35 protein-coding genes (2 of these 35 cut by a window edge) are annotated in these 57,671 nt (G+C 39.3%); 18 read left to right on the forward strand and 17 right to left on the reverse strand.

Annotated features, from left to right (window positions below):
* The 6 genes in view from SanaruYs_RS00440 to SanaruYs_RS00465 are tightly spaced (at most 59 nt apart) and all read right to left on the reverse strand, a layout consistent with a single transcriptional unit that may run on beyond the window.
* On the reverse strand, positions 1-13,059 hold the 5' portion of the coding sequence (locus SanaruYs_RS00440) for a T9SS type A sorting domain-containing protein (protein WP_127120543.1). 2,292 nt of this gene lie to the left of the window's left edge; the window shows 13,059 of its 15,351 coding nt (coding positions 1-13,059); it begins with the start codon at positions 13,057-13,059; its stop codon lies beyond the left edge, outside the window.
* Positions 13,060-13,118: 59 nt separating this feature from the next.
* Complete coding sequence (locus tag SanaruYs_RS00445; protein WP_127120544.1) at positions 13,119-14,441, reverse strand: hypothetical protein; 1,323 nt, start codon at positions 14,439-14,441, stop codon at positions 13,119-13,121.
* A gap of 1 nt (position 14,442) precedes the next feature.
* Positions 14,443-15,549 (reverse strand): outer membrane beta-barrel protein, encoded by a 1,107-nt coding sequence (locus tag SanaruYs_RS00450; RefSeq protein WP_160118552.1) that lies wholly within the window; start codon positions 15,547-15,549, stop codon positions 14,443-14,445.
* Between the two features lie 16 nt (positions 15,550-15,565).
* The gene (locus SanaruYs_RS00455) at positions 15,566-18,721 is read right to left on the reverse strand and encodes an nSTAND1 domain-containing NTPase (RefSeq protein ID WP_127120546.1); all 3,156 of its coding nucleotides are present in this window, start codon (positions 18,719-18,721) and stop codon (positions 15,566-15,568) included.
* Positions 18,722-18,730: 9 nt separating this feature from the next.
* Entirely contained in the window at positions 18,731-20,173 is a 1,443-nt protein-coding gene (locus SanaruYs_RS00460; protein WP_127120547.1) for a DUF4062 domain-containing protein, read from the reverse strand.
* Between the two features lie 28 nt (positions 20,174-20,201).
* On the reverse strand, positions 20,202-23,375 hold the full coding sequence (locus SanaruYs_RS00465) for a cyclic nucleotide-binding domain-containing protein (protein WP_127120548.1): 3,174 nt from the start codon (positions 23,373-23,375) through the stop codon (positions 20,202-20,204).
* Positions 23,376-23,533: 158 nt separating this feature from the next.
* Here SanaruYs_RS00465 and SanaruYs_RS00470 point away from each other — a divergent pair, with 158 nt between their 5' ends.
* Positions 23,534-25,855 (forward strand): OmpA family protein, encoded by a 2,322-nt coding sequence (locus tag SanaruYs_RS00470; protein WP_127120549.1) that lies wholly within the window; start codon positions 23,534-23,536, stop codon positions 25,853-25,855.
* A 45-nt stretch (positions 25,856-25,900) separates the two neighbouring features.
* Here SanaruYs_RS00470 and SanaruYs_RS00475 read toward each other — a convergent pair whose 3' ends face one another.
* A complete protein-coding gene (locus SanaruYs_RS00475; protein WP_127120550.1) occupies positions 25,901-27,085 on the reverse strand; it encodes an S-adenosylmethionine:tRNA ribosyltransferase-isomerase in 1,185 nt (394 codons plus the stop codon).
* A gap of 43 nt (positions 27,086-27,128) precedes the next feature.
* Here SanaruYs_RS00475 and SanaruYs_RS00480 point away from each other — a divergent pair, with 43 nt between their 5' ends.
* On the forward strand, positions 27,129-28,244 hold the full coding sequence (locus SanaruYs_RS00480) for an o-succinylbenzoate synthase (protein ID WP_127120551.1): 1,116 nt from the start codon (positions 27,129-27,131) through the stop codon (positions 28,242-28,244).
* Positions 28,237-29,058: a DUF3667 domain-containing protein gene (locus SanaruYs_RS00485; RefSeq protein WP_127120552.1), complete on the forward strand. Its 822-nt coding sequence runs from the start codon at positions 28,237-28,239 to the stop codon at positions 29,056-29,058. The genes SanaruYs_RS00480 and SanaruYs_RS00485 overlap by 8 nt, the downstream gene beginning before the upstream one ends.
* 288 nt (positions 29,059-29,346) lie before the next feature.
* On the opposite strand, the gene SanaruYs_RS20525 is transcribed toward SanaruYs_RS00485, so the two are convergent.
* Genes SanaruYs_RS20525 through SanaruYs_RS00500 form a run of 3 tightly spaced genes read right to left on the reverse strand, consistent with a single transcriptional unit; the run spans position 29,347 to position 32,142 of the window.
* Complete coding sequence (locus SanaruYs_RS20525; RefSeq protein WP_441547578.1) at positions 29,347-29,586, reverse strand: NmrA family NAD(P)-binding protein; 240 nt, start codon at positions 29,584-29,586, stop codon at positions 29,347-29,349.
* A 34-nt stretch (positions 29,587-29,620) separates the two neighbouring features.
* Positions 29,621-31,057 carry an APC family permease gene (locus tag SanaruYs_RS00495; protein ID WP_127120553.1) on the reverse strand — a complete coding sequence of 479 codons (1,437 nt, stop codon included), beginning with the start codon at positions 31,055-31,057 and terminating at the stop codon, positions 29,621-29,623.
* A gap of 5 nt (positions 31,058-31,062) precedes the next feature.
* Positions 31,063-32,142 carry an aromatic ring-hydroxylating oxygenase subunit alpha gene (locus SanaruYs_RS00500; RefSeq protein ID WP_127120554.1) on the reverse strand — a complete coding sequence of 360 codons (1,080 nt, stop codon included), beginning with the start codon at positions 32,140-32,142 and terminating at the stop codon, positions 31,063-31,065.
* Positions 32,143-32,225: 83 nt separating this feature from the next.
* Between SanaruYs_RS00500 and SanaruYs_RS00505 the strand changes: the two genes are divergently transcribed.
* Complete coding sequence (locus SanaruYs_RS00505; RefSeq protein ID WP_127120555.1) at positions 32,226-32,624, forward strand: DoxX family protein; 399 nt, start codon at positions 32,226-32,228, stop codon at positions 32,622-32,624.
* Here SanaruYs_RS00505 and SanaruYs_RS00510 read toward each other — a convergent pair.
* The gene (locus SanaruYs_RS00510) at positions 32,619-33,383 is read right to left on the reverse strand and encodes a hypothetical protein (protein ID WP_127120556.1); all 765 of its coding nucleotides are present in this window, start codon (positions 33,381-33,383) and stop codon (positions 32,619-32,621) included. The two genes, SanaruYs_RS00505 and SanaruYs_RS00510, sit on opposite strands and share 6 nt — an antisense overlap.
* A gap of 123 nt (positions 33,384-33,506) precedes the next feature.
* Here SanaruYs_RS00510 and SanaruYs_RS00515 point away from each other — a divergent pair, with 123 nt between their 5' ends.
* From SanaruYs_RS00515 to SanaruYs_RS00560, 10 genes are all read left to right on the forward strand, one after another.
* Positions 33,507-34,385 (forward strand): bestrophin family protein, encoded by an 879-nt coding sequence (locus tag SanaruYs_RS00515; RefSeq protein WP_127120557.1) that lies wholly within the window; start codon positions 33,507-33,509, stop codon positions 34,383-34,385.
* A gap of 283 nt (positions 34,386-34,668) precedes the next feature.
* On the forward strand, positions 34,669-37,059 hold the full coding sequence (locus SanaruYs_RS00520) for a TonB-dependent receptor (protein ID WP_127120558.1): 2,391 nt from the start codon (positions 34,669-34,671) through the stop codon (positions 37,057-37,059).
* A gap of 4 nt (positions 37,060-37,063) precedes the next feature.
* Entirely contained in the window at positions 37,064-38,002 is a 939-nt protein-coding gene (locus tag SanaruYs_RS00525; RefSeq protein ID WP_127120559.1) for a DUF4249 domain-containing protein, read from the forward strand.
* A gap of 147 nt (positions 38,003-38,149) precedes the next feature.
* Positions 38,150-38,662 (forward strand): GNAT family N-acetyltransferase, encoded by a 513-nt coding sequence (locus tag SanaruYs_RS00530; RefSeq protein WP_127120560.1) that lies wholly within the window; start codon positions 38,150-38,152, stop codon positions 38,660-38,662.
* Between the two features lie 117 nt (positions 38,663-38,779).
* Entirely contained in the window at positions 38,780-41,746 is a 2,967-nt protein-coding gene (locus SanaruYs_RS00535; protein ID WP_127120561.1) for a BamA/TamA family outer membrane protein, read from the forward strand.
* Positions 41,747-41,813: 67 nt separating this feature from the next.
* Positions 41,814-43,445 (forward strand): pyruvate dehydrogenase complex dihydrolipoamide acetyltransferase, encoded by a 1,632-nt coding sequence (locus SanaruYs_RS00540; RefSeq protein WP_127120562.1) that lies wholly within the window; start codon positions 41,814-41,816, stop codon positions 43,443-43,445.
* A 37-nt stretch (positions 43,446-43,482) separates the two neighbouring features.
* On the forward strand, positions 43,483-44,130 hold the full coding sequence (locus SanaruYs_RS00545; RefSeq protein ID WP_127120563.1) for a Uma2 family endonuclease: 648 nt from the start codon (positions 43,483-43,485) through the stop codon (positions 44,128-44,130).
* Positions 44,131-44,170: 40 nt separating this feature from the next.
* Positions 44,171-44,764: a hypothetical protein gene (locus SanaruYs_RS00550; protein ID WP_218022337.1), complete on the forward strand. Its 594-nt coding sequence runs from the start codon at positions 44,171-44,173 to the stop codon at positions 44,762-44,764.
* Positions 44,757-45,293, forward strand: a complete 537-nt coding sequence (hslV, locus tag SanaruYs_RS00555) for an ATP-dependent protease subunit HslV (RefSeq protein WP_174842756.1) — start codon at positions 44,757-44,759, stop codon at positions 45,291-45,293. Before SanaruYs_RS00550 ends, hslV begins: the two co-directional genes overlap by 8 nt.
* A gap of 41 nt (positions 45,294-45,334) precedes the next feature.
* Positions 45,335-45,763, forward strand: coding sequence for a PPC domain-containing DNA-binding protein (locus tag SanaruYs_RS00560; RefSeq protein WP_246011801.1), 429 nt, complete (start codon positions 45,335-45,337; stop codon positions 45,761-45,763).
* Here SanaruYs_RS00560 and SanaruYs_RS00565 read toward each other — a convergent pair.
* Positions 45,744-46,841, reverse strand: a complete 1,098-nt coding sequence (locus tag SanaruYs_RS00565) for an AI-2E family transporter (RefSeq protein WP_127120566.1) — start codon at positions 46,839-46,841, stop codon at positions 45,744-45,746. The genes SanaruYs_RS00560 and SanaruYs_RS00565 overlap by 20 nt on opposite strands.
* A gap of 32 nt (positions 46,842-46,873) precedes the next feature.
* The gene (locus SanaruYs_RS00570) at positions 46,874-48,058 is read right to left on the reverse strand and encodes an aspartate aminotransferase family protein (protein ID WP_127120567.1); all 1,185 of its coding nucleotides are present in this window, start codon (positions 48,056-48,058) and stop codon (positions 46,874-46,876) included.
* A gap of 232 nt (positions 48,059-48,290) precedes the next feature.
* Between SanaruYs_RS00570 and SanaruYs_RS00575 the strand changes: the two genes are divergently transcribed.
* A complete protein-coding gene (locus SanaruYs_RS00575; RefSeq protein ID WP_127120568.1) occupies positions 48,291-49,595 on the forward strand; it encodes a glycosyltransferase family protein in 1,305 nt (434 codons plus the stop codon).
* 20 nt (positions 49,596-49,615) lie between these two features.
* On the opposite strand, the gene SanaruYs_RS00580 is transcribed toward SanaruYs_RS00575, so the two are convergent.
* The gene (locus SanaruYs_RS00580) at positions 49,616-50,770 is read right to left on the reverse strand and encodes a glycosyltransferase family protein (protein WP_127120569.1); all 1,155 of its coding nucleotides are present in this window, start codon (positions 50,768-50,770) and stop codon (positions 49,616-49,618) included.
* Between the two features lie 79 nt (positions 50,771-50,849).
* Here SanaruYs_RS00580 and SanaruYs_RS00585 point away from each other — a divergent pair, with 79 nt between their 5' ends.
* From SanaruYs_RS00585 to SanaruYs_RS00595, 3 genes are read left to right on the forward strand one after another with little or no spacing between them, the layout of a single operon-like run.
* Positions 50,850-52,310 carry a lipopolysaccharide biosynthesis protein gene (locus tag SanaruYs_RS00585; protein WP_127120570.1) on the forward strand — a complete coding sequence of 487 codons (1,461 nt, stop codon included), beginning with the start codon at positions 50,850-50,852 and terminating at the stop codon, positions 52,308-52,310.
* Positions 52,307-53,212 (forward strand): FkbM family methyltransferase, encoded by a 906-nt coding sequence (locus tag SanaruYs_RS00590; protein ID WP_127120571.1) that lies wholly within the window; start codon positions 52,307-52,309, stop codon positions 53,210-53,212. Before SanaruYs_RS00585 ends, SanaruYs_RS00590 begins: the two co-directional genes overlap by 4 nt.
* A gap of 40 nt (positions 53,213-53,252) precedes the next feature.
* The gene (locus tag SanaruYs_RS00595; RefSeq protein WP_160118553.1) at positions 53,253-54,377 is read left to right on the forward strand and encodes a glycosyltransferase; all 1,125 of its coding nucleotides are present in this window, start codon (positions 53,253-53,255) and stop codon (positions 54,375-54,377) included.
* A gap of 126 nt (positions 54,378-54,503) precedes the next feature.
* On the opposite strand, the gene SanaruYs_RS00600 is transcribed toward SanaruYs_RS00595, so the two are convergent.
* The 3 genes from SanaruYs_RS00600 to hemF form a co-directional block, all read right to left on the reverse strand.
* Positions 54,504-55,967, reverse strand: coding sequence for a LamG domain-containing protein (locus tag SanaruYs_RS00600; protein WP_127120573.1), 1,464 nt, complete (start codon positions 55,965-55,967; stop codon positions 54,504-54,506).
* A gap of 67 nt (positions 55,968-56,034) precedes the next feature.
* Positions 56,035-57,432 carry a sensor histidine kinase gene (locus SanaruYs_RS00605; protein ID WP_160118554.1) on the reverse strand — a complete coding sequence of 466 codons (1,398 nt, stop codon included), beginning with the start codon at positions 57,430-57,432 and terminating at the stop codon, positions 56,035-56,037.
* A 90-nt stretch (positions 57,433-57,522) separates the two neighbouring features.
* On the reverse strand, positions 57,523-57,671 hold the end of the coding sequence (hemF, locus tag SanaruYs_RS00610) for an oxygen-dependent coproporphyrinogen oxidase (RefSeq protein WP_127120575.1). It continues 751 nt past the right edge of the window; only the last 149 of its 900 coding nucleotides appear in the window; its start codon lies off the right edge, out of view — the gene reads right to left on this strand; it ends in the stop codon at positions 57,523-57,525.

The following is a 57,671-nucleotide window of genomic DNA, read 5'->3' on the forward strand; positions in this document are numbered from 1 at the left end:
AAGCATTGGATTTAGTGTTGAAGTACCGTTGCCATTATCAACGAATGCACTTCCCGGATAATTAACAATTGGTTGACCGTCTTCAGAAACGAGTGTGAAAGTACCAACAGATGCTCCTGTTGATGCAGCAGGATAGCCGTTCAAGATAATAGCACCACCAGCCTCACAAAATACAGGAATACTTTTACTATTGGCAACAATAGTATTTGTGATATTACTTGATCCGATTTCAATTACAGGGATGGCAGGAACAAAAACTTCAACCTCTTGACGAATTGGTATTATAGAACTAGCATCAGCTTGACTCCTGTATTTACCTGTAAACTCAATTTTTCCTAAGGATCCACCATCATAATAGATGCTTCCCTTAGGTGATAGTTTTCGGAATTTCTCATATGGATTCTCTGCTATACCCAACGCTTCACTGTTAGCATTTAATATTTTAGTATAGTCCATCTTATAGTCTCTGTATGGCTGAGATGGGATAGCTGGAATTTGCATTACCGGTATTGTGTTTACAAGACTCCTCCAGTCATTACCATTTATAGTTTGACTCGCTGGTGCAGTTTCGGGTATATCGGCATATAGCTCTAGCAAATCATAACCGTTTAAAGCGTTACCTAAAATTGTAGCAGAAAGCGGAAGTATGCTTACTGATAATCCAGGAAACTGTTCGTTAATAATACACTGCTGAGTTGCCAAGCCTGGTATTGCCTCTACACTATTATAAATAGTATATTGTTCCGCAACGGTAGAAACACAACCATTCATATCGGTATGGACCATTGTAATGTTGAACGCAGGATTTGTTTGCGCCAGACTTAACTCATCATTGGTAACGCTAAAGCCTGTAAAAAAGGAAGGTCCATAATCATTGGCAGGAACTTCCGGAATTAAACGAACAATAGAACGATCTGAGGAATTAAAATTGTTAGGGATTGCAGTTACGACATCTGTGATTTCGATTGGCGGTGCTGCAAAATTGTTTGCCTCGGAATAGCTGTTGGTAAAACTTAAAGGGGTGGCCGCACTTGAAACAATGGTACCTAGTACAGCTCCTTCCGCCAATGTAGGGATTGCATTACCTGCAAAACGCCTAATGCTTCCATTAACATCTGCGTTATTTGCAATAACGAATAAATTGGAAATTGTAATGGCATCCAGATCAACATTAGCGTCAACTAGGAAGGATATATTCAAGAGCGTATTGTTAAGAAAACTAAATTGAAGTTGTGTCGGATCAAAATCTGTCCCTGTCAAAACAATGTCAGGTTGCACATCTACATCAAATTGGAAACCGGTAGGAAGGATAATATTGAAATTTTGAGCACCAATATTAAATTCACTTACATTACTCTCAGCGATAATAATTGGATCTGCTAACAAGGCTTCACTATTAGCACATATCTGGTACAAAGGCTTATTTAAATATAGCGATGTAGGTGTAGGAGGTGCAGTTATTTTAAAAGTTGGATTTCCAACACTACCTAGACCAGCGCCATAGTTTGTATTTTTTGGGCCGAAAGGTGCCAAGGTTGGTACAGGTTGTGGTAAGGCATCATTTTCTGCGTACATCCACACATCGTAGGTTGTACCCCCGATTAAATTCGTTGTAAATATTCCATGTTGTAATGCTTCAATCTGCTTAATTTCAATCACCCCACTAGCAGCCACCGTTCCTAAATATCCAGATAAAATTGATGGATTTTTTATCTGTGCAGTCGTTGGAACTGGGTCATTCTCATCGACAATTAAGAAATAGGCCTTTCCAAACTGATTAAAAGAAGCATTGATAGAACCTCCTGAAGGCGTGAAATAATACTTAGTCTCATCAGTGGTTATCATAGTAGGAGGGTTCTCACTGGCAATTTTAAAATATAGGGTACCATTATAGGAGATACCACCAAAGAGATTGGTGCCATCATCAGCAATACCAGTACCTGTATTTGTGAGAGGATTGAATGTGCCTGGTTCAATGGTAAGATAGTAAACGCCATCTGCTTCAAGCACAGTGCCTGGAGGTATGTTGAAGGTAAGTGGGGTTGGATTAGTTACTGATCCTGCTACGGGCTCGTTAAGTGCATATCTACCATTTGCAGCGGTAAGTGTAGCAACTAAACTATTGTCTTCGCGATTATAAAGTTTAGCAATACCATCGTAAGTCCACACAGGGACATCAAATGTTAGTGTAATCGTACTTTGAGCAGGATCAACATTTAATTGCCCATTCTCCGGATATGAGCTGATCAATATTGGGGGTCGCTTAGAGGCAAATGAATATTGTTTGCCAGTGACATTTGCTTTGGAACTTCCCGCAGTAGTATTTAGTAAATTATTTGTCAGAGAACCAAAGCCTTCATCTAATACCTTAGGTGTAAGTCGTGAGCTATTGCTGTTTGCTGTTGGATCTACATCTACTAATAAGAAATAGGAGAGAGTTGAATTACTATTGTTAAGGTTTCTAGGTGTAGGGAAAGTAATAGTCACCATATCCTGTGCTGTGATAGACAATAGTGGATCAATAATTGGTGATCTGCCTTCTGTAACAATTCCTCCATATGCGGTTATATTCGTAGAGCCTGCGAACGTTCCTGTTGTAGACTCAAAAACCCTGAAATTTTTTAATATGGTTGTGGAAGAACTTTTATAAGGAAGATCAAATAGAATAGAGAAACCATTTAATGTTGGCTCGGATCCTGTCTTATGTAAGGCCTTAATATCAACTCCAAAAATAACTACGTTGGTTGACCCGCCTTGAATGTTGGGTGAAACAACTACACCATTTGTATTCTCTATAGCGGTAACATGAATAACATCAACAACTGAACTGGCAGTTGACCCTCCTGTAATGCTCGATAAGCCATTGGATGTTACAGTGTATGTTCCTGAACCTGCAAATAAATATTGCAGACCTGTAAAATTCAGAATTCCATTAGTAAAGCTTCTGTTAACGCTTGTGACATTTGGCACTACACCATTTTCAATGGTTGCACTGAAATTGAAGTCAAGGTCTACTATACCATTGTTGTCTCGTGCTTCTACTACAGGCGTTACAGAAAGTGGTTGATCTATCCCTTCAATGGAAGCAGGTTGTGTTGTAAAGTCAAGACGAGTCGCTGTAACCTCAAGTAAATTCCTGTTAGCCGGAGCAGTAAGTGAACCAGGAGGGTTACCTGCTACGTATCCTACCACAGGCTCATAAAAACGTGAACCACCACCCAGTGTTGCGCTTACGATGGAAAGTCGAACAGGAATGTTATCAATAATTACAGCAGGAGTATTGAAGAAAGTAGCCCTTAGTCTGAATAGCTTTCTACCGTCATCTGGGGCTGTTATGCCCAGCAATGGACCAAAGGTTATCTGACCATCAGCGCCAACAATAACAAAGTCCGTGGCATCTTTCTCCTGTAATTCATTATCATTTTCATCGTAGATGGCAATTTTTCTTATTGTCTCATGATTTTCGAAACTAAAGGTGATGGAATTGAGTATGGTTGCAGCACCATCTATATCACCCGGTATGCCATCACCATCACCATCAGATATTACAAGTTCCAATAGATTAAAGCTGTTGTTGTTTTCAATATTGGTAGCCTGATAATCTTTGTATGGAATATTTTCAGGTAATTCATAACCATTTTCAGCAGTAATAAAAGATTCAAATGACGCAGCCACGTCAAATTGTGTACTCACAGCAGCGGTTGGTAAAGCGCCTAGTTGATTATTTGTTGTCACAGGAACAGTGAGCGTGAGGTCTTCTCCATCTTGCTCAAATTGGAAATTAGGCGCTAAGATGGCAAAGTCATATACACCAGCTACGAAGTTTCCAGTTGGCTCATTGTTCATGACAAGTGTCAATGAGTTCGTCACTGTACCTACAGCACCTGTGTAATCGCTATCCAGATTGTTATTGGCATCGCGCGCTCCAAGGACTATATATGGATTATCGATGTTCGTGAACGTACTGATGTTGGTAGCGTTGGGGTTGACAAGGAAATCAATCTTGGTAGCAACAACTTCAAGTTTATTCTCATCGCCATTTGCAGTACTCACAATACCCACTGGACTTGTAGTGGCAAATTGTGAAGAGGTAACGTTACGGGCAGTTACACTAACTACTGAAAAGGTGATCACTTCATTATCACCAACAGTATTTAAGAAACTTCCTTTAACTGTAAGATCATTTTCATTATCATCATTAGCACTAAACTCAAATCCAGATAGTACAAGTTCACCAGTTATAATATTAATATTGGTGGCAACGTTCACCTCAACTAACTCAGTGCCGCCATCATATAGGGCGATGTTTCTTAAATTTTCCCAGTTGTTAATGGCTAATGTTATGCCGGTAAGTACTGTCTCAGTACCATCCGTATCATTGGCTGCCAAACCGCCATCTCTTACGAGGAATCTTTCTAATGAAACACCACTACCACCGGTAATATCAGCAGTTTGATGATTGATGTATTGGATATCGGTAGGATAAGTGAAAGATGCGTCTTTGATTATATCAGAGGCGTTAGAGTAATTTACGGTAAAGGATATACTCTGTGCTGTGGTTAAACCAGCGGAGCTTACAAATAGATTTGTTATTCCTCCGGCTGGTCCGTTGCCAGCACTGGTTACATTAAAGGCAGGATCAAAAGTAATTATGCCGTTGTTGTTGGTTAATGTCGTATTTGCTAAAGTATAAGTGGCCGGAGTCTGACTTGTTACTGCAGGAGTACCCGCATAATCAGTATCAAGATTGCCATTTGCATCCCTTGCCTTAACAACTGGTGATGGGTTTATAGGAGCATCATAGTTTTGAGAAGCGTTAGGTTGTGTGGTAAAATCTAATCTTGTGGCTACTACTTCAACAGTATTGTTTCCATTTCCTGAAGAAGTGGTACTGGCTTGCAAAGCACTACTTTGTGGGCTAGCCAATATTGTAATGTCATTCTGATTTACATTAAAAACAAAGTCCTTATTGTCAAGATCATCCACAATGGAACCATCGATTGGGTTTCCTGCAGGGCCTTTTAAGACAATTCTTAAACGGTATGTTTTAGAAGCACCATCACTAATATATCCAAGATCAGATGCTAACGTATTGTTCATACCGGAGAAAGTAATTTCAGTTCCGGCTACGTTTATAACTCCATTAAGAATATTAACACCATCACTTAATCTTACTGATGCTATCGCATTATTCCAATTGGCAAGTATTCCATCATTTCCAACACCTTGCGTAATTCTGATCTGACTGATTCTTGTTGGTAAACCATCGTTGTCTTCCAATGTTGTTCCATTAGCGCCAGCATCATCTGTAATGGTAAAGTCGAAGTTGTCTACAGCGCTAACTAATGTATTGCTTAATGAAGAAATTGTGGCAGGCTCAGGTGCAGCACCTGCGGTAATTTGAGTTAGATTGGTGATTACTGCCGTAACGTTGGTACTGGTTGCCATTGAAACTGTTGTGGCACCTGTACCAATTACCCTGATCTGCGTTGTGCCTGTAGCTAAGAGTGAATAGTTGCTAAGTGTCAAAATACCACCTGCAGGAAAAGCCAAGTGTGTTGTTGTTTGCGCCAGCGCGTTTGTATTGTTAACTGTAATACTTTCGTTGTAGCCTAGATCTAGATTATTATTAGCATCAAGTGCGTATACCTTAGGGGCAGTTGCTATAGGGAAATTGGAGGCCACACCAATTTGTGGCTGAGGTTGAGTAGGTGTACCAGGTGTTCCTTGTGTACGGAATGCCAATTGAGAAGCGACTACATTTACTCGGTTATTAAGAGCACCAGATTGAACTACTTGAGCTGCCTGAAGTGTTGTGCTTAGTTGATCGTTGCTAGTGTCGTTGTAAGCAAAACTCGAATTGTTAACTGCAAATGCGAAGTTCAGGCCATCAATGTTTGCAGGTAGCGTTCCTCCCAGTGAACTTTTAAGCCATATTTTAACCGTATAATTTTTAAAAGAAGCGTCATTGATAAAGCCAAGGTCTGCTGCTCCTGATGAAGGTATACCAGTGAAAATAATTTGATTATTAGTTATAGATGAGGCAACGATTGAATTGGTGCCATCACTTAATACTGCACCATCTATGGCTTGTGTCCAGTCAGTTATATCATTTCCAGTTCCCTGAAATACAGTGAGCGCTGAGAATTTAAAAGGAGCACTATCTGAATTAACAGTTTCATCAGTTATGACAAAAGCCATATTTCCATTGGTTTGTGCTTCAGCTTCTCCCTGAGTATCTACTAATGCACTTATAGTAGTGTTTATCCCTAATAGGTTAAGGGTTGCTGAGGCTGCTGTAGTTGTGTTAGTAGTGCCTGTCAAGACAGTACCTAAACGGTAGTCCAGTAGAAATTGGCTGTTGTATAATCCTGAAAAATTTACAGATATAATTCTGAAATCATAATCGATACCAGATTTGAGTGTTAGGGCGAAATAATTTAAAAGATCATACGGCAAAGTGGTGGTTGTGCTGATCACCTCGCTGAATGTACCATCACTTAGATCAGTGTCGGGGCTATATTCTCCATCAACGGGATCAGTAAATGCAAGACCACTTTCATTTATTTGAATTAGGTAATAGTTCGCAGGAACAAGTGGAGCTACTGGGTGATCAAGGTCTATTACAAGATTAAAGGGGGTTTGGGTAACTACATTGAAATTGGTAGCTGCATTGCTTGGCTCAGGAAATACTATTGTGAAATAATCATTAAAGGCATCATTCAATGGGTCAGCCGGGTATGCAATGCTACCCGTAAATGCTCCATCACCAATGACAGGTCCCCCCAACGGATTACCTGCAGCATCAATTATGGAATTATTGTCCGTTACATTTAAAGCTAGCTGCGCATTACTAGATGCATCTAAAAGTTGTACGTTGCTTAAGGTAACTGTATAAACAGAACCAGAGCCTGAGACCCCAAGAATTCCAAAAGTAAGATCAGCGTCTGTAGTTCTGTTAAGCGAAAAATCAGTAACGTCAACACCTGTTACATTCTCACTGAATGTAACGATCCATGTTAATGTTTGAGAAGATGTGGCATTGGTAAAATTGTTACCGTTACCATCAACCCATAAAACGGTTGCAGGACTAATGCCTACTGAACTTATGGTAGGTACAACTGTGTCAATAGTAATAGCTTTATCATCACTGATGGAGTTTACTCCACCAGGCGCTGGCAAAGTAAGCACAGCATTGATATTAACAATATCGCGAATTAATGAAGTGCCTGGTAAGGTCAGTGAGTTAATATTTACATAGTCAAGGTCAGTTGTGTTTTGTCCTGCTGCGACTATGTATCTAAATGTAAGTATAGTTGTACCAGATCCTGAAAAATAGTTAGCCACACCGCCTGAGTTAAGGGCTAATTGAGGAAAAGTATTTACAAATACATTTTCCGAAAATTCGACTTGTATATCAATTACATCACCTGTGTTATAACTACCATCAACAGCTGATGTTGAAACTTCATTGATTGTAGGGGCCTGAGTATCAATTCTTATATTTCTTAAATCAATCAGGCGGTTTGGATTTATCGGTAGGGCAAGGTTGGCCGTATTATTATTTAAATCTTTAATGGTTGCACCAGCTAAATTGAAATTGGTAACATCAAGATCAGCTGTATTTTCACCACCAACAACCGTGTAGATGAAATCGATGTTGTTGGCACCTGCAGAGTTAAATGTGGCGGTTGCACCTGTGTTTAAGGTGAGTGTGGGTGTTCCGGAAAGACTTATGTTTTCATTGAAAACTACCCTCACAATTATATTTGCACCTGTGGTATAAGAACCATTAGCTGTAGGTGATGTAATACTTGTGATGGATGGAGGTCTGGTGTCAATAACAAAGGAAGGTGAGGCATCACCAACATCGGTATTACCAACAACATCAGTGGCTCCGCTGCCATTGCTCACAACTGCTGTTGCGGCTGCCTGAGTCTCAACGGTACCATTATGGGTAAATGTTTGAGTCCATACGGTGTTACCGACAGACCAGGCACCTGGGGCAGAAGTAAAATTATTAGTAGGAGAGAAGGTAATGGTTGGTGAGGTAGCAGGATTCATAGCCTCATCGTAGGTTACAGTTACAACCTGGGTTAGCGCAGCAGGTGGGCCAACATTTACAGAGCTTGACGAAGTGGTAACTGTTGATAAAGGATTTCGGGTATCTAATACGAAAGTTTCATTCCCGCCAACAAGGAGAAAATTGTTATTCAAATCGCGTGCATTTCCGGGATCAACAGTAAAGGTTTCCGGATTGAGTGTTTGCCCAACGCCATTATGTTGATAAACCACGGTGTAAGTCGTGGCATTTGTCCAGCCTTGTGAGAATACACTCCAATTTCCCGAAGTGATGTTGAAAACTGGTGCGCAGAGACCACATTGTTGCATAGCTTCACTAAAGACTATTGTCATAGTCTGTCGTAGTAGCGGTGTGCCATCATAAAAAGGATCTGCACTTGCCGTTAGACTGGCAATAGTAGGTGCTGTTACATCATCAAAATTATAAGACTGACTTGCGAATGCAGCACCACTTACCCCCGAAGAACCAGATATACCAAGGTTTGATGTATTAGGTGTAATTGTTAATGTAATTGCGGGTGTTAATGCACTAACATTAGCTTCCACATCTGCTACAATAAAATAATAGGTTGGCGTTCCGTTAATTGGTGCTGTAAAACCGGTAAAGTCAATGGCATTTCCCGGAGTAGTTCCTGTAGCCAAGGTTGTGAGCGTTCCTGTAGTATAGTCGTTGGTTGTTGAGTGAATAAGGCGAATGTTGGTGAACTTTCCATCTGGATCCACATTAGTGCTAGCCGCCAACGAAGTAAAATCAAGATTACTTCCTGTTGTTGTTAATGAGAATCCGAGTATGGCCACATTAGTACTGCTGCTATTTAAAGTAGGTCCAGGATTTACGCCACCGAATATTTCAGCAACAGTGGTATTGGAAGTAACAGTTATGCTATTAGTATAAGCAGAGTTAATGGCATTGGCTGTTACCCGCATGGAAGATGTACCGGCATTAGGGAAATTAAAACCTGAAACTGTAAAGTCTGCAATACCTGAAGCAAAGGCTGGTAGTGGACTATTTGCACCAAGGTTATCAGGGTTAGTAGTACTTACTGTTAGCGCATTGCCAAAATTGATGTCACGGTTATTATTAACGTCAGTTGCTTCAAATATAGGCTGTGTAGCAAGAGCCTGCGTGGCAATTGCGGCTGCAGATGGCTGTTGAGTAACACGAATAGCTGATGCATCAACATCTATTTCACCGTTAGCGCCTCCTGACTGAATAACAGTACCGTTTAAAATTTCACTGCTTGATACCCCAGAATTATTATAGGTAATATCTGCCTCATCCAGAGATAAGCTAAGGTTACGCCCGTCCACATTCATAGGTGTTGTCGATCCGAAACCACCAATTGTAGTTTTGAGCCAGATATTTAATGTCAGGTTTTTTTCATCCTCATCGTTAATTCTTCCTAAAGTATTTGATGAGTTACTACCTGCTCCGGAGCTAACTATGTTTGTAATTGTTATAGTATTAGCAGCGATAGTGATATTAGTTGTTTGGGTATTGCCATACTGGTCTGTTAGGTCAGCTCCCAAAATCACGTCTCTAAAATCATCTATATCATTTCCTGTTCCTGCCCGGAAGATGAGAGATGTAAGCCTTGTTGCCGAGTTGTCAAGTCCATCATCATCAACCTTAAATGTAAGTATGGGCATTTTAGTGCCGATAGTATTGGAAACGGACGATAATGTAGCTGCTGCAGAAACTGTAGTGAGTACACCAGCCACAGCTGTAGCCGTTGTTGATTGACTTGCAGCATTTACACCATCTGTTACAGTTGTGTTAAAGCAAACATTAGCATTGTTAAATTCATATGCCTTGAAGTGATAGCTTGTGGTCGCATTAAGATCAGTTACGGTTACGTTAACTCCTGTTCCAACGTAAATAGGAAAATAGTCTTCAGAAGGAACAACAATAGCTGGAGTACCTGCCCCATAAGTAGTACTTGCTGTATAAGAGGTGCCGTTGACAGGATTCTCATTTGAAGATGCTCCATTTCTTGCAAATACTGCAATCTGATCTCCATTTCCACGCGTCCAATTTACCTGCATCTGACCCTCAGAAACAGTACTGAAACTAATACCACTTGCCTGTGTTGAGGGTTCGATACATGGTGTGGTCTGGTTTCCTTCCAGTGGTGAAGAGTCTTTATAATTGATTGACTCACCGCTACCTGCGAATGAATATATTCTGTAATAATAATTGGTTACCGGATCTAATCCACTTTCGTTAAAGCTTGCAGCTGCTCCTGAATAAACAACCACTCCATTTCCTATTGCTTCTCCTGCGGTGTAAGTCGTTCCATCTACCGGGGCAGTGCTGGCAAATGCGCCTACTCTACGTACTGCGATAAACCCGGTTGAGGGACTGCCTCCGGAGTTTGCATTAAAGTTTACTGTAAATGAAGTCGGTGTAACTGAAGCAAAGCTAATATTATTGGGCGAGTTTGAGGGTTGTGTTGCCAGCGTACTGCGACTAGCGGTTGCAGCAGGTGTGAGGTAAGCAGCTGTGGATAATCCTGCACCATTGTATTCGTAAACGGCATAGTGATATACATTGCCGGCAGTAAGGGCTGTTACTGGTACTGAAGATCCGGTACCATCATACACAACCCTATTACCTGTGCCAATTTGTGTACCTGAACCAAAAGCCGGATTAGCATTGTAGTTAGTAAGATCTACAGGATCAGCATCAACGGGCGCCCCTTGTTTAGCCAGAACAATTCTTCTGTCACCATTTCCATTTGTCCAAGATACAGTTGTGGTAGTTGTACCAACACTGGAAAATACTATTGCAGATGCTTGGGTAGTGGGCTCTGTGCTTCTGTTACCCGTTAAAGGTGTTGTGCGATAATTCTCTGCACCAGTGCCTAAAGTTCCATTTACTTCATAGACAGCAAAATGATAGACGGCATCACCATTTAGACCTGTAACAACAATTGGTCCGCTGCCTGATCCCACCACTTTATTACCTTCTCCAACAGGACCAACTTCCGTTCCTGCCGAATAGTCACCATTAACAGTATAAGATGTTCCATCGGTAGGTGTAAAACTCACAGCACTACCTTGACGCACAACAACAATTCTTGACTCTGATGCGGCATTTGTATAATTAACTGTAATTGAATTATTCGTAATAGCACTAAATACCATTGCTGTAGATGAAGCACCAGGAGCCGATGATTCAATAGTATAACGGCTACCTTCTAAAGGAGAAACAACATTGTAATTAATAGTTGCTCCACTGCCGTTAAAAGAAAAAATGTCGTAAAAATATTGTGTGTCCTCCGTTAAACTTGTTTCATTAAAAGTCACTGCTGCCCCTACAAAAGCCACTGTACTAGTTCCAATGGTATTACCTGCTGTGTATACGGTTCCATCAACTGGAACGTCAACAGGGGAACTTCCTGTTCTTCTTAAGGCGATGTATCCTGCCGGGCTGCCAATTGCAGCTGTATAGTTTACTGTAAAAGTTGTTGAGGCAGGAACCGTAAAGTTAAGAGCTGTAGGTTGATTAGCAGGTTCAGTCGCCAAAGTAGATCTGTTTCCTTCCAGCGGTGCACTTCCTGTCAGATAATTAAAACTTCCAGAAGATCCATTAAAAGAATAAATTTTATAATAATAAGTGGTGGCAGCACTTAAACTACCATCCGAAAAATTTGGTGCGGATCCAATGTAAACGACTTCACCATCTCCTAAGGTTTGGCCTTCAGTGTAATCAACACCATCTGCGGGGTTTGTCGTAGGGGCTGCACCCGATCTGCGTACAGCAAAGTACCCATCAGGCGCACTAGGAGCTGCTGTGAAGCTAACGTCTAATGAATTGTTTGTAACATTACTGAATACAATAGCTGTTGGTTGATCACCGGGTGCATTAGCCCAGGTAATTCTGCTGGCTTCAAGTGGCGATGTTGTAAGGTAGTTAATAGAAGCACCGCTGCCATTGTAAGCAAACACATCGTAATGGTAAACAGTATTAGCCGTGAGACCAGCATCATTTAAGGTACCAAAGGCGCCAACAAATTCTACTGTTCCATCTCCTAAAACTGCATTTACACCGTAGGTAACTCCATCAACCGGAACAGCAGTAGGAGAGGCTCCACTATTTCTGATTATGATATAACCATCCGGTGCACCAACTGCGGCTGTGTAACTTAGGCTTAAAGTTGTTATACCAATCCCTGAGAATACGGGTGCTGTTGGCTGATTAGTGGGTTCTGTAGCCAACGTAATTCTGCTTCCTTCTAAAGGGGAGGCTCCAAGGTAATTAATGGCGTCACCTGTTCCGTTATAAGCATAAACATCGTAATGATATGTTGTAGCAGCTGTTAACGAAGCATCTGTAAATGGAACTGAGCCGATAGCGCCTATAAACTCAACGGTACCATCACCTAACACGTCATCAACTGCATAAGTTGTACCATCAACAGGTGCGTTAGAGGGAGATGCGCCTGTTCTTCTTATAACCAGATAGCCATCAGGATCGCTGGCACCCGCTGTAAATCCTACATCGTAAGAAGTTGCATTCAAATTTGTAAAGCTAAGTGCAGTCGCCTGATTGGCAGGTTGGGCTGCGAGTGTAGTTCTGCTTGTAGTAGGGCCTGTAAGTAGAAAAGCCGGGCCGGTAGTATTGTATGCAAAAATTTTAAAGTGGTAAACAGTGGCCGAATTTAAACCAGTATTCCATTCATATGTAGTAGTTGATGCGCCAACACTAATGGCACCAGAACCATCACCAAGATTTGCATCATCTGCAGGAATAGCTACAGGGTCTGCAAAAACTCCGGTGGTATTTGCAAGAATAAGATAATTTGTTCGGTTTGCATCAGCAACGTTACTCCAGGTAAGGGTAAGAGAGGTTGTTGTAAAAGCGCTGACCGTAAAACTAGTTGCATTTTGTGTGGGGGCTTGGGCATGGCCAACCTTTACCAGCAGCATTATGAATGAAACAGTAAGAAATAAATGATATAAAGATGATCTCATATTAACTGGGGGTCGTTAAAGCTGATTAAAGTGTTATTACTAGTGGTTTATTCTAAATTCTATAAATCTCCGTTAGCATCGAGCTTCAGGAGCATTACTTTTCTGAAGTCGATACCAAATTCAGATGAGCCAAGCACCAAATAGCCTCCATCTTTTGTTTGGATAACACAAGCGCCTTCTTCATCCTGTGAGCCGCCATAATTTTTTGTCCAGATTTCTTCTCCAATGGTATTTAGTCTTGCGATAAACAAATCAGTTCCACCATTACCAGTAGTATTTACTGAAGCACCATTACCCAATAAGATTAATCCACCATCGCTAGTACCCTCTATTGCTTTCCCTTCGTCATTTCCGGTTGCGAAATCTAAATTTTTAGAGAAAATAGGGGCGGTTTCCGTAGGGCTGAACTTAACCACATACATATCATTATCGGTTCCTGTAGAACTAGTTCCTATAAGCGCATAGCCAGAAAAACCTCCTTTAACCTCACAGGCATCACTAGCGGTTTCTGTGGTGGTGTTGGGTTGATCAGGCTTTACCGAAATCGCCTGCTGATCATTTTGGTTATAAGTGAATAAACGCATTTCACTCTCAGTTGAACCACCCCAAACAAGCTTCTCCTGGTTATTCACAAAAATTTTTCTTGCGACAACACCAATGCCATCTCCATAAAAGCGTTGCCAGATTCTTGTTAAGTCAGTAGTGGAAATTTCTGTGACCATCATTTTATTGGTGCCATAATTATTTACAGAAGAGAGTACTATAAAATTACCATTGGCATTAAGGGCAATACCTCTTCCGGTTATTGATATATCTTCTAATTCTACATTACCGGTTTCAGCAGCCAGATCAGTACCGCTAACAGATGTATGAGGCGTAAACATTCTTTCATCTCCTTCACTTAAAACAACGCCATCTTTTATGGGTGCACCATCTTTGTTTACAAGTAGTAGTGCCAGGTTGGCAAGTGAGGTACTGCCTGTACTTGAAATATTCTGATTTATTAATTCTTCGCCAACAATAGCGTAGTTGTCACCTTGCTGGATAATCATGAACCCCCTGAGACTATAAACATTTGCACCAGGTTGCTCTAATTCATTTTCAGCCGGGAATTTAGGGTAAACTTCTTCCCATTGCAGGTTTCCATAGAAATCTGTTTTAATCAGTTTGATTTTGTAAAAAAAGACTGATTGATTATCCGTTCCTATTTGAATATTATTCAATAGCAGGTAGCCATCACTGGTTTCTATTACTTGTTGTGGTTGATGACTGTATTGACTTCCGAAATAGCGGATATAAGTGTTCTCATTTGCCAGATCAGCATTGTCTTCCGATTGGCAAGCGCTAACTATTATTAACAGGATAAGTATAAAGCGATTCATTTTATTTAATCAATTTCTTAGGGTTGAAATAAGGGTAGATCAAACCAATAGAGATTGACGCCTGATTGATCTTGAAATCATTATTAACGTAACCATAGCGGGTTAATATTTCTATATTATCCCCCTCCATTTTGTAACGATTATCGGTATTTACAATATTGTTTAAGCCATAGTAATAGCGCAAATCAGCCGTCAGGTATACCGTTGCGATCTTAATTTTCCCGCCAACCAGTAGTACTCCGGCAAAATTGAGTGATTTATAATTGTCCGTATTATCAAGTTCAGCACCGCTCACATCATCGCCCCGAGGCTCTAATTGAAGCTCGCCTAGAAATTTAGAGCTATTGGCCCCCATGTAAGATGTTGCTAGTCCTGCCCCTGCATAAGGTTGCACTAACCCGCGCAATAAGGTTTTCTTGAACATGTAATTACCAATCAGATTAAATTGGAAAGTGCTTTGCTGTATAATTGCTTCCAGACCGGTAGCATCACTTACATTGTCTGCTGTATTATCATCGCTAAAAGCTTCTTTATTAGCGTATGTAAATGAATGTCCACTTAGCAGGAATTCCGGAGCAAGTACAATTTTATCTTTCAGTATGCTTTTCTCAAAAGCAAGACCACCCACAAAGCGTGCATTGCTCTTATAGGTTCCTTTACCCTGACTATTTGCAAAAACAGTATAGTGCTCCTGCACGTGAACACGGGTTGAGAGCATACCGCCTCTTACACCAATTGATAAAACTGGCTTGGTGCGGAACTTAGCATAAAGATTTCTGAATTCAGCAGGGTCAACATCGCTTGGTTTAAAAAAATTGTCAGTCCTTAAGAGATCTAACATAGCCTCATCAGCCTTTTGCGGTTCTTCCAGGTAGATGTAGGTTAGGACAAGTAGTTTATAGGCTTCAATTCTTTCATTTTTTGAAAAGTTATTCAAGCAATCATCCAATAAACTTTGCATTTCATGCAAGCGACCCTGCTCATAGGTAGCACGTGCAGTACGTAGTGTTTGTACGCAACGGGGATCGGTAGTTTGCGCTACACCTATTGAAAAAGATAGAAATAGCAGGAACAGCGGTAAAACCGTTTTCATTGTAAGGGGTATCATTTTTAAATCTAGTACTCTACTTATTGTCAGGAAGGTTGCTACATGTGATTTCGCGCGTAAGCGCTTTGTCAACATTAACTTCCCATTCTTCTTGCGTTAGGTTTCTGGTTAAATGCGTACATAATAAATTAGACATGGTCTTCATGTTGGTTGGCCAGGCATGAATTGTCTCACTTGATTTTTCAGAGTTGCTGTTCATACCAGCAAGTAATTGTTCATCATCTAAAGTAAACACTGCAGTTCTTACCCAGTCAGCATGATCATCTAATACAATAGGTTGCTGATTCAGCTGACTCAAATTCCAAAGTCGCACTGTTTTATCATAGCTGGCCGTAGCCATAAAGGTGCCTGTATGATTAAAAGTAATCTGTTCAATGGCAGAAGTATGCCCGGATAAAACACGCATAGGTATTGAGTTGTCCAGCGTAAGTATTCTTACTATCCCCTCTGCATCTCCAAACACTAACTTCTTATCATCACGTGTAAAGCCGGCTCCGGTTAACGGGACAGCTACTGATTTACCACCTCTTGTTTTAGGCGTAGTCTTAAATAGGGTAGTAGTAGTAAAGTTATTGTTGATATCCCAAATAAATAAAGTTCCATTGTTACCTGTGCCGGCTAGTTTCTTGCCGTCTTTACTTAATGAAATGCTATTGATCTTTTCAGTGCTTTTGATTACTTCCTTCACCGAACTCAGATCAGAATATTTGATGCTGCTTCCAGCATTGTCGCGAGCAAAAAATCCTTTACCATCATTGGTAAAATTCAAATTGTCGATGTCAAAAGTAAAGCCTCCTATTTTTTTCGGTGGAGCCGACATGTTTCGTAGGTCATACAGCTCAACATAATTCTGGGTAGACAAGCCGTTAGCTAAACCACCTGCTATCATGTAATTTCCATCAGGACTTACATCCAAGCTATAAACCAGATAGTTGCTACGCTTATCAACAAGTATTTCACTCGACCATTGGTTATTGCGATATGTCCAGGCAAGAATACGTCCATCGCTACCTCCGGAGTAAATTTTTCTTGTTTTCGCATCACTGATTAATATCCGACAAGCACCGGCATCGTGACCTAATAGATTTTTAGTAAGTGGATCGTCTTGTTTTTTTAATGCACGGAACAAGCCGGTATAAATATCGTTGTCGTATTCATACCCGTTGTAGGTTTTGTTAAAAATGAAAGCCTGTTGTGCTAATAAAGATTGAAGCTCTTTGTCAGGTTGCTCCTTCGATTTTACTGCAATCTGTTTTGCTGTGGCAATGTATTGGCGCTCTTTCGCAAGTATGCTTTGTCTTAGCGCTTCATCAGCATTGGTTTGCGCTAGCTTTTCATTATCCTCAGCACGCTGCTTTTCAAAATTTGCTATTTCCTCATTTTTTTCAGCGAGTAGTTTTTGAGCTTCTGCACGCTGCTTTTGAAGCAAGGCATTTTTCTCACTTTCTACAGCTGCTATTCTTGCTCTTTCAGCTTGTGCCTGCGCAATTTTGGCGCTATCTCTTTGTATTTCAGCGTAATGCGCAGCGTCTTCAGCTCTTTTAGCATTATCATCAGCGAGTTGTTTTTGAACTAATGTCGCAGCTTGTGCTTTTTCCGCTTCAGTCATCTGAATGAAAGCAAACACAATACCCACAAGTGCTACAATCATACCAGCAGCCAATACTAATGCTACAATCCGTGCGCGTTGTAACTTTCTTTTCTGCTCTAATTCCTTAATGCGCTGTTCTGTCTCGAATTCTTTTTTAGAATACTCAAGAAAGATCATCGTGCGTTCGAAGGCAGGATTGTAACGTTGTCCCCAAACCAGTGTTGGTTTGTGTTTAGCTTGCCAGTTAAGCGCTAATTGTAAATCAGGTGGTCTCCACAAACCTGCTTTTCCGACCTGGTACATAGCAGCTGCTTCTGCAAGACGCGTGTACATTTGTACAGCATCGGCTTCATCATCCACCCAGTTTTTTAAACGCACCCAAATGCGCATCAATGATTCATGCGAAATGTCGACCATTGATTTAGAGGCAATGGGCAAACCGTAGCCTGGTGTTAATAGTGAACGACCGGGTTCGCGGAATTTTTCAATGATAGCAACTACATCTTCTTCTGAACAATCAGCAATAGCTGCAATTTCATTTAAACGGGTAGGGCGTCTGATACCAAAGTTTTCACCACGCTTTTCAGTAATGGCTTTAAAGAGAATTTCGCATACGCGTTTTTGCTCTTCATCCAATTCATCATAGGCTTCATTGGCGTGCATACTCAAGGCTTCGGACATGGTACCGATAGCCTCGTAATGCTTCAAATCAAGTGCCTCTGTATCGTAGTCTTTGTACTTGGCCCAGTACGACCATGTACGCATCAACGCGTGCTGCAGAATTGGTAATTGGTCAGGGTTATCCCCCAAATCATTTAATAGTTGTTGCGATAGGCGAGGAGCAATGGTTGCACCGCCTACAGCTACCGGCCCTTCAATGGCTCTGCGCTTTTGATCGCGCGTCATCTGAGGAATCAGGTAGTGACTATCGTTTATTTTTCTGGTGAGCTCAGGAAACTGGGCACACTCACCAATAAAATCCGAACGCATAGTAATCGCCACATAAATGGGCGCGTCCGGATAGTTTACAGCCTCCATCAATAAATTGATAAAGGCTAATGATTCGTTTACTGAATTAGGATCAGTACCGTCTTTAAAACGGAATAATTCTTCAAACTGATCGACTAGGATCAAATAATTTACATCAGCTGAACGCCTTGATTGTTCAACAGCTTCAACCAAACCCAATGAAGAGCTACGAAGTAGTGTAGAGAAGATGGTTCGCTTTATTCTTTTTTCTTCAGGATCTGCAGAGATGTATTCAGGATTGTTCTTGATCAGGGCCTCAGCCATATTATCAATAGGGCCACCACCTGGACGTGTTACAACCACTTCCCAGTTAGGACTGGCATCAGTTAGGAAACCACCATACAATATTGGTAATACACCACAATAGATGAAGGATGACTTACCACTACCACTTGGGCCGATAACACCTACGAATCTGCTCTTGGAGAGTTTAAGAAGCACTTCATCACTTTGGCCTTCACGACCAAAGAACAAGTGACTTTCATCGATTTGAAAAGGTCGCAGCCCGGGGAAGGGGTTGGCGGCTACTTTATCTACAACTTCCATACTCATGTTGCTCGATTAAAATTCTTTTAAGAATGATTTAACATTTTCAAGTGAATGCTGTGCTTCGCCCTGAAATACTCTTATGTTTTGGCTACGATAACTTTCGGCATTAATAGCTGTGCCATCGCCAGTATAAATCGCTTTGCCCATAATGGGTTTCTTTCTACCAAAGCCGGGCGCTTTTAATAAGTCAAGCACCTTCATTCTCACCCATTGTTCGTTTACTTTACCTTTAAAGATTATAGCTGCATCAAAGCTTCTTAAATTATCAATATGTTTTTTTCTTAGATCAAGCAATTCTCCTTCAAACTCGGGTAATAAAACTTTATAGCCCGATTTTTCTATTACTTCCGCCAGTGCCTTTACTTCCTGCTGGTCTACCCGATCATGTACTAAGTAAACAGACTTGCCTAGTTCAGCGCCAGAGCCTTTGCGTTCAAGGGATTCTACCAACTCTTCGCGCATAATATTTTTAAAGTCTTCCAACGGTGTTTGTAGAATTTCTGCACCTTCTTGCGCTTCAACATCGCGTTTAATGCTTTCTATAAACGATTTCTGACGATCACTGGCATTGGCAATTACTGGTGAAATCCAGATAAGACGGGAAAATTCACCATCACTTTGTTTGGCACGCGAACTTCTTTCTGCTGATAACCTATTTTGAATATCAACGATTGATCTTTCGGAGCCTTCTGGGATTTCACCATAAGCACTACCAATAAGGTGGATCGAAAGACTACATTCTTCTAAATCTTTCTTAACTACCTTTTCAAGTTCTCCCAAGGTCCCTGGCAAAGTTTGCTGTGGCATTACAATGTAGCCGTGTCGGATTAGTTCTCGCTTAATAATGTTGCGCTGTACTGAAAGGTCGTGACCAGTTTCGGCCAGATAAATATTTTTACGTTTGTAAATATTTCTGATTTCTGTACCCTTACCCATAGCCCGTAGTTGCATCAATGAATCAAAGATATCGTAGGCTAAATCCACCATCTTCATCCAATATTGACGTTCTGCTTCAAGGCTAAAGTAGTCAGTGTACTCTTTGGTATCCCCGGTTTCAGTATCGATCTGATACATTTCATAACCGATTAGCTCTCGTAATCTTGGTGGTTGTTCCTGGTTACTCAGTGGTGCTTTAAAAACTTTAAACACTCTGTTGGCTTTTCTTTCAGAATTCTGAATAGCCTTATAAAATGTCTCAACATTGTCCAGGCATCTTCCGGACTGGATGAAATCTTTAGAAAGCACCGTTGCCAATACCCCCACGTTGGTCATATCCGGGGCAGTCACTGTATCGAATTCTGATTTTAACAGGATATTTGGTTTTTCCCCTAAAACCTGCATGAGCATTAGCTCGAGAAAACGCTTAAAGTCAGACACCCAGCCTGAGGTCTTTTTTTTCTGAGGCTCATTATCGTTATCCGCAAAAATTATTAATACATCGACATCGATTTGCATGGAAGGGGGCAGTTATGGGTTTTAAAAATTATAGGTTCGCTACTTTTGCTGATTGCGTTACATTCTTAATTAATTGTTGTACCAACTCATGGTGGTTAGCTATTACAAAATAGAAATCTGTCAAACTTATTCTGAATACAATACTTCGCTCTGAGGCGATAACTGTATTGGCCTCTGGAGCAGGAGCATCTTGAAATAAGTCACCGTATACATCACCTTTTTTCATAACGGTTACCAATTGATCATTATGTTGAAGGCGTACTTCACCATGTGCTACCATCAACAGAGGAGTATCTATTGTGCTCGAAGTAAAGGTTATTGTTTCTCCAGCCCTTAATTCAAGTGGAGCAATCTTATCCACCAAATCACTTAACATTACACCATGGATATGTTGAAATGCTTTTAGTTCTTTAAGGAAGAAGACCATTTCTATTCCGAGGAAGAAACCATCATCCAAACCATCTAGCAGTTGGTTGTTTTCAATAGAGCCATCAAGGAATTTCTTGTCTTTTAAGGGAAGTCTGTCTACTACAGTTTGATAAGCTTTTTTATCCTTGTTGTAAATTACCCAGGCAGCAGTCTCCTGCAAGAGCCTATCTCTATTAAAAAGCTGAGCTATTAACCCCCGACTCACCCTGAACTCAGGCAGATAAGCAGCTGAATGTATAGCACACATTTTAGTCCAGCGATTATTCTGATTGAAATCGCGGTTAAGGATGTAGTTAATAACCTGTATAGGAGAATAGGTTTCTCTAGGGAAATACACCTGTAATTCTTCAAGTTTTACTGAAACAGGCTTGTCATCAAAAAGCGGAAATAGTTTTGGTTTAAGGTCATTATCAACAAAAATATCCATCAACTCCAATGCGAAAGTGATGCCATCCGGATCGCCCGAGTCTATATTTTCTCTAACAAGCTGAATATTTTGTGGATCGTAAAGCAATGATAAGAGCAAGGTAATCTGATCGAAATTTTCAGCGATTTCTTCCTTCAATGCTTGTCTCAGGTATTGAAAATATTCGTTTTTGGGTAGCTCAGTAACAGCTGCCAGGTTCCACATGGTTTTGCCTATTTCTTCATCAAGCAAGACCATGACTTCCTGTGCTTCTCTGCCAATAGCTTTGTGGTTAATGTAACGTAGGGTGTATAAGATTTGCTTAACAATGCGTTTATCAGGGTAGTCTGCTTTTTTCCAGAGTAAATCCAATGCGGCAGGTCCTCCAATTCGCCCCATAATTTGGACTAACCGTAACATCACCAGATCACTCTGGCTACTTTTATGAAAAGCGGCATCTAATGAAGGGAGAACTGCTTCACCGGCCTCACGTAAAGCGGCAGCCGCATGATGACCATAAGCAGGGGAGTTAAGCAATTCAATCAATACTGGCCAAGTCTCAGAGCGTTTTACCTTACGCGCAGTTAACAGGGCTTCATAACGAACGCGTGGGTCCACATCGCGCATTAACTCAAGCAACACAAAAATTGTTCTTTGCGAAATTAATTTCCGTAAGAGCTTGGCAGCTAATATTCTATCCGGTGATTTATTGGATTTCCCCAGCTTCATTAATTTATCCGGAGAGATAGAAAGCAAATCGCTATCCTCAGATTCACCAATAGCGAGTAGTGCCAATGATTTTGTTTCTGAATTAGGTGCGAAGTCCTGATCTATACCAAGTTCCTGGATTTTGCCTTTAGCAAACTCACGAACTTTTTTATTCTCATTGTCAGCAAGTCTGATTAAAGAGGATTCGAACACTGCAGGCTCGAGTTTTTCCATCAGTTTAAGTCCGTAAATAACTTTCTCTTCACCGGAGCTATTCACCTCTAGTTCAAGAACATTATTAACAGTAAAAGCTTTTTCGTTTTTCTTTTCGGTTGTGGCTCGCTCTTTACCTTTACTAAGGGCACCCTGCAAGGTTTGTCTGTACGATGTATTTAATCGGTTTGCTACTAGGTACCAAATCACAAACATGGGGATAGCGAAAATGGTAAAGTAGATCAGTTGCGTTAATTGCACTTTTAAGATCAATAAAATGAGGGCTCCGGCTAATAAGTTACCAAGGGCTAACACGGTTCCCTCCAGCTTGGTTTGCACATCCAGGCGGTGTTCACTATCTACTGGAAGCATGTAGAGCTTCATTACCGGTTCATCAAGTGCTTCGCGTGTGGCTTGCATTACCAGCTTACTCATGGCAATCATGATGAAGAAAATAACAAATGATTGACCAGCAGCTGCAGTATAACCAAAAGAAAGCCCCAACAATAAGGCGCCTACAGTGAAAAGACCAGTAAGGATAGGGTTGATGATGGAGGCCACCCGCATGCCGTACATTGAAACTATTTTATCGGCAGCAAATGTTTGGAAGAGGAAGCTGAATATAACCACAACTGCCTCGAAGTAACTTAAGAAGGTTGGTACATAGTCTTTATCAAAGTAAATCTGTGTTGTCTGTAGAAAAGAGAAGTCTACAAATCGCAGAGCTACCATGGTTATGATGACGAAAATTGACATGTAGAAGACATAGCGAATCTTGAAAATTTGCATGAAATCCAGCTTTTGGTGCTTTCTCTTCTCTTCAGCCAAAGAGGCACCATGAGATAAAAAACGAATAGATAAAATCGCAAAAAGTAAAAAGTATCCAGTTACTGAGACCAGGCCAATGGAGTAAAGCGCGGCTGTATCTACATAATTTAAAATTTGGGGGATCGAGAAAAAAGCAATCAAGGAAGCTATCAAGAAACCGGCATCCACGCTTCCGAGTAATCGTTTGGATTCCCGGAGGTTAAACAAACGGCCAAAGGAACCCCAAAAAACCAATAGGGTAATAAAAGTAAAGGGTAAAATAAGGGTAAAACCGATGTAATGGATGGTATCAGGGTTGCTAAACAGGTTTTCGCCAAACTCAATGAGGGCTGTTAGCCCCATTATGGTAAGCAAACTTGCACAACCCAAAAGGATAAAGGGTATCCTGTTTTGGAAATAATTGTAGATGAAGGTTGCCATAAGGGCAAAAAGTCCAGACACTACAAAAGCTGTCGCCAGGTCTTCCTGATCTGGGTAATGCTCTAGAAATAATGACTGCGCTGCTACAGATAGGCATGCAATAAACATCCCCATAAAAAAACCCATAACGAGCAACAGGGTCATTCTCCCAGATTCTTCAGGCTCAATGCCTAAGGTCTTATATAGTTTAGATAGCATAGTTTGCGACCAACATCCCTAAAATTCGGTATAATCAATTAAAAATCCTATAGATTTACTTTTGCAAATTCTTGCAACTTTACGGCTATTATTACATTCGGTTGCATTTTTTAATGATTCATAACAGATTGGTACTTTATTTGCCAACAAGCGATTCTATGAAACTACAGATTATCAACACCTTCTCTTCAATAATCCTGCTTTTCTTGTTTGTATCCAGTATGGTTACAGAGGTTCAGGCGCAAACTAAAGTCCTGGCTGATGCAGAGCGCTACTTCAGTATTCGAAACTACGAGCAAGCGCTACCTCTTTACGAACAAGCAATACAGGAGGGTACTAAAGACCCAGGCGTTTATTATAAAGCTGGACTATGCCTGCAAAAATCCACTAACCTCAATGATCAGATAAAAGCAATACCCTACCTTGAATTTGCTTTATCAAATTCTAAGGACATTCCGGTAATCACCTATTTTGAATTGGGAGAGCTTCACTTAAAAAATGAAAGTATTGACAAGGCTATAGAGAACTATGATAAATATAAGAGCCTGACGCAGCCAGATAAAAAAGCGCAGGCAATGGCTGACAATGCCATAACCACAGCTCGTAATGCTATTACCTTTATGTCTGTTCCGCGAGATTTTAAAGTGCATAGTATGGGGCAGAATGTAAATACTGCCTATACAGAATACAATCCTGTTGTATCAGCAGATGAAAGTGTACTTGCTTTTACTGCTTTGCGACCTAACACAGGTAAAACCAGAAGTGGAGATAAATTTATTGAAGAGATTTTGATCTCAAACAATCAATCTGGGATATGGTCACTACCTCAGGTAGTAAATGTGTACTCTGATTACAACGTAGGTACTGCTGGTATTTCTCCTGACGGCCAGAAAATGTTGATTTTTATAGGAGGAGCAAGTGACCCAGGTAATTTATTTCAAATCAACAGAGCAGGCAGCGATTGGTCTAAACCAACTTTAATTACACCAGTACTCAATTCACCATCTTTGGAAACCACTGCCAGCATTACTCCCGATGGCAAAACAATATATTTTGCCAGCGATAGAAAGGGTGGTAAAGGTGGCTTAGATATTTATAAAACTACCCTTCAGTCTAATGGTGCATGGGGCCCTGCAGTAAATTTAGGTGCCCCTGTTAATACTGAAGCGAACGAAGATGCTCCATTTATACATCCGAATCAGACAACCCTTTATTTCACTTCCGATGGACATAATTCAATGGGGGGTAGAGATATTTTTAAAACCACTCTGGTTAGCAATGCATGGTCAAATCCGGAGAACATGGGTTATCCTGTAAACACAACGGCTAACGATAATTACTTTACCTTATTAGCAGATGGCCGCAGGGCTTATTTCTCTTCCGACCGTAAAGGAGGCCTTGGCGCACAGGATATCTATTATATAGACATGCCAGAATCTTCCAGTATTCCATTAACCATGATAAAGGGTAAGATATTAGATGCTGAAACGAATAAACCAATTCCGACTAAAATCTATTTGATCGATAATGAGACAGATAAAAAACTTGATTTCGTTTATCATCCTGACCCAGAGACTGGTGCATACCTGGTTATATTACCACCAGCCAAAAACTATGATATGGTTATTGAAAGTGAAGGTTTTCTGCCTTATACATTAAATGTTAATGTTCCCAATCAAACATATTTCTATGAATTGTATCAACAGATTAAATTAAAGACGATTAAACAATTTGATGTAGTAGTTGGACAGGAAGTGCAGGTAAAAAACGCATTCTACGACACAAATCAGGATGCAAAAACAGATATCAGAAAAACACATGAATCTAAACTGGTACAATCAGGTACTGTAGATGTGTACGATATGATGTTGGATCTGATGGCATCATCTGACAAAGAAGGCATTGACTATCTGGTTGATTTAATTCAGTTGGATAATTCTGTAGATGAAATAAATTTTGACGAAAGAACTAATAGCAAATTGGAAGTTGCTGCACGCACTTATTACTATGATGAGAGTGATGAAAGCAAATTTGAGAAAAAGGTAGTCGATGGACAGACTATCTTATCACTACCCACTTTTATGGTGGCTGAAGAAGCGAAGAAACAAAAAGATCAACCACAGAAAAAAGAACTGACAGATAAAAGTGTCTTAAACAAGTCTGCAAAGATTTTCTTTGATGCAGGCAAGAGTGATATCAAAGCACAGTATAACACTTCGTTAGATGCCTTGTTAGTAGAGTTAGAGAAATATCCTGAATTAGGTATAGAAATTTCGGGCTTTGCTTCTGCAGAGGGTTCTGAAGAATTAAATAGAGAGCTTTCTAATAAACGCGCTATTGCAGTACTGGAATATTTCAATCACAAAGGTATTGTAAGAAGACGCGTAGTTGCTAAAGGTTTGGGGGTTACCAAAGATGCCGTAGCTGCTAAAGAGGAGGGAAGACGTGTAGAGGTAAGGTTAGTTGAATTAGAGCGATAGAGTTTTTCTTACGCTATAAATAAATAAAGGAGGCTCTAGCCTCCTTTATTTATTCCAGAGTATTGAGCTGTCTCCATAACTAAGAAAACGATAATCGTTGCTCAATGCTTCATTATAGATACTTTTCCAGTCATCGCCAACAAATGCTGCCACCAATAGCATGAGGGTTGAACCTGGTTGATGAAAATTGGTTACTAAAGCATTACAGATTTTAAACTGATAACCAGGATGAATATAAATGGCTGTACTGGCCATCAAAAGATCAATCTCTTCAGCATTTAGGTAATTAACAATAGCCTCAATTGCTTCTTTGGCATCAGGAACAAGCGTATGCTGTTGATAAGCAAAATGCTGATCAATGAAAAAAGGATCAGCCAGCTTGTTTAATAATTTCAATCCTATCCAGTACAAACTCTCCAGGGTGCGCATAGAGGTAGTCCCTACAGGAATAATCGGACCTTCATGATTTATAAGTGATCTCAGACTTTCTATGTTTACAACAATCTGTTCCTGGTGCATGCTGTGTTCCAATGCATTTAGGGTTTTAACCGGTTGAAAAGTTCCGGCACTCACATGTAGGGTTACATAAAGCTGATTTACTCCTTTATTTTGCAGTTGTTTTATTGTGCCATCGGTAAAATGCAGCCCCGCAGTTGGTGCGGCCACTGCACCCTCATGAGCAGAGTAAACCGTTTGGTAACGTTGTTTATCCTCTGCTTCTGGCGAGCGTTTCAAATAGGGGGGTAGTGGCGTTTCGCCTGATAAACTAATAATTTCAGCAAAACTAAGATCGCCATCCCAGCTGAATTCTACAACATGACTTTCTCTGTTCAGGAGTTTTGCATTAAGGCTATGTAAGCCGATTACCTTTTTTAAAATCACATCCTGATTCCACCGTTTAAGATTGCCAATCGTACAATGCCACTGACAAGTCTTTTTGCTTTGCATTGCCTCAATTAGCAATGCCGAGGGTTGGGTTGGGTTAAGCAGGAAAAGTTCAATACTCGCACCCGTATCTTTAATGAAATGTAGTCTGGCTGGGATTACCTTAGTGTTATTAAAAACCATAAGTGCTCCCGTTGGTATTTCCTTAACAATGGATGTAAAGCGGTCATGCCTAATCACTCCATCTTTATAAATCAATAATTTTGATTGATCTCTCTCCGGTAAAGGGTATTTGGCAATTCTTTCTTCGGGAAGGGAGTAACTATATGCTTCAATATTAATCATACCGTTGCAAAAATAAGTGCTAACATGTTAACTTAACAGCTTTATGGCCTTACAAACAGCGTACACTAGCCAAGTATTTCACTTTAATTTTCAAGCCCGGACCTCACGTGGCGCTATGCGCGAACGCAAGAGTTGGTTTGTAAAAATTTGGGATGACGTTAATACTGAAGTCTTTGGACTTGGTGAATGTGCTCCCTTACCAGGCTTGAGTATTGACGATGTGCCGGATTATGAGGAGCAGTTAAGAGAAACACTGCAACGTCTTCAGGAATTGACTATTGACAATGGACAATTGACAACGGACAAAATCCAACTATTGATAAAGCAAGTAATTTCTCCACAGTACCCTTCAATCATTTTCGGTTTAGAAACGGCCTTGCTTGACTTGATGAACGGGGGAAGACGAATCATATTTCAGAATGATTTTCAAAAAGGTCGGGAATTACCAATAAATGGATTGATTTGGATGGCGGATATGGACTTAATGTTGCAACAAATTGCCATTAAAGTCTATGATGGATTCAATTGCATCAAGATGAAAGTTGGTGGTCTTAATTTTGAAAAAGAGTGCGACATCCTCCATTATGTGCGCAAGAAATATTACCGCGAGGACATTACCATAAGGTTGGATGCTAACGGTGCGTTTAAACCAGATGACTGCTTATACAAACTTAAAGAATTGTCAAAGTTTGGTATTCACTCTATAGAGCAACCGATTAAAGCAGGCCAACGAAGTCTGATGCGTGAACTCAGTGAGCAATCTCCTATACCAATCGCATTGGATGAAGAACTGATAGGTGTAAATACGTTGGAAGAAAAACAACTTTTGCTTGAAGAGTGTGGCGCACCGTACATTATTTTAAAACCTAGCCTGCATGGAGGAATACAATCAAGTTTAGAATGGATTAAAGTGGCGGAAGAAAAGAAAATTGGTTGGTGGATCACCTCTGCACTTGAGTCTAATATCGGTTTGAATGCCATTTGTCAAATGACAGCTCAATTTCCAGTTGAGATACCTCAGGGCTTAGGTACAGGCCAGTTGTATGACAATAACATTGAATCACCACTTTTGGTAAAAAAGGGAAACATCAGCTTGTCCCAAAGTCAAGAGTGGAATATTGAAAGCTTAAATTTTATAACTATACAAAACAATGGCTAATTGCATCAATTGCAATCAAGAAGTAAGCACGGCATACTGTCCAGCATGTGGACAACGCAATCCGGTTAAGAAAATTAACATGGTAAATATGTGGTCAGATTTTGCTGCGCGTATTTATGGTTTTGATGGAATGCTCCCCAGAACCCTAAGCGATCTTACCATACGTCCAGGACAGGTAGCACATGATTATATCATTGGTAATCGAGTTAAATATTACGGACCACTGGGATATTTCTTTCTAACGCTTACTGTTTATTTATTGTTGGCTTCATTGTTAGAAGTGGATTTGGTAAACTTCATGATGCAGACAAATCCATCAAATGTTGAAGAACAAGGTGGGGGCGTTCAGGAGGTGGTTAGAGAAATCACTAGGTGGACAATTGATAATATGCGCAGCATTTCGTTTTTTATAACCCTATTCACTGTGTTTTTTACTTGGCTGCTTTTTAAAAAAAGCAGATACAATTTTGTTGAAACTGGTGCGTTAGTGTTCTTTACAACAGGGCACTTCATGTGGGTAAGTATTGTCCTAATAGTTGTTTATAAAATGAGCGGCCTCGTGTTAGATTCCTTCTACCTATTGCTCGCTTCCATGGCGTTTATGATTTATGCCTTTGTCAATTTCTATAGCCACCTAAGTAAGTGGAAAATTATTGTCAGGGGTATTTTTGTACATATTTTATCTTATACAGTTCTTGCTTTTGTTATTATAGGGGCTACCATTTATAGAATTTCTACTGATAAAGCGCTATACGAAAAAATAAGACCTTCTAACAACAAACCTAAAGTTGAGCAAAGTCCTGCAGTGAAGTAGTGGGCTTACTCAATTCTAGCCAGGTTTTGTCCGCTTCAAATTTTTCCGGATAATTATTGAGTGTCTCAATAATGTTTGCTCCGTAGTTAACAGGTTAAAGTTATCCATAAAAGTAGAAGGATAAAATATAGTATAAGGTATTCCTGATTGTTTAACCATATCCACTGCCTTACGCTTAACGTCAAACACCCACCAGTTAAAATTATTCATACCCTGATAATTCATGATCGGAGAACTGATAAATCCTATACGTTTAATCTTTTTTTGTTTTGCAAATTGCAATATGTTTTACAAACCTTCAGCTTCAGTATGAAACTCATTTAATTTTTCATGCTGTTGTAAATTAAGATTGAGGTAAAGGTATTCGGTTTGATCAAGAAATTTTTCGAGACTACCTGGATCTGCAATGTCACCGTTTACTATCTGAACGTTTTCTGGAAGTAGCTTGCTTGCTTTAGCCGCATTTCGAATGAGCGCACTAACTTCATATCTGTGCTTAACGAAAGCTTGAGTAAAGGGGAGTCCCAACAGAGCAGTGCCCCAATAATTGAAATCTTTTTTGTCATTGCCTTTCTTTTTTCTTAAAGTAAAAATATAATGGCGTGCCCAACACCACCAGCAGCAAACCGAAAAGAGAATTAATGATTGGGGCTCTGCCTGTCAGATAATTAGTAATATCATTTGCAAGGGTGAGGATCAGAAAGAAAAATGTAATAATCACAAAAGTGGCAGGAACAAATGGGTAGCCCCATACTTTATAGGGGCGGTGGGCATCGGGCATCTTTTTCCTAAGTACAAAAACACCAAAAGCACTTAATCCATAAAATAACCAGCTAACAAATATCAACATGTCAGTAAGCATATCGAATGATCCACTAAGGACTAAGAGACAAGTCCAAATTGCGTGAAGCGCCAATGCATTGGCAGGTGTTTGAAAAGCCGGATGTATGTTGGCAGTCCAACTAAAAAATCTCTTTTCTTGTGCCATGGCAAAAGTTACTCTCGCTGTAGCCATAATGTTTGCGTTGGTTGAACCAATGCCAGAAAAAATAACCAGTAACGCAATTAATGCTCCACCTATACCACCCATTGCAAGCTGTGCAGCATCAGAAGCCACAAAGGAAGCACTCGCGATTGCACTGATATCCATCACAAATAAATATGCCATGATAATCAACGCATAGATGACTATACAAGAGAGTAGTCCGATCAATAAACTTTTGACAATATTTTGTTGGGGGTTTTTAATCTCACCTGCAACAAAGGTGATATTATTCCATCCATCGTATCCCCAAAAGGCACCCGATAATGCTGCAACAATGGCGAGAACTAATGCCCAACCTTCAGGAGCAGTTGCAGCAGAGGTTACATAGTTATTCGGTGAGCCATCACCTATGGTGAAGATGCCAAAAATAAGAAGCATTATTGACGCTACTTTGATAAGCGTGAAGAGTACTTGTAAGCCTGCACCTGCTTTTGTGCTTCGGTAGTTGATGAATGTTAGTATTAAGACAATACCAATTGTGAAGAGTTTTACTCCGATGTTCACTAAAGGATATATTCTACCGATACCTGGTATGTATAAATAAACGGCTTGTTCAACTTCAATTGAAAATCGAGGAAGGCTGATATAATACTCTGCATAAGTACCAGCTACATAGGCAATAGATGCCACGCCAGCCGTATTAATTACTATAAAGGCAGACCAACCGTAAAGGAAGGCAACGAAATCGCCATACATTTTTTTGAAGAAGATGTATTGGCCACCTGTTTCAGGTATCATGGCAGCCACTTCAGCGTTGCTCAGCGCACCAAATAAGGTAATGACACCGGCCAATATCCATACAAAAAGCAAAAGCAAAGGAGATCCAAGTTGAGAGGCCATTAGAGATGGCTTAAGAAAAATACCAGAGCCAATAACACCACCAACTACCAATGCAATGGTTGACCAAAGCCCAAGTGTTCTGGCAAGATGTGCTTTTTCCTTCGGTACTGACATAATTTTCACTGCATGAATTCTGCCAGTAAGCGATGAAAATGATGTGTACCCATTTCACGCTTTACCGAATACCGCCCATGTTGGTAAAAACGTGAGCGAATCCCTTTTTGCACCTGATGCACTACTTCTTCATCCTCTTTCTCTACTTCATCAAGATTCGCACCGGCACCTTGTCTCAGTTTGTTTTCATCCCAAACATAAGAGAGGAAGGAGACTCTAGTTTTATTAATGCTAAGGGGCCTGATGATGTTGATCGATAATCCCCATGGATAAAAGTTGAACATCATATTTGGGAAAACCCAGAAATAGTAAGCGGCTACTTGTTTACCATAATCAACAGAGCTGGGTGGCAAATCGAAAGTGATGTCACCTTCTTTGGCCAATGCCAGTTGGAGATTACTGTATCGGTAAAGCTCTGTCGTATAATTACCATAGTCAATGATGCTGTTTAAACCTGCATGTATAAAGGGTATATGGAAACCTTCAAGATAGTTTTCGCAATACAAAGCCCAATGTGCATCTACTTGATAGTCTTTCGATAAATCAGGTCTGAAGTGAAATTGTTCTAATGGCATCCAGCCAATACGATTTTGCATATCGGCAAAAAAGTGTTGTGGATTACTTTTGTTACTGAGTGATGTAAAAAGCCATTTACCCATTTGGTGAAGCGGCAGATGTTTTAGATGATCATCGCTTGTAGGAAAATTCTCAACCTCCTTGAATTCCGGCATTGAATGAAAAGTACCATCTAATTTGAAACGCCTGCCATGGTAACGGCAGCGGATGTCGTTTAACTTACAAGCACGCTCAACAAGTATGTTGCCACGATGAGTACATACATTTGATAGACAATGAATAGTCTTATTCTCATCGCGTGTAATAACAATGGGTTCATTGAGATGCTCTTCTAACAAGTTGACAGGTGTTGTCCACCCCACTTCTTTTACCTGATCGGTATCCCCAATAAATTGCCATGTTGAGGCGAATATTTTTTCCTTACCCTCTTCAAAATGAGCTGAGCTGAGGTAAAAATCAGTATGAATGGTTTTTGCCTTGGCTATGTCCGGATGTACATCGAATTTCATAAAGATGCTTTGTGCAAAATACAAATTCTTTGTGTCTCTTGGCAGACAAACTTAAAGTCATACTATTCGTAAAATTGTATTGTATGAAAAACCAAGTGATTTTTCCCGCTGTAGCACGCTACCTTTCAGCACTTATTCTGGTTCAAACCTTGTTTTTTAAGTTTAGTGCTTCTCCAGAATCTGTTTACATTTTTCAAACAGTTGGCATGGAGCCTTGGGGGAGAATTATGGTTGGAGTTGCTGAATTGATAGCAGCACTTTTGTTGATTTATAAACCTCTTAGTTGGTTAGGTTCGATACTATCAATTTTCATGATGGCAGGAGCCATAATGATGCATGTTTTCCTTATAGGAATAGAAGTAATGGGGGACGGAGGTGAGTTGTTCTTATTGGCTGTAGTTGTATTTATTCTGTGCAGCTATGTACTATATGAACAACGAGCTATATGGCTTGACCTATTAAGGAATCGCTTTAGATTATAAGCCTTCAAGCGCTTTGACAAGATCAGCTGTTAGACCCTCATCATTTTTCAGAGCAGCTTTTAAGGCTTCAGATAAAAATTTGGGTATCTGCTCTCCTTTTTCCAATTTGTTTTTAAGGTCTTTAATCATATCAATTGCATCATTCTTATCAGGTAGCGCGCTGTTCAGAACTTTTACTTCTAAGGCGTTCCATGGATCAAGGTTAACATTAGATAAACCTTTCGGCTTAGTGGATTGTGCAATAGTTTTATCATTTATACAAGCATTAAACTGATTGATGATCTCATCCAAATCACTGTATCCATATTTTCCTTCTTCTATTTGCGCAGCTAGTTCAGAGCATTCACTTAAAAAACGTGTCATGTTTCGTTTAAAGCCGAGATTAGGTACTTCCATGCCCTGACCATCCATTTTTAATAAATACTGGCCATCATAACTTAGCTGACCATTCATTTGAAAAGCATACAAACTTAAATAGCCCTGCTTGAGCAGTTTCATAAATACATAGGTGTCAGCAAATTTCACAGGTCTGTAAAATTCCTTTTCTAAAACAAAGCCCCTTACTTGCAAAATGGTGTATGTTATTTTTTTCTTATTAGGCTGGCTAACTTGAACTCTTTTGTCAAGACCATTTACAAATATTTTAACCTGACCGTTTAGGGTGTCACCTTTTGCAGTAATAAGATAATCCTGTGCAGTTGCTGAATTACAAAGGAGAATAAACAATGTCAGTAATGGGTATGTAAACAGATGCTTCATAGCTATATATATTCTTGCAAACTAAGCTGAAATCAGCTTACAGCCAAAGAAAATGCGTTTAGAAAAGGTATTTTTGAAATCAATTATTCTTATCCTTTATTTGCAGCCTTCTGTATTAGCTATATGATTAATTATAACCCCAAAGTTTGGTTTTCGCTTATCTTCCACAGCTACTCAAAGCATGTAATGAGAACGCTTTTGCCCGTACTCATTTTTATGGCATTGTTCACTTTTGCAGTAGAGGTTATTTATGATGTTTTTGAGCTGGAAGAGAAGAATTTCCCCGGCACCATTGCCATGCACTCACTTTTGGGTATTGTTTTGGGTCTATTCCTGGTGTTTAGAATAAATTCGGCCTATGACCGCTGGTGGGAAGGGCGAAAAATGTGGGGAGGTATGGTAAACAGTACTAGAAATTTTGCCCTAAAGCTAAATGCCTACATCAGTAAAGAAGACCATGAAGAAAGAGAGTGGTTCGCAAAAATGATTCCTAACTTTATTATTGCCACTAAAGAACATCTCAGAAAAGGAACGCAGATAAGCGAACTTGATCCGCCAACCGATGACTTTGTTAATATTTTAAAGAAGTACAAGCATAAACCTAATCACATCTCTGCCATGATGTACAACAGAGTGAATGAGCTGTATAAGAAGGGTGATTTTTCAGGTTATCAGCTAATGAATCTTGACAAAGAACTAAAGGACTTTACCGATTTAATAGGAGCATGTGAGCGCATTAAGAACACACCTATTCCATATTCTTATTCCATGTATATAAAAAAGTTTCTTTTTATATATGTGATAACCTTGCCCTTCGCCTTTATTAATAACTTCGGTTATTATACCGAGATTATTGTTGTACTCATTACTTTCGTATTACTAAGCGTTGAATTAATTGCTGAAGAAATTGAAGACCCTTTTGGTACAGACGTTAACGATTTGCCTACAGATGAGCTGGCGGATAAAATCAAAGATAATGTTGAAGAAATTCTCTTAGCTTAGTCAAATGCTACGCTCACTATAAAGTAGATCACAATCATCAAAATCAAAACAGCATACATAATAAGGTCTACCCTTATATATTCCTTATACTCCTGATAAAGCGCTTTTATTTTTTTAATCATACTTTTCAATGGCTCAATTTACGAATTCGTAACAGTAAATCACATCAACTTAAGCTTCGCTAATAAGAAAAGTGGCTTTATTAATTAACCATTGTTAACAAATAATTAAATGGTATAACTCTTTGTAATCCTGCGCGTTTACATCCGACATACAACGCGCTATGCAAAAACTATATTATTTTTTGATCATTTGTTTCTTTCAAACGATTTCGGTAACAGCTCAAGACAAAGTAACCATTAACGGTTACATTAAAGACGCCAGCAATGGCGAAGCACTTATTGGAGCAACAGTGTATGTTCGATCACTTTCAGCAGGAACTACTACCAATGTGTATGGTTTCTACTCACTTACCTTACCAGCAGGGACTTACGATGTTGAATTTACCTACATCGGCTATGCTAAACAGGTTAGTAATCAAGAGCTTATCAAAAATATAAGGTTTGATGTTGAAATGGAATCGCAAGGTGAGCAACTTAAAGAAGTTGTAATATCAGCCGAAAAGGAGCAGTCAATTGTTCAGTCAGTCGAAATGAGTGTCAACAAACTTGACATCAAGACTATTTCCAAAATCCCTGCATTTTTGGGCGAGGTAGATGTCATCCGAAGCTTGCAGCAATTGCCTGGTGTGGCAACGGTGGGTGAGGGCGCTTCAGGTTTTAATGTTAGGGGGGGTAGCGTTGGTCAAAATCTTATTTTACTGGACGAGGCCTCGGTTTACAACTCTTCACATTTGTTAGGCTTCTTCTCTGTCTTTAATCCTGATGCAGTTAAAGATACTAAGTTATATAAGGCAGCTATCCCTGCCCAATACGGTGGTCGTCTGGCATCTTTGTTAGATGTACGTATGAAAGAAGGGAATAACAAAGAGTTTGAAGCCAATGGTGGTATCGGTACTATTTTTAGTCGTCTGGCGCTTGAGGCACCTATCGTTAAAGATAAAGGCTCTTTTATTGTGGCGGGTCGTAGGTCTTATATAGATGTGTTGGCACGACCATTCGTGGAGGTATTGCAGGATGGTGCCAAACTTAACTTTTACGATTTGACTGGCAAAGCCAATTACAGCATCAACGAGAAAAATAAAATTTTCTTATCAGGATATTTTGGTAGGGATGTTTTCTTCTTTGATGGAGATCAGGGTTTTTCATGGGGAAATAAAACTGGCACCTTACGTTACAATAGAATATTTAACGACAGATTGTTTGCTAACTTTTCTGCCATATTTAGCGAATACGACTATTCCCTCCAATTTGGTGAAGATGATCAAGACTACTTTCGATGGAAGTCATCCATCACAAATTATACTTTCAAACCAAATTTTAGTTATTTCTTAAATAGCGATAATGAAATCTCGTTTGGGGCGGAGGCAACTTATTATGAATTTACTCCCGCAGATGCAGTGGCTTCTTCAGGTGGAGGACCTATTCCACTTACGGTCGACAGAAAATATAACTTAGAAAATTCGTTCTATCTCTCCAATGATCAAAAGATTGGTGATGCGTTTACGCTACAATATGGTCTTCGTTACTCATCGTTTTATAGTTTTGGTCCAGGTAAAAATGTAATCTATTACGATACAATTCCTGGTAAAAGAAGAAGACCCAATACTTCTCTTGAACAGGAAGTCTCGTCTGGTGATGTATTAAGTCAATATTCAAACCTTGAGCCACGTTTATCAATAAAAGCGCAGTTAAATAACACCACTTCAATAAAGGCTAGTTATAATAGAATGGTGCAATACCTGCATTTGATTTCAAACACAACAGCATCCAATCCTTTGGATGTATGGACACCAAGTTCTAACAATATTCTTCCTGAAATTGGAGACCAACTGGCCGTTGGATATTTTAAGTCGTTCGGCAATAACGATTTATATCAATTCTCAGCTGAAACATACTACAGACAAACTGAGAACCAGATAGATTATATTGATGGTGCTAATCTTTTAATTAACCAATACCTTGAGGGTGAATTGTTAAGTGGCAGAGGTCGTGCTTATGGATTGGAGTTGTATTTCCAAAAACAGGAAGGGAGGTTTAACGGGTGGATATCCTACACTTTAGGTAAGACTGAACTACAAGTAGAGGGCATCAATAGAGGAGACTGGTACGCTACACGTTATGACCAGCGCCATAATTTAAAATTGACAGGTTTCTACGAGCTCAATAAAAGGTTATCACTCTCCGCCAACTTTACCTATGTAAGCGGAACACCTGCAACATTTCCAACATCGCGATATGTTGTTCAAGGCATACTAATACCTTATAATGCGAATGAAAGCAGGGGTAATGTTCGTCTGCCTGATTTTCACCGATTAGACTTATCCGTTCGACTGGATGGAAAAGCAGAGAAGGCAAATGGAAAGCAACGAAAGAATACAGACTACTGGGTATTTGGTTTATATAACGTCTATGCCCGTAAGAATCCCTTCTCTATTTATTTCACTCAAGGAAGTGAGCGGGTTCCTGTAGGTAGTGCCATAAACAGTGAAGCCAGGCAGTTGGCCATCATAGGCACAATCATACCATCTATTTCTTATAACTTTCATTTCTAATAATATGAAGAACAATATTTTAAAATCTATTTTGTTTACAGCTACATTCGGAGCATTGGTGGCATGTGAAGAACAGATATTTCCCGAACTAGAAAGTGCAGAACCAGTATTGGTAATTGATGCATGGGTTACAAATCGTGATCAACCGCAGGTAATAAAGATTACACGTTCTCAACCTTATTTCGATGAGGTGTTGCCCACAGGAGTAGCGGGTGCTTCGGTTTCAGTCAGCGATAACCTTGGTAACGTTTTTACTTTTACAGAAGGTGCAACACAAGGTGAATACGTTTGGACGCCTGTAGGGAATGTTGGTTTTGGAACGGTTGGTAACAGCTATGAATTGACGGTGACAGTTAATGGCGAGACCTTTTTGGCAAATGCCCGTATGAACGATGTGCCTCCTGTTGATAGTATCACATTTAATAAGCAAGAAGGAACTCAGTTTTTCGATGATCTCTATTTTGCGGAATTTTGGGGAACAGATTTATTACCCGTGGGTGACGCTTATTGGATCAAAACATATAAGAATGGTCAATTGTTAAATAAGCCCTCCGAAATAAGTTTGGCATATGATGCAGCATTCTCCAGAGGTGCTGATTACAGCGGAGAAAAATTTATAACACCCATAAGAACCAGTATTAATCCATTTGATGAGGGTGCTGATGGAAGTCTTTTATCACCATACAGTGTTGGAGATTCTCTTTATGTAGAGATAAACTCTTTATCGCAGGAAGCCTTTGACTTTTTGACTGAGGTACAGTTACAAACAGACAGACCTGGTGGTTTTGGTGAATTATTCTCTACACCTATTGCCAACGTTCCCACCAACGTACGAAACGTAAATGCTAGTGGAAGCAAAGTGGTTGGCTTTTTTAATGTGGCAGCAGTAGCAGGCAATGGCAGACGTTTTAAAAGTCTGGATGAAGTAAGTAGGGTGTATTAATAAGAAATTCTAATATCACCTCTTTGCGTCTGACCGATGATATTGAAAAATTCATCGATCGGACGCATTTGCTATTTTATGTTGGTAAGAATCGTATCAGTTTACAATTGAATCTTATTTCTTGAACAAACCTTTTTATATTTAGATATGAATAAGTTGTCAGCAAGAATAAAACTAAGGCCTGCAAGCATAGCAGACATAACATTGCTTAATCACTGGGACAAACAACAACACAATATCGATTCAGATCCTAATGATGACTGGAATTGGGAGCATGAGTTGATGCATAAACCAGCCTGGAGAGAACAACTTATGGCAGAACTTGATGGAAGACCTATAGGCTTTGTTCAGATCATAGATCCCCATGAAGAAGAGTCCCATTATTGGGGTGAAGTCGAAAGGGATTTGAGAGCCATAGATATTTGGTTGGGAGAGGAGGAAGATCTTGGTAAGGGTTACGGGTCTGTAATTATGACTCAAGCTATAGAACGTTGTTTTGAAGCCAGCGAAGTGACGGCTATTTTAATTGATCCATTGGTAAGTAACGTTAAAGCCCATCGTTTTTATGAACGTTTCGGCTTTCGTTTTGTTGAAAGGAGATTTTTTGGTGAAGACGATTGTTTTGTTTTTCAGCTTAAAAGAGAGGAGTGGAGAAGCTAGCTAAATGTTAATAGACTAATTTAAACGGTTTTACTCTCACTAATCAGAGAAAAACACTTCTCTGTTTTTTCTTTTAGCATAAATCTCATTTTCATCTATATTTGAATATTAGGTGATATGAGAAATTTCGCAATACTACTTTGTTTTATAGCTATACAAGCGCACAGCCAAATAGGTGTTTTAAACAACAATCCACCAGCCATAAAGTGGCAACAGGTTAACACTCCATCGATTAGAGTAATATATCCAAGAGGTGTTGAAGCAGAAGCCCAACGTGTCGCAAATACGCTTGAGCACATCCGACTTGCAGAATCCAGAACATTGGGTAAAGCACCCAGAAAGATATCCGTAATCCTGCAAAACCAATCTTCTATTTCCAATGCCTTTGTTTCAATAGCACCGCGTAGAAGTGAGTTTTTTATGATGCCTTCTCAAAACTATAATTTCTTGGGAAGTAATGATTGGTTAAACCTTTTGGCGGTTCATGAATACCGACACGTAGTTCAATTTGAAAATGCTATAACAGGATTTAATAAATTATTTTATTATGCTTTTGGTCCCGCTACTACTGCGGCCATGGCTAATGTTGCCGTGCCATCCTGGTTTTGGGAGGGTGATGCCGTTGCGTTGGAAACCGGGTTAACCAAGAGTGGCCGTGGTCGCATTCCTAATTTCAATATGAACTTCCGTACTAATTTGTTGGAAGGGCGCACTTTCAACTACGACAAACAATACTTACGTTCTTACAAACATTTTATTCCAGATCATTATGTGCTGGGTTATCATATGGTTAGTTATCTGCGAGAACGCAGCAACGACCCTGAGATATGGGGTAAAATAACCAAGCGTGCATGGAACGTTCCCTTTCTTCCTTTTCGCTTTTCAAATTCTATACACAAGTATGCTGACATAAGGGTTAGTAAGTTGTATAAGGAAATGGCGAATGAATACAAAACAAGGTGGGAGAATAAATTGAAAGAACTTTCCTTAACGAGTTTTGAAACAGTTAACAAACGCAAGTCAAAAGCTTTTACCAATTACCATTATCCAAATCTTTTAGATGATGGCAGTGTAATTGCAATGAAGAGTGGTATAGGAGATGTTGATCATCTCGTACTGATTAAAGATGGTGTCGAAACGCGAATACATACACAAGGTGTTGTAAATGATGGAGGAATGCTTTCCACCGCAAATACAAAAGTAGTTTGGAATGAATATGAGTTTGATCCACGTTACAGGGTAAAAACATATTCAGTTATAAAAGCATACGATGTAGCAACAAAACAATTATGGAAACTAAGTAGTAAATCACGTTATGGTGCTGCTGCATTATCACCAGATGGTTATCAGGTAGTGACAGTAGAAACTAATACTGGTTATCAAACAACTGTGGTTATTATTGATTTCTTCTCAAAACAAGAAAAAAAGCGATTTGAAAATGCAGAGAATCATTTTTATGCCATGCCAAGGTTTTCTAATGATGGCAAGTCTGTAGTAGTAACCAAGACAACACCGCAAGGAAAAACCATTAGCACCATAGATGTTGCGAGTGGCCTGGAGAGAGACATACTTCCTGTTACAAACGAAAATATCGGGCATCCTGTTTTAGAAGGAGACATCCTGTATTTCAACTCACCAGTAAGTGGTATTGATAATATCTATGCATATGATCTTAAAACAGAAAAGCGGTATCAGGTTACTTCAAGTAAGTATGGCGCTTTTAACCCAGCGCTAAGTGCAGACGGTAAGACACTTTTTTATAATGATCAAGGAAGAGATGGATTAGATGTTGTTAAAATGCCTGTAGATCCAGTGTTATGGAAAGAGGTCAGTTTTACAAAACCAGTTAAAACCTTCTTTGAGTTTTTAGCAGAACAGGAGGGCAGACCAAATCTACTTGACAGCATTCCTCAGATAGAACTTAGTACTAAGCGTTATTCAAAACTGAGTGGCATTATTAATCCTGTAAGTTGGGGGGCATATTTTGATAGTAATTTAACAAGCACAACACTGGGTATAACCTCAAGAAATATTTTAAGTACAACGGCAGTCTCAGCCGGCTACGATTATAACATTGCCGAAAATAGTGGATCGTGGAATACAACCCTAAGTTATCAGGCATGGCTGCCCATTGTAGATATTAGTGCCTCATTTGCCAATCGATCAGTTAATGAAGGTGACGTACAGATTCGTGTTATTGAGCGCAACCCTACACCTCCACAGGATACAACACGCAATGAATTAATAAAACGTAATCTTACTTTAGACTGGGAGGAGAGAAATGTATCAGTAGGGTTGAGGATTCCCCTCTTACTCACACGTTCAAAATATAATAGCGGTCTTACTATTAGTAACAATATAGGGTATACCAAAGTAAGCAGCTTTACCAACTCGTTGTATCAGGATGCACGATTTGCTCCTGCTGAAACCTTGAACGATACCATAACACGTGTTTATACTTTACGCAATTACGTAGGCAATAATAATTTAGTCTTTAATAGGTTTAGGGTTAATGCATTCCGCTATTTCAGACAAAGCAGCCGTGATTTTTTACCTAGATGGGGCCAAACAATTAATCTAGACTGGTATAAATCTGGCTTTGGGAGTGATTTAAATGGTTCACTCTTTGCCTTTTACTCACAATTATTTTTCCCTGGGTTATTTAAACATCATTCCTTCAATGGATATTGGGCGTATCAAAGAACTTTGTACACCGATGATTTTAGGACGAATTATGTTTTCTCTAACAGGATTCCAGTGCCAAGAGGACAATCTATTTTTCGGGCCCAGCAGTTTTATTCTATGTCGGCTAACTACGCTTTACCCCTTTGGTATCCAGATGTTAACATTGGACCACTTGTTAATTTCCAGCGATTAAGACTTAACGCATTTGTTGATTATGGCTTTGCCAATTCTCCATCATTCGACTCAAGCCAATCTTATTTGACTGTTGGTACTGAAGTAAAGCTGGACATGAACATTCTTCGATTTGTCCCTCAATTAGACATTGGATTCCGTGTAAGCTATGGCCTAAGGCCATCAGTGTCAACGTTTGAATTTTTACTGGGTACGATAAATTTCTAAATCACTTGAAAATCGGCTCTGATGCCTTATTTTTGGCTGTTTAACAGAGATATAAAAGAAAAGCTACATGGCAGAGATAGTAAGAATGCCCAAAATGAGCGATACAATGACAGAGGGCGTCATTGCAAAATGGCATAAGAAGGTGGGCGATACCATAAAATCAGGTGAACTGATGGCTGAAATCGAAACAGATAAGGCCACAATGGACTATGAATCTTTTAACGAAGGTACTGTATTATATATTGGGGCACCTGAAGGTCAGGCAGTTAAAGTAAACGATGTGCTTGCCATTGTTGGTAAGAAGGGTGAAGATTATAAAGCATTGTTAGAGAGTGCCGGCCAAGCTGCTACTTCGGGTGGAGCGCAGGAAGAGGCACCTAAACAAGAAGCAAAACCAACAAGCGCTGCCCCTGTTGCGGCCATTGATACCTCAGGAATTAAAGCTGAAATTGTATTGATGCCTAAAATGAGTGACACCATGAACGAAGGTGTTATAGCTGCATGGCATAAAAAGGTTGGTGATACTGTAAAAACGGGTGAGCTGATGGCCGAGATTGAGACGGACAAAGCCACCATGGAATATGAATCGTATAACACAGGAACAGTCTTATACATTGGCGCAGACGCTGGTAAATCAATTGCTGTTAACGGTGTATTGGCTATTGTGGGAGAGAAGGGTGCTGACTGGGCAACCTTATTAAAAGCACACGAAGCTAAAGGCAAAGGGGAGGCTCAGCCTGCCAAAGCAGAAGCTCCAGGAGCATCAAACAATGATGCAACGAGTAAGAACACTGCAGTTGTTGAGGAGCATAGTACAAATGGACGCATTAAAGCATCTCCTTTAGCGAAATCAATGGCTAAAGAAAAAGGCTATGATCTAAACCAGATAAAAGGCACTGGCGATAACGGCCGCATCACAAAACAAGATATCGAAAACTTTAAACCTGGTGCTGCTCCTTCAGCAACTAAGTCTGCATCAGCTGGTGCTGCTGTGGTTTTACCGACTGTTGTAGGGCAGGAGAGTTTTGAAGAAGTAGCAGTTTCACAAATGCGCAAGGTAATTGCTAAGCGCCTGAGTGAAAGCATGTATACAGCACCTCACTTCTACCTGACCATGGAAATTAACATGGACAAAGCAATCGAAGCGAGAAAAAGTATTAATGAAATCAGTCCTGTTAAAGTAAGCTTTAATGATTTAGTGCTAAAGGCAGCCGCAGCCGCTTTACGTCAGCATCCTGATGTAAACGTAAGCTGGTTAGGCGATAAGATCAGAAAGAACAACCACATACACATTGGTGTGGCTGTGGCTGTAAAGGATGGCTTATTGGTGCCGGTGGTTCGCTTTGCAGATAATAAGTCATTGTCTCATATTTCTGCTGAAGTAAAGGACCTGGCACAACGTGCACACGATAAGAAACTACAACCTAAGGACTGGGAAGGATCAACTTTCTCTATCTCTAATCTTGGTATGTTTGGTATCGATGAATTCACAGCCATTATCAATCCTCCTGATGCTTGTATTTTGGCGGTAGGTGGTATTAAGGAAACGGCTGTTGTTAAAAATGGTCAGCTGGTACCAGGTAGCGTAATGAAGGTTACCCTATCCTGCGATCACCGTGCAGTAGATGGAGCTGTGGGTTCTGCTTTCCTTAAGACTTTAAAAGGCTTGCTTGAAGATCCCGTTAGGATTTTGATATAAGTTCTCATAAGAGATTTCTCACTTGTTAATTAAGGCAATGATAGAAATTCGTGAACCGATAGTAGCTTATGGAAAAAAGAAACTCACCATTGAGGAGTACTTGGCTTTTGAGCGATCTTCGGAGCAGAAACACGAATACTTCCAAGGCGAGGTTTTTTTGATGCTTGATGAGCTTCCTAGTACCACTTCGGAGTTAGAAGTATATGCTAGATCAGGAGCCAGCCAAACTCATAATATCATTTCAGTTAATGTTATTGGTGAGTTATACATTAGGTTAAAGGGTAAACCATGTAGACCTTATGGAAGTGATATGCGGGTTTTTATCCCGGAGAATACACTTTATACCTATCCCGATATTTCTGTTTTCTGTGGTGATGTAGAACAAACCAATGAAGATTCAGTTGTTGACCCAACAATAATCATAGAAATCCTTTCTCCCTCAACTAAAAATTATGATCGGGGAAGTAAGTTCAAGTTGTATAGGGATATTCCATCACTAAAAGAATACATACTTGTAGAAACTGAAACGATAAATATCGAAGCGTTTCGAATCAACAAATCAGGGCACTGGGAATTAGAGGAGTATAAATCGCTACATGATAAATTAGAAGTAGCTGCAATTGGTGTTGATCTGCCAATCGAGTTTATTTATCAAAATACTTCATTGACAAAAAATGCAAAGTAAAAGTTTTTGCTTGTTGTATTTGCTCTTACTTCTTGCATTCATGAGTGCCTCTGCGCAATTTGATCCACTAACTGTATATGCTAATGGCAGTGGAACGTATTCTCGGTCGAAAAATACGGAGTTGTCAGGTAATTCAGAAAATACATTGCAAAATGCAGTCGGTATGTTCTCATTAGGAATATTTCCTATACCTAAATTCTTAACTGGTATTGGGTTTTCGTTGGTCAATACTAATGAGGAGGCGAAAAATGTTGGTTCATCATCAATTACCTATTTATATTATTTGAGTAAATCTACCTCTAGAAACATCGGGCCATTTGTACGCTACTATATAGCCAAAGGCTTTTTTTGTGAGGCAAATTACATGTTTGGTCATCAGGAAACTTTTCTTGAACAAACCATTGTTTCAAATCAATTCTTAGGGGTTATTACTTCCTCTTCCCAAAAGACTGAAGTGAGTTTGAGAGGATTTTCTGTTGGCGCTGGCTACTCCTTCTTTGTAGGCAAATCACGGAACTTGTCAATCGATGCAGGTGTTTTCTATCAATCATACAAAGCTTCTTCTAAGTATGCTGCATTATCGGCAGGATTAGGGGTGAGCGGTTTCATTTTTAAAAAAGATAATAATGACTAAAATACATTCTACAACTGTTCTTGCGGTGTTACATAATAACCAGGTGGCTATTGGTGCCGATGGTCAGGCTACCATGGGTAATTACGTGGCCAAAAGCAATGTGAAAAAAATCAGAAAGCTGCTTGATGGCAAAATTGTTACAGGTTTTGCTGGCTCCACTGCCGATGCCTTTACTTTATTAGAGCGCTTTGAAGAGAAGCTGAGTGCTTATGGTGGTAATATGAAGCGCGCAGCCATTGAGTTGGCTAAAGACTGGCGAACAGATCGCTACTTACGCAGATTAGAATCTATGTTGATTACAGCCAGTAAAGATGAGTTGCTGATTCTCTCAGGTACTGGTGATGTACTGGAGCCGGATAACAACGTGGCCGCTATCGGTTCAGGAGCCATGTATGCACAGGCTGCAGCACTGGCACTTAAAAAGCATGCACCACAACTTACCGCTGAAGAAATTGTAAGAGAAAGTCTGAACATCGCTGCAGACATCTGCATTTATACCAATCACAACCTGGTGGTTGAAAAAGTTTGATACGGAGTTTATTACTGATTGTTGTTCTAGCCTCAGCCTGCATGCCTGATAAATCTGATAAGAAGGATATGAAAGTTGAGACCATCAGACTAAAACCGGGTGAAGATCTTTACGTTGCACTGCAAGACTTTGTAGCACGCGAAAAGATTGAAGCAGCCTTTATCATCACTTGTGTGGGGAGTTTAACAGGGGCCAACATCCGTTATGCTAATCAGGGAACACCAACGCTAATATCAGGTCATTTTGAGATTCTATCCCTGGTAGGAACTCTCTCTATTAATGGAACACATTTGCACATAACTGTAGCAGACGGTGAGGGAAATTGTAAAGGAGGTCACCTGACCAAGGGTTCTACAATTTATACCACTGCCGAAATCGTATTAGGCGTACTACCAGAAATACGTTACTTGCGTGAGTTGGATAGCACATATGGATACAAAGAATTAGTTGTTAAGAAGCTGGGGGAGTAGTAATTTCTTCATCGGCTGAACTTTTCTCAATCTTTTGTTTGGAATTTCCACCATTGGTGTCTTCTAAAAGAATAACAAAGGCTTTTAAATGTTCAGTGTGTCCTAAAATTATTTTAAACACACCAATTGCCGGAACAGCTAGTATCATACCTGCAATACCCAACAATTTACCTCCTAGTAATAAGGCGACAATCGCGGCAAGTGCATTAATACTTACTTTAGAGCCGGTAATACGAGGTGTAATAAAGTTACCTTCCAGAAATTGAACAAATGAGAAAATGCCAACAACACCAACCGCATACCAGGCACTATCTTTGGTTACCAGCGCTAAGAAGGCTGGCAAGGCTGCACCGATGAATATACCTACATAAGGTATAATCGTAAGTAGTCCGGAAAGCAAGCCAAAGAAAATAGCATGTTCAATACCAAGGAGGGCTAAGCCTATAGTATTTAATGAGGCTATAATCATAGTAACTAATGCCAGCCCAATCACATAACCTTGTAATACATTCTCCAATTCTGTCTTCCACAAAAAATCTTCCTGATCGGGTAATAGTTTTTGAAAGAATAACTTAAACTTATCCCTATATATTAGGAACAGAAAAATGTATATCGGTATCTGAATAATAAGTGAAATGAGATTTCCGGTTGAAACCAAGATATCACCTATATAAGTGCTGACACTTTTAACCGCATCTTTCACCAGGTTATTTTGGTCTAATATGCTCACACCAAAATCTTTTCTCAGCGAACTTCTGATGCTATCGGTAAACAATTCCAGTCTTGTTTGAATATCAGGAAGGTCATTAACCAGTGCTACAATCTGATCGATAATCAACCAGCCGAGTAAGGAAAGACAAATAGTAAAGCCAAGCAATACGAGCGTTATAGCAAGCACAGTATTGATTTTTTTGCGCTCCATCCATTTAACGGCAGGTAGCATGACAACAGCAATAAACCCTGCAAAAGCTATGGGTATAAATATATCCTTAGCCAGTATCAGTGCTACAATGCTTAGCGCAATAACAATGAAAAGCTTGTAAGTATAATCTAATCTATTGAAGGTCTTATTTTCCATTGCTTAAATATATATACTCTACTGTTGAACTGCTATGCCTTATCGATAGCCTCTAAAATAATATTACAAGCTTCATGTATTTCGCTTTCGCTGATGATAAGTGGTGGTGCAATGCGGAAGCTGTTCGGGTGAGATAAAAACCAATAGCAGATCACTCCCTTTTGTTTTGCATACTCCACAATCCGATTTACCACCTCATCAGTTTCAAAGTCGATGGCAAACATTAAACCGATACGCCTGATGGCTTTTATTTTTGGGTTTTGCAAAAGTGATTCAATGAGCTGTCCTTTGGACTCAACGCCCGATAACAGTTTTTCTTGTTCTATTACTTCCAATGTTGCCAAAGCAGAGGCGCAGCAAACCGGGTTGCCACCAAAAGTAGTAATATGACCTAATGGTGGGTTGTAAGTAAGTTCTTTCATTAGCTTTTCATCGGCTATAAAGGCACCAATGGGCAACCCACCTCCAAACGCTTTACCAATGGTTAATACATCAGGTACCACATCAAATTGTTCGAAGGCGAATAAGGTACCTGTCCGTCCCATCCCACATTGAATCTCATCGAATATTAACAAGGCTCCTTTCTCTGAGCAGCGTTTACGCAAGGCTTTGATGTATTCTTTTGAAGGAATGCGCACTCCCGCATCGCCTTGTATGGTTTCTACAATAACACATGCTGTTTTTTCGCTTATTTGCTCAAGGTCATCTATAACATTGAAATCAAGAAAATACACATCGGGCAGTAAAGGTCTATAGGCTGCCTTTTTCATTTCATTTCCGGAAACGCTTAAAGAACCATGCGTACTGCCATGATAAGACTTGCGCATGGAAATGATTTGTGTCCTTCCAGTAACACGTTTAGCAAGTTTTAAAGCGCCTTCATTGGCTTCTGTACCTGAGTTTACAAAATAGGAGCAGTTCAGAGACTTGGGCAACAGACTGGCTAATTTTTCGGCAAGGGCATTAGGGCTGTTTTGAATAAACTCACCATATACCATTACGTGCAAATGCTTATCAACCTGATCTTTTATGGCTTTTATAACATGAGCATTACCATGGCCAATACTACTTACGCCAATACCGGAAATCATATCGATATAGCGTTTGCCATCAGGAGAAAAGAGATAAACGCCCTTCGCGCTTTCTATACTAATGTTGTAAGGGTAAGGTGTGGTCTGCGCCAGTTTATGCAGAAACACCTCTTCACTGAAATTCATGATTCAAATTAAGTGATTCTCAATTAAAAATCTGCAAATCCATTTGAATACCACTAGTTTTAAAAATAGTAGAGATTTCATAATATGGATCATCCGTCTGACCGCTGAAAGCAGAAGCTAACAGCGGTCAGACGGATTTTAGGTAAAGACGCGGATTAGTAGTTTTAAAAATTAGGTTTATAGGTTTGCTAAGACCATTTGAAAGTTGAATTTTGAGTTTTAATTGAACAGAATGTCCGACCCCGAAGAAGAAAGTGAGAGCAAAAAAGTAATGGTGATTACTTACTATTGGCCTCCAAGCGGAGGTAGCGGGGTGCAGCGCTGGCTCAAGTTTGTTAAGTACCTGCCGCAGTTCGGCTGGCAGCCTTATGTTTTCACACCAGAAAATCCGGCATTCGATTTAAAAGACGAATCATTACTAAAAGACATACCACCTGAAGCTGAGGTGCTACACTTTCCTATCTGGGAGCCATACGGTTTGTTTAATAAACTATCGGGTGGGGGAGTTCAGGTTAGCGCCAACTCAGCCCCAAAAGCAGATTCGTTGTTTAGTAAACTAAGCATTTGGATCAGAGGTAATTTCTTTATACCCGATCCACGTGTTTTTTGGGTGCGGCCTAGTGTTAAATTTTTAGATGATTTCTTAAGAGAAAAAAGAATCAGACACATTATCACTACAGGTCCACCACATAGTGTGCATCTCATAGGCTTAGGTTTAAAAAAGCGAAACCCCTCTTTGAAATGGACAGCCGATTTCCGAGATCCTTGGAGCGAATGGGGTTTTTTGGATACTTTAAAGCTTAGCAAGCTGGCCAGAAAAACGCACCAGCAATTAGAAAAGAAAGTACTCACTACAGCAGATAAAGTGACCACTATCACTCCATTTTATGTCAGACATTTTCAGCGGTTGGGCGGCCGAAAAGTTAATCTGCTCACCAATGGTTACGATGAAGAGGACTTTCAGGATTTCAAAACTGAAAGACCGGATCGTTTTGTAATCCGTCATGTGGGTATTGTTAACGAAAAGTGTAATCCAATTCCGTTCATGGAAGCATTAGCTTCCTTATGCGTTAAGCATGCTGAATTTAAAAATGCAGTTCAGGTAGATTTTGTAGGGCAGGTTAATGCACGCTTTGCAAATTATGTGAAAGAACATGCTGTTTTAAAGACGATTACAACATTAACCCCAAACATACCTCACAAAGAAGTGGTGAAGCTATACGGCAAAAGCGCCTTATTACTTTTGGTGCTTACAGGCTACAAAGATGCAGAAGGCTACATGCCTGGGAAGTTATTCGAATACCTGGCAACGGGCCTGCCAGTATTAGGCATTGGGCCAGAGCAGGGCGATGCGGCTGATTTGCTAAACAAGTCTGGAGCTGGTGTAATGATTCATGAGAGTCAACAGCAACAGATCAAGGATATTTTACTTCATCATTTTATAGTGTGGGAAAATTCAGGTAGTAATTCCTCGCAGTTAGGAAATGAATATTCACGAAAAGCTATGACGGCTAGGTTGACCGAAATTCTAGACTAAAGAAAATTTTATAAAAATGTTTATGAGCTGATCAGATGATCAATCACCAACTTGAATTTTCTCTCATTCTCTTCTGCATTCAATATTTTTGAGGCGCTTACAGCATTTTGTTTAAAGAGCCTAATTTGTTCAGTACTTAAATTACTTAATTCATTTGCCAAACTTGCAGCTGTAAAAGCTTTTGACACAACTCCTAACTTGTGTTCATTAACAATGTTAGCCATTTCAGGTGTTGGCCCTACGGCAATGGCTAAACGCGCTTGAATAAAATCAAATAATTTATTTGGTAGCGTATTGGCGTAGTTGAAGTTAATCGGGGGTAACAGGAATACGCCCATGTCATATTGATTGATCGTTTTCACTACATCTTTACTGGCAACTGATGGTAATATCCTTATTCTTGGATCCAGTGAAGCTGTTGACTTTAAAGTTTCAATATATGCTTTGGTTTGCCCGGAAGCATAGTTGGAAGTTATCAGCATAAGATCTAGGGTAAAACGATCATCAAGCAACTTCATCATGTCAATCATTAGCTCCAATTTACGTGAGGCATTGGCGATGCCATGATGAATCAGTCTGATTCTGTTTCCAATCATTGGGCTAGGCTCTACTTCATGATATCGGGCTGCATTGGTAATAATGGTAGGTTTAATGTTGAAGTTTTTTTCGTATTCATTTGATAAACCTTGCCCCACTGTAAGCATTGCATCAACTTTTCGAATATATAATTTACAGAGGTGCATGTTAAATGGTTGAAAAAATAAGCGCCAGATGAGTTTATCTTCAAAATGACGTGGTGCATATTCATGGGCATCAAAAATTACTTTTGCTTTTCCCTTTAAACTGAAGGCAAGGGGGAGGGTATCCACATCATTTGCTATAATCAGGTCGAAGGCTTTATGAGCCAGAATGGAATGAAGATACTTTTCATAATCATGAAAAAGTTTGTAGGCCAATTTATATATTCTGAATACCAAAGCCAGGCTAAGTAAACCTTTGCGAAAAAGGGTAAGTTTTGTTTGGTTAATCTTGAAAAGCGTAACATGATCTAATGGATCTGCATTAAAGGCCACTAATGAAACCATATAGTGCTTTGCTAAAAATTGAACCTGACGCATTACTCTTGCATCGTGCTTAAGGTTACTAAAAACCAGCACCAGAACTTGTTTTCTCATCTGACGCGAAGATAATTAAGTTTTAGTAGCCTTTTCATATGCCTCCCTATCCATCTAAAACACTATTTTTGCCTGTTACATGGTACGAATTAGTCGGTCATTCATTAAGGGATCATTAATCTATACATTGATAGGATCATTGCCTATGGCAAGTGCTATTCTGTTAATTCCCTTTTATATGGCCGATTTGTCCATGGCAAATTTTGGAGCGCTTTCTATATACATGGCGTTTTCGCTACTGATACAATTACTGGTTAATTATAGTTTTGATGCTTCTCTCTACATTCATTACCATGAGTATAAATCAGATCCCCCAAAGCTTGCCAGTTTTATAAGCTCTGCTTTTGTTTTCATGTTACTATCTGGAGGTATTCTTTTAATTTCCTTCGAATTAATAGGAGATTGGGTTTTTGCCAGATTTTTCAGTGACAAAGATCTGTCCTTTCATCCGTATGGTCAATTAGCTGTGCTAGGGGGTATTTGTCAGGCAATCTTTAAAGTGCATAGTAATTTACTTCAAACCCGCGAAAAGCCAGAGACCTTTTTTTGGGCAAACCTTTTTGTGTTTTCGGGAATAGCAATTTTTACAATAGCCGGACTTCAGTATTATCCTCAAACATTGATGGGGCCATTAGGGGGTAGACTTCTCGCATTAGCCTTAGCAGCAGTTTGGGTATTATTCAGAATTTTCAAAGCCTATAAGATTCAATTCAACTTCAGGCTATTGACCGCCTCTTTTAGTTTTAACTTCTACACCTTCATCTATCAGTTGCAGCAATGGCTTATTAATTATTTTGACAGGGTATTGATGTTATATTTTATCCCTTTAACATCAGTAGGCGTATATGATTTTGCACTTAAAGCATTGATAGCTATAGAATTTTTTATGAATGGGCTCCATAGTTCATTCTTCCCAAAAGTTGTTAAAGAAGTAATGTCTCAAAGCTTAAAGACAACCACTACAAACATTAACCGCTATTATCATGGTCTAATAGCTGCAGTAATGGTTGTTGTTAGCATTTCAGTTCTTATAATCCCTCATTTGATTGAGTGGCTTGCTGACCATTTTCACAGGCCTGAATATAAACTTTCGATCTCACTAGTTCCATATATCGCGGCATGGTACTTAATAAAAGTTGTGAGAAATTATTTTGGCTTTCCCTACAGCGTTTTAAAATATACCAAGCCTTTGCCAGTTATTTATACAATAACAACCATTATAAAACTGGCAGGAGTAGTAATTGTTATACGTAATTTTGGCCTAGTGGGTATTATTCTGATTAGTATGTTTGGTTCCGCAATTGAAGTTTTATTGCTTCACTATCAGATCAAAAAGAAGTTTAACTTTCACTTTAATAAATTAAAAATATTGATAGCCCCTTTATTACTTGTGTTAATTTTTATAGGAGGTGAATTTTTACTTAACTCTGTAGATCAAAACTTAAGACATGCGGGCTATTTTATTTCATGCCTCATTATTTTGATGGGTATTTATAAAAATGAATTTAAGTACATTAAGCCATTTCAAATCCTTAAATGACAAAATTTCAAATACTTCTTGCTTATTGGTTTCGCGCGTCTAATAGCAAACTGGTAAAGCCCCAACCTATACTATTAGAAAAATTCCGGAAAATTATCTTTTTCCTATCCGTGTTGTTTTTTAAGCGTTGGATAACGAAAAGTCAGTCTACTAGTCTTCAATTAGTAGACAATGTTGACGATGACTTAAAGATGCAATTGGATATCACAAAAAAAATGGGTGCAGCTTTTTTTTGGATTGGGTATCATGAATTTAATGAATGGCGTTACCTCCATCGCTTTTTAAAGCACGATATGGTTTTTGTCGATGTAGGAGCAAATCAGGGTGAGTATGCTTTATTTGCCGCTAAACGCTTGAAAAAAGGAATAGTACTTGCATTCGAACCTGTGGATTCATTCTTTAACCAACTAGGTATAAATATAAAGCTTAATGGGTTTACTAACATACGGTGTTTCAATTGTGGATTGGGACAAACAGCTGCATCCATGCCAATCTACATGGCCAAAGAGACGCAAGCTATGGCTCATGAAGGTCTAGCTACTATCTATCCATCTAACGACAGAGGGCATTTCGTACAAGATATTCAAATAGAAGTTTTTGATGATATGGACAATACCCTTGCTTTAAATCGTTTGGATATTGTCAAAATTGATGTGGAAGGAGCGGAGCTTTCTGTACTTAATGGTATGAAAAATGCAATTTTAAAGTTTAGACCACACATACTAATTGAAATGAACGAGATTACTTTTAACACAGCTGGTTATGAATTAAATACTGTTTTAGAATTCTTTTCCAAATTGAATTACACTGCATACAGTATAAATAAAAAGGGTGGACTTTCGGTCGTTGAACAAATTAGTGGGGTGGTTAATTGTGTATTTGTGCCAAACAAGATTGACTAAGTAATTATGCTTAATTTCTCTAATGCTAAGCACTAGATCAATGAAAATACTCTTCCTTACGCCATGGTATCCAGATAACAAGGTATCAAACCACGGTATTTTTATAAAAGAGCAGGCGATGGCAGTTGCTGAGGAAAATAGTGTTTTTTTGATTTCATCAAAAATTGACTACTCAAAATTTCGATTATTTTCTTGGTCGGTAACTGAATCGCTCTCAGGAAATTTGAAAGAGTTCAGAATAGTGATTCCAAGATCTTTGCCAATTATAAATCAGCTAAATTATTTCATTATTAGTGCTTACGTTTCTTATAAGATTGGTCGTGCATTTAATCCACAAATCGTTCATGGTAATATTGGTTATCCTGGTGGTTTTTGGTCGTATTGCGTTTCAAAAATACTAGGAGTTCCCTTTATAATTTCAGAGCACTACTCTCGTTTTAAATACAACTTCAGAAGCCCTATACACAAGTTTCTTACTTTGTTCTCTATGAAACGTGCAACTCGAGTGCTATCTGTAAGTAGTCACTCTGCTGAAGAAATTGAAGGTAATATAAATAGGAGCGTAGACATTGTACCCAATATGATTGATGTCAAGCGCTTTTCTTTAAAAAACAACCTAGATGATTCTTTGCAAATCGGATTTTTAGGAAGTCTTGATTCCGACACCCATCAGAAGGGATTGGATTTATTATTAGACGCACTGAAAGATTTTGATCTTGACTTCATACTGCACGTAGGCGGATCTGGTCGCTATTTGAATTACTATAAAACTTTGACTAAAGAGTACGGTATTGAATCTAAATGTCAATTTTATGGATTCATTGCTTATGAAAGCATTCCTGTGTTTATGAATAAGCTTCACTTTTTTGTAAGTGCAAGTAGATTTGAAAGTTTTGGAATAGCCATGATAGAGGCAATGGCATCAGGCTTACCAGTGATAGCAACAAATAGTGGAGGGCCTAAAGATTTTATTAAGGATTTTAATGGTCTAATGGTTGAGGTAAATAGCGCCTTTGCTATGCAATTGGCGATTCAGAAAATGGCTCACAATCTTGAAAAATATAAAAGCGAAGAAATCCGATCCTACATTGAGGAAAATTACGACAAAGAGAATTTTAAAAGACAAATAACTGAGATCTATCAAGAGTCTATCTTAGAAAAGTAAATTCAGAGGCAGTGGATGAGAGATTAAGATTCGTACATATCAGAACACTAGTATTTCTTCTAAAAATAAAAGGTCCACACCAACGATAAAGTTAGTGCAGACCTTTTATTATAAAAAGACAGAATATTAATTTAAAGCAGGTATGCCGGATGTAACTCTTTGAGCATCTCCATTAATTACACCATTGAATCCGTTAGTTGATTGATCTAACACGACATTACCCTGTGTTTCATTGAAAGACCAATGGCCAATAAGTCCCGGATGAGAAGCACTTATCTTTTTTGTATAAATGTCTGCAACTTCAACAGCGCTTAATGCCCTGTTCCAAATCCTTAATTCGTCAAGCTGCCCCTTGAAGTAGTAAGTTATATCGTTACTAAACCAAGAACCAATTTTAGCAACTTCACTAGGAGAATTGGAATTCATAGGATTGTTTGAACTTCCTTCATAGGCACCCCCTTTGTTTACTCCGTTCAAGAATAAATCCATATCGGTTGCTCCACGAATAATAGCTGTCAAATTTACCCATTGTCCCCTTGTATCATCAATGGGTGCAGATTTGGCGCGTCTAAAGGCTGAATTATTCCCTCCTAAACCATCTCCATAGGTAATTCCCATATGTTGTTGCGACATGGTGAGTGTTATTCCATTATAAACGTTTAGATTATCTTGACTGTCAAAGATGGCGATATTGCCATTACTTGAAGCGTCTAAATTAACCCATACTGATATTGTGACAGGCAATATTAAATCATCATAAATATTACCTAAATCGACATAATCATTAATACCGTCTAAAAGGATGGCGTTGTTTACTGTGCTAGTAAATAACAGAGTTGTGAGCGGTGTGTTTTTATAATTTTTTAATTCAGCGCTAGTAAAATCTGCTATGCTTGTCTCGAAACCTTCTTTTTTGACCACTACTCGATAGCCTGAATAGCCATCACGAATGGTTGTTAAAGTTGTATTATTTTGTTTGTCACCGGTAAAAAGGGTATCTGTTTCTTCACCAATCACCGTTAAAGTGTGGTCAGTCAAATCAAAAGTTTTCGCCACTTCATTATAAATCATTGCTGATGATAAGAAAGAAAAAGTTTCAACAACATTAAATCCAAAAGTAGTATATCCAAAATCAACTCCGGCAAATCCTTCTGCACTGATTACCTCAGGACTTAAATTCGTAACCTGATCGGTTTGAACTATGAAATCTATAGCAAGGGGAGTGTTAACTAAATAAGCCAACGAGGAACCACTTTTAGGTGCCACATACAAGACTTGGTTAGACGCATCAAGTACTATAAATTCTTCCAGGGTATAGTTTCCAACTCCTAAAACAAGGGGTTCACTGATGTATTCTCCAGAAATGCTGTAAAGACTAATCTCTTCTTTATCCTTAATTAGTTCGCCACCACTATTTTTGATACTGACAAGAATTTTACTGGCAGTTTCCTGTACACGGGCATTTCCAGCTGAGTTATTTGTATAAGAAAAGGTGATTGTGCCTTGTTTGGCTCCTTCATCATTACATGAAAGTATAATGAAAAATAGTGGTGCTAAAAGCAAAAAGGTTTTGGTTCTTAGATTACGCATACATTTAGGTTAAGTACTGACAACTAGTAACTCAAAAGTAATTGTTTTAATAAGTTTAGCAAAATATCTAATTATCTTTAGGCTCAAGTAGTATTGTAAACGTACTACCAACCCCAGGTTTACTGCTTACTTTAATGCTGCCTCCTAAACTTTCGGCTTGCAGCTTAACTAAAAATAGCCCTAATCCTTTTCCTTCTGTGTGGGTATGAAATCTTTTATACAAACCAAAGAGTTTGTCTTTATACTGAACTAAGTCTATCCCTAAGCCATTATCCTGCACTTCTATTTGTATTTGTTTGCCAATCCTTTGCGACCTTAGGGTAATGACTAAAGGGCGTTCGTACGACCGATACTTTATGGCATTACTAATCAGGTTATACAATATGCTGTGAACCATTGGTTTAACACTCTCAAATTCACTTAGGCCAAACTCATGAGTAATAGTTACTTCCTGCTCTATAATCTCACGCTGTAGTAAGGTTTTTATTTGTGTCAGTTCTGCTAGTAAAGACACTTTATCGCGCACGCTTGATACATCATTCTTTAATTCAATAATGTGACTTAAATCTTTAATTGTGCCATCTAATGCTTTTATAGAATTATTAAAATGCGCAAAGAGTTCTTTATTATTTTCACCTAGTTCTTTTGGGTTGAGTAAACTAAATAAACCTTGCAAGCTAGCCACTGGACCCCTAAGGTTATGGCTTATGGTATAAGAAAACTGTTGCAGGTTGTTGTTATGACTTATTAGTTCATGATTCATTTCAGTTAGTGTTGCATTCGACTGAAGCAAACTACTGTTAAGTTGAATATTCTCCTTTTCAAGTTGCGCGCGGTGTTTTTCAACGAGACTAGTGGCCAACATAAGCTCTTCCTGCTTGCCTGAAAGCTGATTAATCAAGTCAACATTTTCCTGTTCAGATTTCTCAAAGCTATATTTTAAAAAATAGGTACTGGCAGCAATGATCAGATAAGTTGCAGCAACAATAAAGTTGATGAAATAGTAATTGGGGCCTTCAAACCCCAGATTGTAATAACCTACACCAAAGAATTCATGGATAGGATCATATAGTAGAATGCAAAGTAAATTGATGATTAGGGCGCTTATCCAGAGTTTGCGCTCGCTAAGATCAAATAGAATGAAAGGAATAATTGTAGCTGTAAGCAGCGTTAGCCGGAACTCGAAGTATTGCATTTCTTCCAGTATGCGGTAGTTGAATTTATCTAATACCGATATAACAAGAGAACCAATACTGAGAAAGATTGCAAGTAAGATACGGCTGGCATCGGTATGGCCAATTTTGTTTAATAAAAGTGGTGTAAGAAATAGCAGTGTAAAAGCAAAACCGGTCATGGTAGAATTGATCAGACCGAAAAAACTGAATGAAACAATGGTGAGGAAGCTTGTAAAAATGGCTATTAACAGGCAAACACGATTGCTTAGCAGGATAGTCCTTTTTTCCATTGAAGAATAATGTGATTCAATACCCCAGTAGCTTAGGGTCTGCCAAAGACTTACCATACAAACAATTAGGGAAGTTAGTGGCTTGTTCAGTTAAATCCAATTAATTCCTTTTTTCAAAAGACTTAATGTTTTGGCTTCGTTGCTATCAGGTTCTGGTTGATGACTATATGCCCAGTTAGCCTGGGGGGGAAGACTCATTAAAATTGATTCAGTACGTCCATCAGTCTCTAAACCAAATT

Source organism: Chryseotalea sanaruensis (genome assembly GCF_003990915.1).
GTDB classification, from domain to species: Bacteria; Bacteroidota; Bacteroidia; order Cytophagales; family Cyclobacteriaceae; genus Chryseotalea; species Chryseotalea sanaruensis.

Excerpts from the sequence above, each read along its gene's own strand:
- SanaruYs_RS00445 (WP_127120544.1), bottom strand. The coding sequence starts at position 14,441 with ATGAATCGCTTTATACTTATCCTGTTAATAATAGTTAGCGCTTGCCAA.
- SanaruYs_RS00450 (WP_160118552.1), bottom strand. The coding sequence starts at position 15,549 with ATGATACCCCTTACAATGAAAACGGTTTTACCGCTGTTCCTGCTATTT.
- SanaruYs_RS00455 (WP_127120546.1), bottom strand. The coding sequence starts at position 18,721 with ATGAGTATGGAAGTTGTAGATAAAGTAGCCGCCAACCCCTTCCCCGGG.
- SanaruYs_RS00460 (WP_127120547.1), bottom strand. The coding sequence starts at position 20,173 with ATGCAAATCGATGTCGATGTATTAATAATTTTTGCGGATAACGATAAT.
- SanaruYs_RS00465 (WP_127120548.1), bottom strand. The coding sequence starts at position 23,375 with ATGCTATCTAAACTATATAAGACCTTAGGCATTGAGCCTGAAGAATCT.
- SanaruYs_RS00470 (WP_127120549.1), top strand. The coding sequence starts at position 23,534 with ATGAAACTACAGATTATCAACACCTTCTCTTCAATAATCCTGCTTTTC.
- SanaruYs_RS00475 (WP_127120550.1), bottom strand. The coding sequence starts at position 27,085 with ATGATTAATATTGAAGCATATAGTTACTCCCTTCCCGAAGAAAGAATT.
- SanaruYs_RS00480 (WP_127120551.1), top strand. The coding sequence starts at position 27,129 with ATGGCCTTACAAACAGCGTACACTAGCCAAGTATTTCACTTTAATTTT.
- SanaruYs_RS00485 (WP_127120552.1), top strand. The coding sequence starts at position 28,237 with ATGGCTAATTGCATCAATTGCAATCAAGAAGTAAGCACGGCATACTGT.
- SanaruYs_RS00495 (WP_127120553.1), bottom strand. The coding sequence starts at position 31,057 with ATGTCAGTACCGAAGGAAAAAGCACATCTTGCCAGAACACTTGGGCTT.
- SanaruYs_RS00500 (WP_127120554.1), bottom strand. The coding sequence starts at position 32,142 with ATGAAATTCGATGTACATCCGGACATAGCCAAGGCAAAAACCATTCAT.
- SanaruYs_RS00505 (WP_127120555.1), top strand. The coding sequence starts at position 32,226 with ATGAAAAACCAAGTGATTTTTCCCGCTGTAGCACGCTACCTTTCAGCA.
- SanaruYs_RS00510 (WP_127120556.1), bottom strand. The coding sequence starts at position 33,383 with ATGAAGCATCTGTTTACATACCCATTACTGACATTGTTTATTCTCCTT.
- SanaruYs_RS00515 (WP_127120557.1), top strand. The coding sequence starts at position 33,507 with ATGATTAATTATAACCCCAAAGTTTGGTTTTCGCTTATCTTCCACAGC.
- SanaruYs_RS00520 (WP_127120558.1), top strand. The coding sequence starts at position 34,669 with ATGCAAAAACTATATTATTTTTTGATCATTTGTTTCTTTCAAACGATT.
- SanaruYs_RS00525 (WP_127120559.1), top strand. The coding sequence starts at position 37,064 with ATGAAGAACAATATTTTAAAATCTATTTTGTTTACAGCTACATTCGGA.
- SanaruYs_RS00530 (WP_127120560.1), top strand. The coding sequence starts at position 38,150 with ATGAATAAGTTGTCAGCAAGAATAAAACTAAGGCCTGCAAGCATAGCA.
- SanaruYs_RS00535 (WP_127120561.1), top strand. The coding sequence starts at position 38,780 with ATGAGAAATTTCGCAATACTACTTTGTTTTATAGCTATACAAGCGCAC.
- SanaruYs_RS00540 (WP_127120562.1), top strand. The coding sequence starts at position 41,814 with ATGGCAGAGATAGTAAGAATGCCCAAAATGAGCGATACAATGACAGAG.
- SanaruYs_RS00545 (WP_127120563.1), top strand. The coding sequence starts at position 43,483 with ATGATAGAAATTCGTGAACCGATAGTAGCTTATGGAAAAAAGAAACTC.
- SanaruYs_RS00550 (WP_218022337.1), top strand. The coding sequence starts at position 44,171 with ATGAGTGCCTCTGCGCAATTTGATCCACTAACTGTATATGCTAATGGC.
- hslV (WP_174842756.1), top strand. The coding sequence starts at position 44,757 with ATGACTAAAATACATTCTACAACTGTTCTTGCGGTGTTACATAATAAC.
- SanaruYs_RS00560 (WP_246011801.1), top strand. The coding sequence starts at position 45,335 with ATGCCTGATAAATCTGATAAGAAGGATATGAAAGTTGAGACCATCAGA.
- SanaruYs_RS00565 (WP_127120566.1), bottom strand. The coding sequence starts at position 46,841 with ATGGAAAATAAGACCTTCAATAGATTAGATTATACTTACAAGCTTTTC.
- SanaruYs_RS00570 (WP_127120567.1), bottom strand. The coding sequence starts at position 48,058 with ATGAATTTCAGTGAAGAGGTGTTTCTGCATAAACTGGCGCAGACCACA.
- SanaruYs_RS00575 (WP_127120568.1), top strand. The coding sequence starts at position 48,291 with ATGTCCGACCCCGAAGAAGAAAGTGAGAGCAAAAAAGTAATGGTGATT.
- SanaruYs_RS00580 (WP_127120569.1), bottom strand. The coding sequence starts at position 50,770 with ATGAGAAAACAAGTTCTGGTGCTGGTTTTTAGTAACCTTAAGCACGAT.
- SanaruYs_RS00585 (WP_127120570.1), top strand. The coding sequence starts at position 50,850 with ATGGTACGAATTAGTCGGTCATTCATTAAGGGATCATTAATCTATACA.
- SanaruYs_RS00590 (WP_127120571.1), top strand. The coding sequence starts at position 52,307 with ATGACAAAATTTCAAATACTTCTTGCTTATTGGTTTCGCGCGTCTAAT.
- SanaruYs_RS00595 (WP_160118553.1), top strand. The coding sequence starts at position 53,253 with ATGAAAATACTCTTCCTTACGCCATGGTATCCAGATAACAAGGTATCA.
- SanaruYs_RS00600 (WP_127120573.1), bottom strand. The coding sequence starts at position 55,967 with ATGCGTAATCTAAGAACCAAAACCTTTTTGCTTTTAGCACCACTATTT.
- SanaruYs_RS00605 (WP_160118554.1), bottom strand. The coding sequence starts at position 57,432 with ATGGAAAAAAGGACTATCCTGCTAAGCAATCGTGTTTGCCTGTTAATA.